Consider the following 57,671-nt stretch of genomic DNA (forward strand, 5'->3'; position numbering starts at 1 on the left):
TATTGACATTAAGTCCTAATAAGCGTCCTTTCTACCAACAAGGTCAAAGAGCTATGAGACTTATTCTGTCTGCATTCTAGCCCTTTTTGTAGCCCCTTAAGGTTTAAAGCAGTCTACTACGGGCTACAAGAAACCTGGGGTAAAACTATTCAAGCGCAGTCACAGACTAACTGGAATAAAACACAATGGGATACTTTTAAAGCCAGATTTATTGCTACATTCGGCTCAGTCGAAAACCCCAAATATAGTGTACAACAAATGGTTGACTATTCCATTAAGCACTTCAACAAAGGCTTAGAAGAATTACTCGAAGTCAACAAACGTACTTGGCTACAACGCGAACGTTTATTAGCAAAATAATCACAAATCATCTGATTTTACAGAAAATCTCGCTCATACAGAGTGGGATTTATTTTTTTGACTAATGCTGACGCAGCTAAAAGCGAAACACTCATCAAGGAAACAACTATGGCTGCTAATAAATCTACTAAAGCTCAAGCTGCTACAGTCGATGATTCAACAATGGAGCAATTCAAGATTGAATCATTCGACGTGCGTAAATACAACACAATTTTCTATTCAATTCGTGACCTTTACGGACGCGAATCACAACGGCAACTGGGGTCTGACAATTTCGATTGGAAAGCTTTTAAGCTTCAGTTTGAAATTTGTTTTGGTCGTCCTGAAGATTGTCGTTACACCACAGAACAATTATTGAATTTCGCCAAATACAAATTCAACATGAGTTTGGAAGACTTGTTAGCTTATAACCGTAAATCATGGGAACTCCGCAAAAGACGAGAACAACAATATGCAGACATGGAGCAAATTAACTCTGTAATTCAGCACATTCCAGAAATTACCAATTCTCACGTTGATTGCTCCCAAATGCTAGAGCAACAGCCATACTAAAATCTCAAAGAATCAGTTAGAAAGTACTGTTTTATGCAGCACTTCACTCTAGCTGATTCTTTTTTTACTACATTTATTTTTGCCTGAACCTATCAAACATTCTCGTTTACAGCAATAAAGGTACTAGGCCGCTCACAAGGCGTAAAGTTATACCTACGTTTGACTTCTTCACCTGTATTATTTGTATTACCTTCAACAGATTTATTTAACGGTACAACCTCAGAGCGTATATAACCAGTTAACTTATCAAACTGAATAATCATGTGCTGGTGAAAAGCCCAAACATCCGCCATCCGATTGCCCATACCAGAAGATATTTCATCAGGTATAAAAATATTAGCGTGCCAGGATACTTTCATCCCCTCTTTCTGGAAGTAAGCATCTATTTCAGGACGAATGTAATCCGCAGTTCCTCCGCAAAATACTAGTTCTTCAATATCCTCATCCATCTTTGAGCGCAACCACCTGGCGATCGCACGCCAATATTCGTCTCTAGCAAGTAATAAAGCTTTGGACATCAACTCTCCATCAAGTTGAATCTCATCACCTTTGCGCTTGCGTGAGAGTTTTTGCATCACCTGGGGGTCACAACTGGCTCCAGCTTCTATCAGTACCTCAATAATATTGGAATTATCAGGGCTTAGTCCCGATGTTTTGGAAATCAAATTATTTACTAACCAAGACATACCAAAATTGCTGGTTATTCCTGCGCCAATCGAACCACTCCGAAAGGTGAAAATACTAGCGTTGCGATAACCAAGCATTACGTACATCGAAACAGGTACACGATCGCCAAGCGTTCGCCTACGGTGGAAAAATATTCCACTACCTTCAGAAGCTGCATCATAACGAAGCATTTTCACCCGCATCTTACCTGCTGGTGTATCAAACCCCCGAAACGTATCCTTCAACCGAATTTGTAACTGTTCCTTGTCTTGCACTTCACCCGGCGGCAGCAGGACACTCAAGTAAGCTGCAACATCATTACCCAGGTTCAACTTCTCCTTAGCCAGCCAAAATGCTCCGCAAATTTTGGGAACTGCTAGTTCGTATTTTAACTCCCTCAGTTGCGATATACCCCCAAACCGACGACGAGCAAGTTCTCCCAAGGCGTAATACTCATCACCAATTCCTACCCAAGCACGAGATTCAGGACTACCTTCTTGTTGGACGCTTTCAACTGAGGCTTTAGCAACATCCGCTATTTCTGAGTCTAAAAGTAAAACAACAGGCTTTCCTTCTGGATACTCCTGAACGATAGCCTTGGTTTTACTCGCACCCATATCAATCGTAATTACTATCTTTTTTAAATCTGATTTCTCCTTAGTTTTGGGCATATATAAAGGTTTCAATTCATCTCTGCTATTGCTTACAATTTAACCTTTATAAGTATTAACTCGGTATGGAAAAAGGCTTACTTTACAGCAGTATTACCCTGTCTTAGAAAAAATTTTACAATTATCATCCATTTTTTTTGCAGCGCAGACGATGACCTCACTACCTTGATACCCAAATCTATAGGGTGGACAATCTACAAATGAGATCGCTGGATACAGTTTCCTTACTCTAAACGAAATCCCGGATCAACTTCTATCTCTGCTTTAGCAATCACATCATCTTCATCATCATTGAAGAAATCATCATCCAAATCTTCCTCTTGAAAAGACTGTTCCTCCACAACAAGCGGCACCTCTGATGAAACAGAAACATCATCGGTCGAAACTACGCCCGTAAAAAAACTCGCACTCTTCTCTGCTTGAGCCTGAATATCAGTTGCAGCTATCAGAGAAAAAACTCCACTACCATGAGGTTGTGTGGTAGTTGCAGCAGAAGTGGGAAGTCCACTACCATAAGGCTGCACTAGCACTACTTGGGCAAGTCCCTCCATCCCGAAAGCCCGTTTCATCTTAATTATTTGTACTTCCAACTGCGCGATCGCATCTAATACGCACGAAGATAATTTTTCACCCCTTACACCCTCTGAGTAGAGCATATAGGGGAGATAGAGAGGAATTATCGCCTCCATTATCATATCCCCCCCTCCCTTTTCACTGTCCTTCAGGTATTGCAACAATCTCGCTTCACTAGAACCTTTCTTTCTTGCCACTGACAATTCTACATAATCTGATTGCACCTTCCTTGGCATAATTCCCCCTCCGAGTTAGTTACAACAATCAACAGTAATAAAACAATCTCAACTTTTAACCTAATTAACTCAAATTACAATTAGCCAATTTTATACTACATGATGTAGTAATTAGTAATATTAAAACCACTTATTTGATAGGCTTAATCAACATTTCCAGTAATGTAAAAGTGACTAAAATTACTATATCTGTACGCCCCAAGCTACTTCCTCAGTACTCTCCCGCAACTTGCCGAGTACTCACTGACTAAGTGGTAAAAAATCTCTATTTATTAGTTAAATTATTAATTTAGTATACTTTTTCCATTTAAATTAGACCTACATAAGACACACGCACTTCCCTAGTACTCACCGCTTACTCTCTGCTTACTTTTCCCGTACTCACTGCACGCTCTACTACATCCTACCCTCGCACTTGGTGCAATCATGCTAGTAAACAAGGTATGGCAAATGGGCCTATTTCAACCTAGATTTATTATCAATAATTACAATTAATTGATAATAAGTTCTATACAACTTATATTTTTATATGCTACAAAAATACAAAATTGTAGTACAAACCTAATCTAATTAATATACGCTCAATTTTAAACAAATCATTTTTAGTTAATTTTATACATTAAATTAAGTTTATATACTTAGGTAAAATTTCACGATCGCATACTTGATTATTGACTGATAATCTTTTTTATAACTACAATGGCACGATTACTGCACGGCTCTCAGCATTCTACAATAAATAAAATATGTATTATTTTTAACAAAAAACACAATATTCTCCTTCTCTAGTTAAGGACAGGAAATAAAGACTAAATTTTATAATTAAGTAAGTATTTTTACATAGAGAATAATCTGCGATCGCATAGTTCGACCCTAACAGCATAATGCTTGTAAAAGCGATTTCACAGCAGTTGCAGTACTATTACTAGAGTCATATAGCCGCAATGTCAGTTATACCAAGGATAACGGCTATATTATCCGCAATGGTAGTGTGCGTGAGAAAAGTGGAACTTTTGGTTGTCCAACGAGTTCCCTGGCACAGTACAGAAAAGCGTGATACTTCCCCCAGTCCAATGATTAAACAAGGTATGGTAAATAGGCCTGCTAAACGAACCAAATTAGTTAAGGTATACGTCTTTGAGGAAGAAAAAAACGCCATTGAGGAGAAAGCCACCGCCACAGGACAAACGGCATCTGAGTATCTACGTTCATGTGGGTTAAGACGAGTGCTAGCAGCAAAACCACCCGCAGATGTAATAACCATCCGTGCTACGGCAGGAACCCTCAAAAGCGAACTGATGATGTTATCTCACCTTGCCAAGGAAACAAACAACCAACAAATTATTAACCAAGTCGAAATTGCGATCGCACTCGTAGATAAAACTATTGCTGCTGCATTTAATATAGAGATCGCAGGCTCTAAACAAGACGCTGGGAATCCTGTACACAACCAAGAAATAGAAAAATAAGCTTGTTGAGAACTTATACTAATCAATAACGAAGTATTCAAATTTGAATACTTCGATACAAGTGCTGATATATATAGAAAGTAGAGAAATTAAGAAGCGATAAATCTCTATTTTGTTTATTGATATTAGTTGAGATTAGGCAATAATTAAACTTTGTTCAAATCTTTACAGTCAAGTTCTTTGCGTTTCTAAGTAGAATTGCTAGGTTGGAAAAACGTTCTTAGCTACTAAACTCTAACCTCAAGTTGATTCCTGTCATCTATAAAAAACCCAACTTTCTGGACACGCTCAAATATGTGTTGGGCAAAGATGATGCTGCGATTGTCGATACTAATATGATGGGAACAAGGCCAGATGAATTTAATCAGCAGTTTCTCAACATCAAGTACACCAACAAAGCAGTTAAACGGCAGTGCGCTCACCTCATCATCTCAATCGCACACCGCCCCAACTACCACGAGCATTTATCGGACAGTCAGTACAGTTATGTAACACGAGAATATCTCAAAGATATGGGATACTTGCCCAAGGAAGAATCATCTGTAGCAGCTACCAGTCAGTTTGTTGCAGTACGCCACCACGATCGCAACCACGAACACCTGCATATAATCGCTTCCCGGATTCGGTTAGATGGTAGTTTAGTTAATGATTCCTATGATTATTTCAGCTCCCAAGTCTCTACTAGACGCATCGCGGCGGAACTAGGATTGGAAGTAACACCGACAACAAATGAAGCCGTCGCCTCTAGGTTAGAGCAAGAGTACGGAATAATTACACTCATCAGTCCCAACCGATCAAAAAGTATTAGAGCAGTCAACAGTAAGCACAAAACCCCAACAAGTAAGGAAATTATTCGCCAAGCAATAGGAGAAGCCATTAAGGATAGTCCCACAGTTTCTACGTTCATTAAACGCCTGGAGGAAAACAACATTGGAGTATTGCCTAAGATGCAGGGGGAAGAACTACTTGGCTTTACCTATATCCATAATGATGTCAAAATTGCAGGTTATCAAGTATACAAACCTTATAGCTGGAACAAACTGCGGTCTGAATATGGAATCATGTACGACCCAGGTAAAGATAAAGAAGTAATTAAAAAAGCTAAAGCCAAAGCAATTGCTCGCATAAATAGCATAATTTTAAGTAATAATGATTACTTATATAGTGATAAAGCTACTAGCAGCAGTACAAGTGATAGTAATAGTGATACCGATAGTAACTCTAAAAAACTTGTTACTACATATACACTAAACAGTAATTATCTCAGTAATATTTCGACAATACAACCCAAATCAGAAGATAACCCCACTTCAGAAGCAAATAACACCAAGAAAAAAGTTCAGCCGCATCCCCAAAAACAGTACGCACAACAGGATATTTCAGAAGAAAACGGTCTTACTGCTAAACAATTCCTGGAAGAGCAATCTTCCTATGTTCCTCCTTTTCTTAACCTTCTGCCTTCTACTCTCAAACATTTGCCTTCTATAATCACTGACTATATGCTTGTTACCAATAACTTCCGTATAAAAGGACGGGAGTTGAGTGCCAGCTTAGATAGCAATACTCTGAGTGTTTGCCGTCATGGGGATAATACTCCTGTGATGCAAACCTGCTACAGTCAGAGAACTTGGTACGAAGAGATACCAACTCGACTAACAACAAATGAAATTGAGCAGATTGAAAGTTTGCGTTTCTTTACCCAACAAGCATTAATCAATCAACAGCGATCGCAAACAGGTATTGAGCAATAGTAATCTGTAGATAGAGAGAAAACGGCAAACATAAGATTGTTGGCGTTGTAATTTAATTTTTTGACCTTGTAACAATCTTAGCGATCGCACTTCGTCTATCTAGTTAAGCAAATTCTTATCTAGCAAACTTTTTGGGCTGTTCTATCCGTCGAACTCACGTTTAATTAAACCCCCTAGCATACTCACCAAACTCTCCTTCTGAGAGCATTTTGCCCATTTTTTGGTACTCTCGTCGAGTCGCCGAAATCAGATGATCCATAGAAATCGCTCCGCCATCATCTGCTGCGAGGAAGGCAGATGCTAGGGCGATGTTGCGAATGTTACCTCCAGCAATCTCGAAGCGTTGTGCCATGAAATCCAAATCCAAATCTGGGCTGCAGGGAGTAGTTTTAGGGAAGATTTGCTCCCAAATGCGGCGGCGCTCTTTTTTGTTGGGGAAAGGAAATTCTATACTGAAGTGCATCCGTCTGACGAAGGCATCGTCCATATTTTTGCGTAAGTTTGTTGCCAAAATCACAACTCCCTGATACTCTTCTATCCTCTGCAATAAATAGCTAATTTCGATATTGGCGTAGCGATCATGAGAATCTCGGACTTCGCTACGTTTACCAAACAGCGCGTCGGCTTCATCGAAAAAGAGAATGGCGTTGCTAGTTTGAGCTTCGTCAAAAATACTAGACAGATTTTTTTCGGTTTCGCCAATATATTTGCTAACTACGCTCGATAGGTCGATTTTGTAGAGAGCCAAGCCTAATTCTCCAGCAATAATACCAGCAGACATAGTTTTGCCTGTGCCAGGAAGTCCGGCGAAGAAAACGTTGACTCCCTTGCCCAAAGCTAGTTTGCCATCGAAGCCCCATTCATCGTAGATTAAAGTGCGGTACTTGACCGAATTACAGATTTCTCGTAGCATTTGCGTCTGTTCTGGAGGTAGAATTAGGTCGTCCCAGTAGTAATGCGGGTTGATTTTAGTCGCTAAATTGCTCAATTTACGGTTAGACTGCAAGCGACACCCAGCATAAATATCCGCCATTGTCAACTTTTGCTGCTGTGGGTCGCGCCAATAAGCTATATTCCTAGCAGTAGCTATTGCGTCTTTAATTTGACCACCACTGAACCGGAATTTACTGGCTAAGATATTTAAGTCTGTTGCAGAGCCGTAACCTGTTTCTCCTTTGAGGCTCTTTTGCCACAGTTGCACCCGTTCGGCATTGGTCGGGGTGGAAAACTCAACCCGCAAGAAGGGAATATCTTGTAAGGCATCTACTGGTTCCCAAGTAACTTCTCCGGCGAGAAAAGTCAGTAAGGTGGCATCTTCCAACTGTTGTATGAGTAATTCCAGTCGCGCCTGTTTATCATTCTCCAGTAAACGGTCAAAGCCTTTCCAGTAGATAGCGGCATTCTGCAAACGTGCTTCACGACAAACTAAATTTATGGCTGTATCAAATGCTATGGCTTCTGTGTTTAGCAGACGTTCTCCATCGACAATCAACAACCCTGTGTTAACTTCCCGACACAGTGCCTCCGCAGTTGCTTGTTTGCCGACACCGTAGGTTCCCTGAAAATAGAATATACATCCCTCTGTTAGTGCTTGTGGTTCTTGAGTTAATAGCTGGAAGCGTTGTTTTATTTCGGTTGGTAATAATAGTTGCTCTAACTTGACTTGCGGTAATTTATATTTAGTATAAATGCTGATTTGGGAGTCAATTTCGTCAATGTCAAGTAAGTAATTTACTATTCGCTCGCTTATTTTGAGATACTTGCTTAGAAGTGGTTGCTGTGCAGATGGGTCATCGCATAACTGTAGTAAGTTATGTTTTATAAGAGGGGCACTGGGAAGAAAATGTTTGCGTGCTGCTAGTTTAGCTTCTAGGGAAGGACACAATAAATTTAAAACTAAATCGACGCTGGGACGCTTTTTTGTAACATCGCTTTGCAGGTAAGAGTAAAGGCTTTCGTAACGCAAATCGAGTTCTGGGGCAAAACAAATCAGGAGGATGTTAATATCAATAGTGGTAAGATGAAAGAGAAGGGCTAATTCCTCTAAGCGTAGGGTAATACCTTGTTGAATACTGGCTGCTTTGCGCTCTTGAATATTTGTAGCTAATTCCTCAAAGACAGCTTCAACTTCATCATCATCGAAGGGAGTAGTTGCCGTTGCCCAATGCGGCTGACCGATTGGTTTGGCGAGTAATTCCTCTAGTTCGTCTTCAGATATATAAAGTCCTTGAAATGCTGCATCGTTTGATTGGTTTTCCTGTAAGCGTTGAAGCTGGACTTGAATTAGCAGGTCAATTCGTTCGAGTTCTGCTAATATGTGTTGTAGTGAGGTGGCATAATATTGCATAATTGGAGTAAATTTTAATATATATTTTTGTTAATTTATATTTCTGAATCAAAATCGCCACCAGCAAATGAGCGAAGACCACGAGATTTGAAGGATGCGGCAATAGCATCCCGTGCCATTTGGCTATATTCCTGATTTTGCTGTTCTTCTAAGGGTTTTTCTAGTTCCACCAATACGCCTTTGTCCAATGATGCGATGAATTCATCAATTTTCTGCCCAACTAATTCGGGAGATTGGTCGATTTGGTTGGTAAATTCTGGCAGTAGGCTGATAAATTCTTGGAGGTACTGTTCTGTTTTTGTGGAGGAGAATAATTCTTGCAGCTTTTGGGGGAGTTCCTTTTCTATCTCCTCGCTAATTTCAATTCCCTGTACTTGTAAAGTTTTGCGGAGGGAACGCAAACGCGCACGGGCAGCTTTAATTTTGGTAGGTTTTTTAGAGGTGGAGTCGCTGACAAATTCTTTCAGTCCATTGTAGAGATTGAGAAAAGCGGCTTGGGCGGCTTCTGGATTGTTTTCCAGTTCTTCGGGGGTAAAACCTAAGAGTGTGGTGATGAGGGTTTGGGCTGTTTGGGTTTGGTCGGATGATGGATCTGGTTGTGATGTCTGCGTTGGGGAAGTCATGGGGTTGCAAAAGGTAGTTTTTGTTTGGGCGATTTGCTTGGTTTATTTCAGACTGTAGGTAAGCTTTTGCTCCTATTTCTGTAATTTCATTCGGTTGGCATATCAATCTACCTGCATCGCTTCTTGTTCTTTGATGGAAGCCTCCAAGCCCTCCACATCTTCTTGATAATCTCGTTTAGCCTGGTTGAAAGCTAATGAGCCGTTTAGGTCATGGTTTCCCCCTCGGATGGAATTCACGCCATCTGTATAATCTCGTTTAGCTTGGTTGAAAGCCGATGAGCCGTTTAGATCAAGGTCTCCCGCTTGGATGGAATCCAAGCCGTCTTGATAATGCTTCTCTTCCATCCAACGAGTCATGTTATTTTGATTTTGACTCTTTTTTAAACTATCGGATAATTCTTTTTGGTTAGTATACTCTTGAAATATTCCTCTGTAATTTGCCCAAATATTAGGATAGGCATCTTTTAATGACATCTCCCACTCATGTAATACGTTAGACATGTCGAATATTTGTTGTGTTATTGATGTATCTGAAGTCGGAAAAGCAGTCCATTTAATGTCTGAATATTTTAATGCTAGTTGCTGAATGAGTATCTGATTCAATGTAGCTTTTTCTATATCGCTTAGTTTTTTCCAATTATCTATGATTTTTAGATCGGTTGATCTCAAACTTGCTTCATTTGTCAATGTTTGGAAAATCGCCTTAGCAGCATCGTGATTGTATTTAGCTAGAGGTCCAGTAAAATTACCTTTTGTATTGGAGAACTCATTTACAAATTTTTTAACCCATTCGTTTTCATGTACGAATAAATTGTTATCTTCCAAAAGCGTTAAAAATTTATTGGCATCAGATTCCCCACGCCCTTCTGGCATTCCATCACGATAAGATGTTAAAGGAGCAGATTGATATACCTCGATATAATCCGAAATTGTTTCTTGGATGAAGTTATTCCACTGCAAGTCATTTCTTTTTTTACCTTCTTTAAGTGCTTCATCAATCCTTAAAATATTCGATTTAAGCTTTAGTCTCAAATTGCTCAATCGCTTTTTATTGGCATTGTTATATTCTTCCTTTTCTGTAATCAGTCGACTATTAATCATTGCATCCCAGTTTTGAGCTTGAAGAAGTTGCCATTGACCTTTGAGAACTTTTAAAAACTCTTCAACGTTTTTCCCTTTCGCCAGGTTACTGAGTCTTTGTAATGTCAGATTCCATGCTATTAGATGTGATTTTTGTCCAACAGGACCGAATTTTGTAGGAGGGCGATCGTTGGTTAAATAAATAGCCTTTATCGTATATTCTTTAGCAGAGAATAGCGGAGCATCTGTTGTTTGTTGATGTTCTAATTCAAGTTTGGCTTGCCATGGAAAACCTTTGACACTTGTAGAAGAGTCATCAGTGCTGGTAGTTTCTAAAGTTTCAGAACCAGTAATATTACTTGTTTGAACGCCAGACTTTGATGCTTCCTCAGAAGATTTAGAAGATTTATCAAAGGCTTCTTTTAGTAATTCTAGTAAATTTTGTTCTAGTGATGTTCTCCGTCTAGAAAAGACATCTTTCAGTGTCTTATACTGAAAGCTTTTTTTCAAATTAAAAGATTCCGAGAACTCATCCCAGTTCTGCGGCGGTTTCACTTCTTTGCCATCCAGTTTCTCATTGCGGAGTTTGAAAAAACGTTGAGCTTTCTTAGAGATGTCTGATGCATTTGGTGAAAAGTTATTTTTATCGTTTATTGCTTCGTCCAACTCATGAAAAAATTTATTAGTCTCATTGTCAATAATTTTACTTAGGCTAAAGTTCTCATTTATATGTTTCCCATAAACACGCCATGTGTTGGGATTAGCCCTTGCAAAAGTTTTCAAGAATTTCTCCTGTATCTGATTTATCGCGCCTTTGCCAAGCCCCCAAATACCCTGGTCATGATTGCCGAGGTCTAAATATTTCCTAGCATTGTTAATAACTTTGTCTATTTCTTCTTGCGAGATTGTATGATTGTTCCCATTGTGTAGTTGTAATTCCAAATCATTAAAAAATTTATTAGCAGTAGTCTCCCCACTCGATCCTGCTTGAGAATCTTTAATTTCCCTTGCAAAGATTTTGGTTGAATGTCCTACATGAGTGGAAAGCGGAGCCAGTTGCAAAGCAGTAAAATAATCGGTAATAGCTGATTGTATTATTTTATGCCACTCAAGGGGAGAGAGTTTTTTTGTTTTCAATTCATCAAAATAGTTACTTGTATATTGGTTGAGATATTTTTGGAACTGGTTGTGTGGATTGTATTCTTTTTTATTTTGTTCTGCTAGTGCTTCCCAGTCCTTCTTTAAATAATTTTCTATAAAATATTCTACGGTTATATTTTTTATGTTTTTATAGGATCGAATTAATAATGTCCAAGATATGGAATGAGATTTTTGATCCGTACCAAATTGCGTATCTGGACGATCCTGTATTGGCAAATTAATTTTTCCTATTGTGAAATCTTCTGCTGATTTTTGATTGTTAGCATCATCACTTTCTAATACCCTTTCTAATACAACAGCGTTCGCATAATTAAAACTGGTTTCGACTGGTTGTGCATCGTCATTTTCATTGCTTGATTGCGTTGTGTCCTCCACCTCGCCGTGAGCAGTATTGGGTGAGTCGTCTACATTCATCGCTCTGCGGGCGCGCTTTGCCGCTGGAGCCGTCGCTTTAGCCGTAGTACCCGAATTCATCATTGCTACAAACCCCTCACCAGGACTTGTATCCATCACATCCAAGGTTTGCTCATGTTGTTCTAACTGCTGTCGTAAATTCTCAATATCTCTTTCCAGATCGGTAGCTTCATCTAAATCAGCTTTAGAAAGCCTTTCCAACCGCTCGTTAATTATCCGAGGTAATTTTTCAACCTCCAGTTTGGCTTCCCAAGCACGCGAACCAACTGGTGGTTTACCATTTTTACGAATCCAAGATTGAATCCGCCGTTTGAGTATGCGTATTACCCCTAATAAGCCGGAGTAATGCTGCATCAACTCGACAGTTTTGACGTGCAACTTGATATCAACGGCAGTTGCATCTAGTCCAACCCGCATACCAATTTTCTTGACTTGTCCAGTCAAGGTTGCTAACTTGTAATCGACGCGAACAGTGTTACCAGTGAGGTCAGGGTCAACCTGTACGATAACTTTGCTCTGGAGTTTGGGAGGTAGGGCTTGGGTCAAAGTTTGCTCTACAAAACTACTTACCTCTTTACCAAAAGGTTGACTGACAGTTGAGATATTGCGATCGCTAGTTTCGCTAAGTGCAGTTATCTCAGGTGCATTTTCGCCCCTTGCACCTCCTGAAGCTTCCGACCTAGAACTACTAGATATACCTGTATCGACTGGCACAGTTCCGCGCTTCAAAATACTTTCTAACGCTTTTACCGTTGTAGGGTCATTTGTGTGTGCTGCAACATTTAGATGATCGCCATATGCCAAAGTACTGCTAAGTTGCCTAAATCCTATTTCCTCTACTTCCTGTAGGAAGGATTTTTGTCTTCCTCCGATCGCCGTATCGATCGCTAAATGATCCCCAGACTGGCTTTTCCCACTCATCAAATGGATAGGCAAATCTGGGAACAACGCTTGAATCTTTTGCAGCTTAGAACGGGTGTTGAATTTACCCAGGAACAAGTTGGTTACAGACCTACCCACTCCTAATGGTGTCATATCTGCCGCAGCAGAGGTTGCACTTGGCATGGGACTGTGTAAAACTAATCCCCCCACTTTTATACCTTGTTTAGCAAGCGTCTTAACCACATCGGCTGCGATCGCGCCTCCCAAGGAGTACCCGTGAACTATAATATCTTCAGGTTTGATACCACTGTCGATGAGGTGTTTAGCCATTGCATAGCCATCATCATAAAGTCCAGCCTCAGTGGGTTGACCGGTACTTTGACCGAAACCTCTGTAGTTTACTGCTAATACCTGGCTTCCCAACTCGTTATACTTAGCAGCGATGGGCATAACCTGCGCTTCCGATGGTCCGCCGCTACCAGACAGGAGTAAAACTATTTTCCCTTCTCCAGAACGTTGAATTCTATCTGAGGGGGGATGCGGTGTATATAGCCTACCCTTTAAAGTATTGCCTCCAGTGCTAGGTATGGTCGCATCTGAGATATCTGCAATACTGAGATAAGATGACTTAGCTGTTTGCCTCGATTCCTCCTCATTTTGGGTTTTCCAGGTGCCCTGACTTTCGCTATCTCCAAACTTTCGTTCGTTTTTAGTGCCAAACAATATCTCTCTAAAGCCTGGAACAGTTGATTTTCCGGTTCTTCCCCCACCTTTCCTTTCGTTATATTCTGTGGTTGCCTTTCTCAGTTTTTCTTGTGGGTTAGGTTCTTGCTCGGTTGCAGGAGAAAAGTTTCCTGGTTTACAAGGACTCGAACAGATATTTACATCACCTTCTTGGGTAACTTGAATCTCTGTTCCATTAGATACTTGCTGTTTTGCAACCACATTAGGTGCTTGAATAATCGGTTGATCATCGTAGTGAGTGCTAGATGTGCCTACATCTGTATTGCCACGGCTTTCTGCCGAGAGTCCTTGTTCTTGATCGCCAGATGATCCAGACGCAGTTGATAGTTCCCCTATCACCGCCTGTTTCGGCATTAAACCGCCGAAACTCTTATAAATCTCAATTATTTTCGGTGGATATTGTTTGCCATAAACCAAGCCTAAGAATACTTCCGCTACAAATTCTCGAGGTCTGTTTCCATATTCACTGACTTCTTCTTGTGCAAGCTGCGTTAGTGGCTTCCCGGTAGAGTCTGTTCCCTTAAAATGAGTTCCCCATAGACCATGAAACTTACCTTTAGCATTGTGGTAATGCACAGCATGACCTAACTCATGCACAATTGTTGCCACCCCACTGGGATCATGCTTTGTAGATGAGAATTTGTAATTAGAGTCATCGCCCGCTGCTCTGTTTGTCATTGGATTATTCAAATTCTCAGAGCTAATGTGTATAAAGTTTGGAGCAACATAAATAGCTCGATGCGATGACGAACCACTAATTATTGTTACCTCTTTATTGGCTGAAACTTCTAACTTTCGTCCGTATTTTGATAAATTTACTTCCATCTCTGGTATTTCAAAACCTTTGGCTTGAACCTTTTCGACTGCATCTGTAAACATCTGAAGTCGAGCAGAAAAATTCACATCACTGGGGTCGTGAATCACTTTCATTTTTACGTTACCAATTTCCATATCTTTGGTAACGTTATTTGATTGAATATTGCCGTCCTGATGTGTAAAATTCTCCAATTCAGGATATATAGATTTTTGCGTTACCGAATTTATGTTGTCATTCATAATTGCTTCTACATCAGCTTTACTAAGCGATGTAGCAACGGTAATACTTCCTTGTTTACTCTGCTCTAATTGTCTTTCTTTCGTTGATTGATCAAGGACAGTCATTTTGTCTATAACATCGTCTGTTAATGAATTATCGTCATTTCTAGAACGTGAGAGTAAATCCTTTATTCCATTTGGATTCAATTCACTTGATACAAATCCTTCATGCTGGTAAGCATTGTCTCGCTGTGCATATTTTCCTAAGTCTGGCTCGAAAAGGTGAAACACATCATGTAATTTTTTCGCAGCTAGCATATCCGCGTCTTTTTGCTTCTTTCTGTCCCTAAAAGATTGTAAATCATTTTCAATAACGGTCTTTAATTCATCGACCTTGCTATCTCTTTTACTACCTTTACTACCCTTTGTATTTTGCCAATCTTCAATTTTAGTTAAAATGTTTTCAAGGTTGCTAATATTTTCGCCAAGGTTACCTGCTGTCTCTCTACTGTTCTGGTATTTATTAACAGCCTCGTCAAGATTCTGTAGGGCGGTTGAGCGTGATTTTATCCGTTTAAGAATCGACGACTTGATTGTAGATTCTTTTATCCAGTTTTCTATAATATCCTTTGGCACAGGTATGCAGTTCTCAGAAGCGCGACATAAATCGCCATCCTCTTTTTCCTTCAATTTATGCTCATTGGGTAGTTCTGTCTCCCGAACAAATCCTTCCTCAGAAGTTGGCTTAGGCTCAATCCTCTCTACCACTTCACGTTCTGTGTCCCATTCTTCTGGTGTTAGCTCATCCCCACGCTTAGGAGCAGTTGTCTCAAGAATCTCCCGTTCCCTTGGGGTCATCGCCACGTCAGTTTCAGGTTTTAGACCTCTGGGTGCTTCTGTATCTGTATCTGAGCGACTACCAGATGCGTGGATATCTGCATCTATATGGTTTGTAGTTGGGGGGGTTTCAGTGGTGCGATCGCCAGTTTCACTGAGTGTAGTTGTCTCAGGTGCTTTTTCTTCAGTTTCAGGACGTTTAACACCAGCCACATCTGTATCAGAATGGCTAACTGTTGAGATATCGCGATCGCTAGTTTCGCTGAGTGCAGTTGTCTGACTAGGTGCGTGGACATCTGCATCTAGATGGCTTGTAGTTGGGGGGGGTTCAGTGGTGCGATCGCCAAATGGTTTAAACACAAATTGATTGAGCCTAGTATCGAAGCCCTGATAGCGCCATTCTTTCTTTTGAGTATCGACAAGTGCCTTTCCAGAAAGCTCTAAAGGTTTTTTCTTGTGTTTAATAATTTGCTTGTATGTTTCATCTGGGAATTTATTTTTTAGACTGACCAGGTTTAAGCCTAAAGACTCTCCAGTAGTGCCTTGAGGACGAGGGGGAATATTTCTGTTGGGTGCTTTCTTTGATGTTTTTTGCGAATCGGATGAAGCTTCCCGATCTGTACGTGTTTCGGTTTTTTGGATAGTTTGAGCGCGACTAGAAGAAGCTTGGCTGGTTAATGGAGTGTCTACTATATTTTGTGGACCAGTAGATGGTGCTGTGCTGCTTGATGAAGCCTCCGGACTCTTCGGTACATCACCCATTAGTTTACTTACTGGCGTACCTACATCTGCGTCCACTATAAAGTCTTCTAAACGTGTGATACCTGTAGCATTTTGTATCTTTTTTTCAAGTCCTTCTACATTGCGAATTTTTTCAATAAGTTCTTTTGCACCGCTAATTTCTGGTTTGATATTATGTTGTGACCCTTTGCCATTTTGTTCGATATTTTGTTTGACAATTATTTTCTGAAAGTATTCTAGACCAATTGTTCCAAAAAAGCCTTGTTCGTTGTGTGAACTTGGTTTTGCAATTAAATCTTCTATTTTTGGCGTGCGGAATTCTTCTGGTTCTCCAAACTCTCTAGTCATTTTTCCTTTACCTCCTTTCCCTAATGCCAATATTGTTTTCAGTAAACTCCAAGCTGTAGGAAACTCTTTTGCATAAGGAAACTTTTCTGGATTAGGAAGCTCTTTTGAATTTTTTGTAGCTGTTGGTTTCATAGAGGGAGGAAGAAAACCCATTAAATCTGTATTGGTTGTGAACCAATCTTTGCGTGATGCCATATTTGGATTTAGGACAAGCATAATTTGCCCTCCTGCTCCTTTGGAACCTCCACCAAGCGGGGTTGTACTGCTTTTTGTTATCATCCTGGTATATATATAATAACCTCCTCCCTTTTTAGTATCGTGGTTGGATTTGAGTATTTTTTCTTCTACTAGTTTTGCTCTGCTCTTTAAACCGTCATTTTCTAGTATCGTTAAAAGATTACCAGGTGTAGTTTCATGGGTGAAGCCTAGAATTTGTTCATGTGCCAGAATAGTTCTAATTTCTATATCTAACTGCTTTGCCTCTTCAACTTTTGTATTTGCACCGACTCGTCTCTCAATATCATTGAGTTTGTCTAATAAATCTGGTCTTCGATCAAGCAATTCTGCGTATTTTACTCTAATTTCTTGACAGGTAGAGCAGCTAAATATACGACCATCTTTGAGAACTTTGGTCTCGTGTCCATCAGATGTTTTCTCTTTAGCAACCACACCAGACTCGATTTCTGGCTCATCAAAGTGAGTGCTGCGTCCACTCGATATAGTTGTCTCAGGTGCTTTTTCTTCAGTTTCAGGACGTTTAACACCAGCCATGTCTGCATCAGTACGGCTGACTGTTGAAGTATTGTGATCGCTAGTTTCATTGAGTGCAGTTGTCTGACCAGGTGCGCGACTATATGCATCTGGAGGGCTTGTGGTTAGGGGGGGTTCAGTGGCGCGATCACTAGTTTCGCTGAGTGTAGTTGTCTCCGGTGCTTTTTCGCCCGTTGCATTTGCTGAGGCCTCCGAAGGGCCAACCTGTAGGGTAGATAGTACACTTCCTGTAAAATTATTGGCTGATCCAGCAGTTGGAGTATCAACCCCCATCCAAAACGGATTTTTCCCGAATAGATTCCTTGTATCAACTCTCTTAAAAAGCAGATTTATATTATAATTTTTGTTAAGTTTGGCTACCTGTTCGCTTACCTTTTTATACTCTTGAGTATTAATACTATCATTGTTAGCCAGTGCTTTTAGCTTGCTATTGTACTGAACCCATTCACGAAGAATATTACTTTTCTCTTTTGATGTTAACTTTTGAAATAAGGAATTAGATCGGACAACAACTCTGGAGTTATTCGGAGTTGCTTTAAGAGGTGCAGTACCCTGAATAATTTCATCACGTTGATACAGAAGTTCTTGTCGAGCAGCTTTTTCTAACTGTTGGGTAAATTTTTCTAAGCGCTCTATACCTCCAGTTATGTTGCGGTTTTTTTGAGCATCAACTAAGGTATCTTTATATTGTTCAACGCGACCTAAGATTTGCTGTTCAATAGACTGTTTCATCATATTGTCGCCAGTGTTGTATCTTTGACGCACCTTACCGCGATAAGCAACAAAACGAACTTCTAATGCATCTGGACTAATTTTTGGAGAGTAATTATCGAGCAATTGCACAATATCAACAAAATCCGTAGTGAGTTTGTCAACTGATTTAATGTCTCGTTCAGCAAAGGCAAACATTTTATCTAGTATTAGATCATCCCGTCCTATAAGTGTTACTCCTTCTTCTTGTTGAATTTTAAATTCATCATACTTACCAGTACTAGTGAGACTAATTTCAATCGGTTCGTTGCTACCCTCTGCCTTAACTTCAAGTTTTAACACATATGGTAATTCCTTATCACTAGTCTTGTTAGATACTTGAAAACCTGTTTCTTCTAACTTAACAGTAATCTTCTTAACAATCTCACTTCTTTCACTTTGGTCTTGCCATCTTTGTTTAAAATCTTGTCCCATCTTATAATCCAAGTCCTTGATATTACGACCACTTCCCAAAACAGCAGCCGCTCCACCACCACCCAAAAAGGCTGGTATTTTTAAATTGTTCAAAATATTTTCAAGTTCTTTTGCTAGCCCTAATTTAATAGAATTATTCTGTTTTGTAAGAGATTTTTCAATAAGAACTTTCTCGAACTCATCTAGGATCTTAGATTCTTGGTTATCATCTAACTCAGATTGTTTAATTTCTTCCAGTCGTTCTTTAAGTGATTTTTCTTTCTGTAATAGACTACTGTAATTCTGCTCAATAAGTGCTATTTTTTCTGAAGTTTGTAGCTGTGACTCTATAGTTTCTAATTTTTTTTCCTGCGTTGCTGGGATTCCCTCCTGTGCCTGTCTTTTTAGGTTCTCCTCAGTTTTACCTAATTTTGTTAGTAATTTGTCTAGTTTGTCTACCTCGGGTTCTAATCTATTTTTAAACTTGTCTAAAGCTTTCTTTTGATTTTCCTTTTGCTTTGCCAAATTAGGGTTTTCGAGAATATTTTCTATATTTTTTATTTTTTCGAGTGCCTCCTTGTATTTTTGAAGTAGTCCTTCAAAATGTTTAGCCTGTTCAGATTTTTTATCTGGATCACTAATTTGCTTAATCTCCTCAAATTTATCTTTCAGCTTAGAGTTGTTCTCTAGTATGTCTGAATATTGACGCTCAATTTCCTCACAGGTTGTACACCGAACAATGCGACCATCTCTGAGAACTTTAATTTCGTGTCCATCAGCCGTCTTCTCTTTAGCAACCACACCAGACTCGATTTCTGGCTCATTAAAGTGAGTGCTGCGTCCACTCGATGTAGTTGTCTCTGGTGCTTTTTCTTCAGTTTCAGGACTTTTAACACCAGCCACATCTGTATCAGCATCAGCACGGCTGAGTGTTGAAATATCGCCAGTTTCGCTGAGTGTAGTTGTCTCTGGTGCTTTTTCGCCCGTTGCATTTTCTTCCCGTAAGGGTTGCTGATGCATATCTGCGATCTTGATAGCACGTTTCTTAATAAATTTACCAAAACCAGATTTATCAAGTTTTTCAGTTGACTTTTTCGCCTGTTCTACTCGTTTATCTAATTGCTTGGGTTTTAGTTTTGCAAGTTTAGCAACTTCCTTAGGCTTGATTCCAGTTTCTTTAGCAACTTTATTTACTCCCTCATCAAACGCCTTTTGATTACTGGGTTGTAGTTCAGCCAGTCCACGAATTTCATTTAGATGATTTGGCTTAAGTTCAGCAACTTTAGCTCTTGTCGCAATTACAGACAGCTTGTGGCTAAGTCTACTACCTAAAGCATGACCACCTAGACCCATAACAGCGCCTATGCCAATATTTTTTCCAATCTCTTCCCAATTAATCGGCTCTTCCTTCATTGCTGTAACGGCTAAATCGCCAAAGAGGCTACCAAGGGCATTGAAAACCTGATCGATTCCCAGCCTAATAGCCAAGTCCACCGATTTTTTAAGTGCTTCTTTACCCGCTGTGACAGCAAATTTACCCAGTACTCCGCCAACACCACCAAGCACACCACCAATCGCACCAGTAAGGGCTGCATATCCGATATCATCCGACCACTTCTTACCATCGATCGCATTGTTGATGATCTGGACGATGATCCCAGAGACAACACCAACCAATACCCCAACAAAGAGCGCACCAAGTAGCCCTCCTCCTGGAGGAAAAACTATTGTCACAACTATTGTCACAACAGCGGCAATAATTATCACAATCCACTTGAGGGCTGTTTTCCAGCGTGGTTGTACTTGCTCTGCGGCTTTGTCAGCAGCATACTTAATAGCGCATTCTTCACTTTGCTGAGTATGTCCGTAAATGGCTCCCCGTAGACCTTCTTCCAAGTCGTTGACGCTTTTTTGGTAGCGATTCGGGTCAAAATTCTGCTTGAATGTGGTTTCAATCCCTTCTGTTAATTGACTAAAACCTTTAACAACTGTTTGAGTAGCTTTTGTAAATGTTTTTGTATAAGCTCGCCGAATTTCATTGAAGGTATGTGTAGTGCCTTCCTTCAAATGAGCTAGGGTCGTTTTCGTTTCTTCAACAACAGTTGCAGACTCGTCAATTCCACTTTCAGTAATTCCAGTTACAGCACCAACTGCTTGCTTTCCTCCCTGGCTAATTCCTTTCCTTGAAGTCGCAATACCCTTTTGTGTTTGCCTCTGTACCATAGCAACAGCAGTGTCAAACCGCCTCATGATTTCTGCTAAAGTGATACTCAACTCTTCAGGTAATGGTGCTTCTATACCCTGAAACTGGGCAATGCTATTTTCCAAAGCATTTTGCAACGATGTCGCAATTTGATTAACTCCATTTTGTATGGAGGCGATCACATTTTGGGCATCCCGTTCAATTGCCAATATTTGGCGTTGACCGTAACCCTCCAGCAATTGTAATTGCACAGCTTCTTGTAAGTCCAAAGACTGTAATGTCGATTGCAGGGTTTGGTTAGCTGTCTGAGTTAGCTGAATTTCTGCTTCTGCTACTTGAGAAAGAGCTTGCTCCTCAACAACAATCAAATTTTCGAGACTTTGTTGTTGCAGAATTTGCGCCTGTTGGCGATACTGTTCGGCAATGGTATGAGCAGTTTGAATATCTTTTGGCTTCTGTTTTTGGAGTTCATCAGCTTGAGCGTTGGCTTCGTTAATTAACTCACACTTATATTGTTTTGCTACCTTTTTAGCTGCGTCAGCCCTAGCATCGAGTCGATTATCAGTGATTGGTCCGTCCCAGAAGTTGTCATCTCGATGTATCTTTTGAGACTCCCATTCCTTTGCCCTCTGCTCCCCAAGGGCTAGGGCTTCAGCACCTACCATCTGACCCACATTCTGGAATTGACCGCAAACCTTAACATAAGATTCGTTAATCTCATCGAGTTGTTTGCCTTCGCGGTAATCTATTGTAAAGAGAGCTTTTACGTATTCTGTTTCTGTTTGTTGGCGACCTATGGTCGTTTTTTGGGGAATTGCGGCTTTTGCTACCTGATAAAGTGTATGAATGTGAGCGATTGTTGCCTGTGCGTCGCTTTGAGCTTGATCGCGCTGCCCACTAATTTGGGCAGCAACGGCAGCCTTTTGTTGCTCAATTGTCCCCCTAACCGAGGCTATAGCTTCTTTTGACGCTTCCTGAATCTGTGTGAGAATTTCTTGTCCCAGTGCAGTCACCTTTTGCACTTGCAAAGCCCCTTGAGCCAAGAAGCTACTCGCCATACTGGTAGTGATCGCCCTTTGCTGTTGCATTTCTCCAGCATTATCCTCTCCTGCAACAGCTGTTTTCTGCTGAGGTAAGGCAAAGGTGATTCCTGTAGAGGTCAACCGTGCTGTCTCAGTATTGGTCGCATGTAGCTGTGCTTGTGCTTTTAAGGCTCGATCTGTGGCTTCAGCTTTCTGTGCTATAACCCCACTGTTAGCCGCTTCAGCCTGGGCTTCCAAATCTAGGTGTGCTGGTGCTTCTGAAGCAAAAGTTGTAGCTTCTGCGTTCTGTAGTTTGGTTTTTGAGCTAACAACTTTACCCCTACCTCGTGGATGCAGGTGGGAACCATTATTTCTGGAAACAGCTTTTTGACGCGGTTGTGCTTTTGGTATATTACTTGATGATTGACTTTGTGCTTTACCATCAGCACCCTCTTCTGGTGCCGAACTTATGCTACCTGTGGAACATGCACTAGGTTTCTCTTCGCATTCTTTATTTTTATCTTTACCTTTCTTCTCACCATCGCTATCAGGTGGCGGTGGGGGACACTGGGATGAACCCGATTGTGCAGGCTGTTGTGCAGCATTAGGGTCACTATCTTTTGGATAGACTTGCCCGGTCTCTGGAGAATTTGAGGGTTCTTGCTTAACAGTAGCGTCGGGAGTAGCACCAGGATTTGCTTTGGCTTGAATGACTCCCTTCTCTTTTTTGCGATCGCACTGAGAACAAGCCCGTTGCACCCCAGTATCCTCAGGTGACTTAGTAATCATTACCTCTGGCTCTGTCGTTTGTTGAGTCTCACTACCATTTTGCTGGATAACGTGAGTCAACTCGTGTGCCAGTAACTCCTGCCCCTGCTTACTATTAGGATCGTAAGCTCCATGACGGAAGAAAATATCTTGCCCTACGGTAAAGGCACGAGCCTGAAGCGATCGATTCATCTCATCAGCTTTGGCATCGGCGTGAATTCTCACACCACTAAAGTCAGCCCCAAACGCCTGCTCCATCGGTTGCCGGATATTTTCTGCCAGAGGCTCTCCCTTACCTTGCGCCTCTTGGATAGAATCTTCTAGCTCTGTTGTCGCTACTGCCTTCCCACCCCCAACAGGTTGACGCTGTACCAATGGCTGCATCGTCAGTTCTTCTGCTTCTTCTTGAGCTTCGGGCATTTCTTCTTGGGGGAAAGTGCCTGTCTCCGGCTTCATCTGGGCGAGGTTCTCTTCCTCCTTCTTCTCACATCCCCCGCACTTCTTCTGCAATTGCAGGGAATCTGTTTCCTGCTTGACCTCGGCTGGCTGCTCTTCCTCTGTTTCCTCCGGCATTTCCTGCCGTTGAATCGTGCTAATTTCCGGCTTTTTCTGAAGTTCGGCTTCAGGTATCGTCTCGCTCTGTATCGCCTGACCTCGATCTGACTGGGATGGCGCATTTATCCTCTGTACCACCTGTTGCGCCGTCCGATCCGCCTCTTGCTCGTACTTATCCCCCACCGCACCAATCGTTAGCTTTGCTTGTATCAGAGGCTTTTCAGTCGCGTTAGCGGGTGTTTCCTCCCCCATCCCCCGCGCTAATTGCAACACTTGATTCACATAGGGATTTCCATACTGCTGCTGCAATTGCAGTAATAATTGCCTGTTAGAAGATTGCTGATTAGCTGGAGCGCGATTCAGGATAGCCGCATGGGCACTAGGATTAGGAGCATTGCCCATCCGCGAAACTTGCTGTACCAATGGGTCAAGAGGGGCGGTGGCGATGCCAAGTGCATTCCCAGAAGCATTTTTAACCGCAGTTTGTTGGTGGTCTGTCTTGCTATTAACGTTTTTATCCTGCTTCGGCTCGTGCATTTTTTACCTCTTTTCCCAGGCTCCTGGAGTAGCTTGCCCAGTAACAGCGTCAATTTTCTAATTCAGTTTTCTTCTAAGGGATTGGCGGCTAAATTCGCTTCTCCCTCTGGTATTAGCTCAATCTGCTCCGCCTCCTGCTCGTGGTTATCCTCCACTGGTGCAGGTAAAGCTGACTCTTCCAGTGATGGTTCAGTTAGGGCGATCGCTCTTCCCTCATCCATTTGCAATAACAATTGCAGCACCTGGTTGACGTAGTGATTCCCATACAGTTGTTGTAAATGTAGCAACAACTGCCAATTAGAAGATTGTTGATTAGCTGGTGTGCGATTCAAGATAGATGCGTGGGTGCTGATATTGGGAGAATTACCCATCTGTAATATGTACTGCGTTAGAGGGTTGTGTGGGGAGGCTTCTGGTGTAACTGGCGACACCTTTTTTTTAGCCACCCCCGGTTTTCGCCACAATTGTGACAGAACCTGAGCTTTTTTATCCGGTTTCAGCGCGTACATTTTTACCTCTTCATTTGTATGTTCTGCGGAGTGGTTTTCTGTTTTGATATCTCATCTTTATGTCTCTGAGATGCGGTATCTATTACCATTGCCACGCTGGATTTCACCTGCATCAACCAGTTGTGTAAGTACGGGTTCCAATTCAGACCGTGCTACTCCCAATTCTCGCATTAAACCCGTAATTGTTATTCCCTCAGCATTACTCCTAATTAATTCTAAAATTTGATTGTTGGTGGAATTTGATGGTGCATTTATCTCTTGAGAACCAGTAATTACCCAATAAACAACTTTAACTTTTTGCTCTTTGTTGTTGTTGCAAAGGTTAGCATCAAAACCATGAATTTCAAAGGTTTTGTTGTAGGGTAGTGGTACGTAAGCTACATACATACGTGGTAGTTGGATATTAGAACCAAAGATAAAGTGTAGTCCCTCCTTTTTTCCTAAATTTGGACGGGTAATTGGCGGAATATCTGCTGGTAATATGGGAGCAAGCATGACAGAAAAAGGTTGTCCTTCTTTTAAACCCTCCACTGTTACGCTCATAGGTACTAAACTGCCCTTTGGCAAAGCTTCATCTGTTTCAAATTCGAGTTCCTGTATGCCTGTAAATATTGCGCTAGATGTTGATGCACTATCCCCTGTAGCTGAAATTACTAATTCGTTGGGCTTTTGTCCGGGAACGAGGTTGATATTATCTCCAGGGGTGAAGATAAACTTTCCACTAGCATCAGGACCTCTGTCATTAATTAGCAAATTATGAACATGGTCTGCACGAGCAAATTCTGTGGAACTTCCAGGATTTGATGCTTGTTGGATACTGGTTGCCGTCTCTCCGGGAACGGGAAGTTTTACTGAAGAAGCAACTTTTAAATCAAATGATTGTTTATCCTGAGTTTTGGCAATACTAATACTGTTATCTGAGGAAGTGAATGTTTTGGCATTTATTTTGCTAGCTGTGACAACATCATCCTCTAAGCTATGGGCATGATCTGCGCGAGCAAATTGTGGAGAGATTCCCGGAATTAAAGTTTGTTGAATACTGCTTACTGTATCTGCTGGTGCGGGAACTGTAGTACTAATTTTACTCAGTAGGTCATACAGCATAGGATTACTGTAAACAATTTGGCGATACTTTACAGTTTCTTGTTTATCAAGTGTTGGTGGAGCGTTATCTGTCGGAATATTTACGACAGCTAGCAATATTTTATTATCTTGATTGTATCCAGAATAAGTATTTAAGTAATCGTTATAGTAATTTTGAACTAATTCCTGAATAAGAAATGATGGGGTTTCCGATGAGTCAGGAATCAGTATTAAATCTTCTATAGTTTTGATTGATTCGCTTTGCTTATCTAGAGAAACAGTGATTGCTCCTGAAAATTGGGTTTCAAAGCCATTTACTGAAGCTTTTACCTGATAAGTTCCATTGGGGACTAGAAGTGTATAATTACCTGATATATCAGTATAGGTAACTGCTTTGACGATTTGATTTTTTTGATCTACAGCTTCGACTTTGACTCCCAAAATAGATTCCGAATCTGTATCAGTTTCTACATAAATTTTGCCTTTAATCTGTGCAGATGGCACTTCTGAACTAGCAAAAATTGTGTAAGTTTCTTTAACCCTCGCATAACCATTTTCTACCTGAGATACACGTTCTGTCTGCTGCTCCTTATATTGGATGTAAATGTAGTTTTTACCTCTAGTGTTAAATTCCAATGTTTCAGATATATTTTGGGGAACAATAATTTCTTGTCCCAAAGAATCTAAAGCTACGCCTTGAGATATTTGAATTCTCAGGAAAAGTTTATCTTGCTGATTATCTTTTTCAATACTGATTTTTTCATTGACTCCCAAGCCGCAAACTATACCCTTACCCCGAACGAGACGATTGAGGAGATGGCTTTTTTCAATTCCATATTTTTGTTCTATTTCAAAATCACGTACAGTTAGTAATTTGCCATAAAAATAACTATTACGTTCAAAATAATTCAATGAGAATTCTGTGCCTGCCAATCCATTATTTGCCATAAATTATCAACCCCTTATGTCCTAGTATGCTTGAATTATAATTAGTTTAATTTGGTGTCTAAACCTATTCTCGAACGTCTTTCTAGTTGTCCGAATTCTTCAATATCGGTTAAAATATTTTCCTGGGAAATAGCTCCTCCCATATCCAACTGTAAACTAGGTTCAAATACACAACTGTTAAATCCTAAATATGACTCTTTATCCAAAGAAATCCAGGGTTGCAATAGCTTTATCCGAGCTTCTGTATAAGCTGGTGTATCTGCTTCAACCAGACGTTGAATAGTTTGTAGTTCTATTTCGTTATTAACTTGGAAAGGACTGAGCAAAACCCAAAAACGAAAAAGCTCGTTGTCCTCAAAGTATTCCTTTTTCAGGATTGCATTTACTTGGTTATTTTGGTTACTCTCTTCTAGTTGAAAATACTCAATTATTAAAGGGCGATCGCCTGTAAATAACTCGACTGTCGCGGCAATTCCTTCCCTTGTCCCGCGCTGCTTATATAGTTGCGGTGCTTTCCTAATCAAGTTGCGTAGTTGCTCTTGCGTCCAATTGTCATCAGTAGCGATCGCCAGCCAGGTAGATAGCCAAGGTAAGAATTCCTCACCTACAACATCTGCATCAAAGTAGCGGACAATATGGTCTATCTGCCCTTCTAAGTTTCCTAAGAAGGTTTCAAATAACGAGAGAAAACGTTCAAGAAAATCGCGGCTTGTTTCATCCTCCTGATAAACAGCTGGTAAATAACGTAAATATGACAGTCTCGGGAAAACTACACGAAGATTTTTAAGTATTGGCGTTTTATGTTCGGTGCCAATGAATTCTACTTTTAAATGCAGATATCGCCCTCGGGGACTGGGATTTTCTCGATCGCCGCGAATGAGAGCATCCCCAGGATTAATCAAAGGTTCAAAGTATGCTCCTGGCTGCCACTTACTATCTGTAATTGAATAATAAACTTTTATTTGCGTGTTTTGGGGAATCTCCCGCTCTAAAATCAGTTTATGCCACTGTTGACCAGGCATAGTACTATCAAAAACTCTTGTAAAAGAACCTGTCGGTAATTCTTGTCGCTTCTGGCGTAAAAATTGCTGTTCTCGCCGCAAAACGTTGACTGTTTGTTTCTCAGAATTGAAGATAAACAGGCGATCGCCGACGCAAATCATTTTGTGTACAGCACCGCGATAAGCTAAAACTGGTTCCACAGTTCCTCCAGATGGGGGACAGCGAAAAATGAATCTGTCTTCCTCTTCACCCTCTTTCAGACTTCGCTTATCACCAATGTATACATTTCCCTGGCTGTCAACTGCTAGTCCTGAAGGTTCAATTTCTTCTGGAACCAATACTTGTTCGCGCAATTGGCGAAAAATAATCCATGTACTAATACCGTTGCTATCAAACCTCACTACCTTTTCATTATTTTTTTCATTATTTTTTCTACTATAAAGAACATAAACAGTGCCATTGCTACCCAAGGCGATCGCAGTTGGATGTACAGTATCATTATTATCTCTGGTAAATCTTGTTGTTTCTATTCGTTGTCCTGATGGAGCATATTTAGCAACAACCTGTTCGCCACAATCTAAAAGCGCATATACTGTCCCGTCTGTTGTATGCGCCGCCAAATCGACAACCTTCACATTTTCTGGAAGCGTCACAACCCATCTAATTTGCCAGTTAAATCGGGAAAAGGCATAGATACGAGATTGAATTGTATCTCCTGCAACTTGCTCTATAACTTCAGATTCATCTGCTACGTAAATAGTCGATTTACTAAAGGCAATGTTTGTAGGCTTACCAAGTAAAGCATCCAGATATGCAACTGGTTCTAAGTATTTTTGCTCTGAATCAAAAAGCCAAATTCGTCGCTCTTTTGTATTCAGCAAATACAGTTGGGAAAAATCATCAACCCCCAAATCAACAGCTTCCAATTGTCCAAAAAATTGTTTGTCAAAAATCTGGCTTTCAAATACGAATTGATAACCAGGTTTTAGTTGCAATCCCTCATCAGAAATGTGCAAATTTTCCGGCTGGCATTTTTGCCAATCAGCTTTTGTATTCAAAACTAAAAATTTAAATTCTTTCTGGTTCATATCATTGTCTTAATTTATAAATTTTTCTTCTTAATAAGAGATTTCGTGTTTAGTTGAGTAAATCAAACTATTTGTAGAAATATGAATATTTCCGTATTGGTCGAGATATGCCTCCGCATCTTGATCTGCATTTGGAATAGATAAAACTAAGCTTTTTACAGAATCCACCCCTGATGTAAAATCTTCAATTGCTTTATAAACTTCCGATTCATAGACTGTTCGTCCAAACTGCCAGCCTCTACCTTCCGAGCCTCCATTTAAGGGGTGTAAAAATCTCTCAATCAGGGACTTATTTACTTGGTTGCAAACCTCATCAGGGTCAAATCCAGAGCGAATCCGTAATAAAGCCTTCACTTTGACTTCAACATAGCAGGGGGGAATGACTTCTAATTTGGTAGTAATCAACCTGTGTGGTTCTAAATGTTGGCGAACATTTTGCAGAAATCCTGAGCTTGGGGAAGCAGGTACAAGGGTTTCACTGTAAGGTACAACCACTACTTTGACCAAATTTTTTGCTGACGCTGCGGTTGGTGCAATCGCTTTAGCTCTAGCAACACGAAGTCCAGGGGTGGAAAGAGCCAATAACTCGAAATCTTCAGAAGTAACAGTTCGTTCTATTTGCTTCAAGTCTTTTCTGGCACGTAGTTTCGCTTTTTCTAATGTTTCTAGTGGCGCACCCCCAGAGGCGACTCCTTGGTTTTCTACTATTAATTTTGTAGGATATATAGATTCTGCATCCACTAATTGATTAATTGTATTCGCTTCAACATTACCTTTTTCTCCACTGCTGGTTTGACAAGAAACTACACAGATACTTTGCTTGTCTTCAAAATCTAAAACCTGGGGAATATCGCCATTAATACCGTCACCAAAATAAATTTCACCCTTCTCCGTATCTAAGACATAATGTGGGTCTTCTGGCTTGGAAGCATCAAAATCATCAACTCGAATCCAATCCCGCCAGAAGTAATCTTCTTGAATTTGCTCTTTAACTTGAATTTTAAAGCTTTCGGGAACTACGAAAAACTGCTTGAGAGAGAAAGTTTGACCTGGCATTCCATTGCTACCACCGAGAAACCGCTTTTCCTCAAATTCGTCTAGATAAGAAACAAGTCTGATATTGTTTGTACCTTTTGATGGGACTCTACCGCGAAAAGTAACCGTTACTGTTCCTTGTTCTTGGTTTTTTTGTAGCCTATAATTCTGCCAATCTTTCCAGTATCCATACTGCACTTCAAATTTATGAGATAAGACAACAGCCAGCCAAAAAATTGGGTCTAAAATTTCTAAGCGAGAGTTAAAGAATAATAAGGATAGGGTTAAAGGAAATTGTTTAACTTGAATGATGCTGTCGCCAGTTAGCATTAAATATGAAACTGGAAATGATTGAGCACGTTGATAATTACTTGAATAGGTTTTAAATTCGCTGATGCTATGTTTTTGAGTAACTGCAATAGCATTTAATAAAATATTGTTTATTTTAGGAGGTAGTTCATATCCAGCATTTTGAACAGTTACTCGCAGCCAGAAAAGTTGTTCTGGGAAAGGAAATATATTACGTACATACATATCCATTGGCGCTATAAACCACATCCGACCACTCTGGGATAAATTCAGCGTTTCGTCACGAGCGATATCTAGTTGTTTCCACAGGCGATCGCTACCACAATATTCCCAAGCAAGATTAGCTGAAGGAATAATTTTTACAGGTTTTTCTCCATATTTACCTCGCTTAATAGGGTAATCTTCAAAGAGGTTAAAGGTTAAAGAGATGGATTGATTGACGGGAAATGGTTGACCGTATATACGGGTAGAGTTGTCTTTTTTGACGACAATAAAATAAATCTGATCCGTAATATTTTCATCGAAGGTAAGTTTGACCAGATTGTTCACTTCATCAAGTTCCAATGTTAGACATTTATTGCCATCAGTAATAATAATTTTCCCATCATCACTTTTATAAATAGCTTCATGATCTATATTTTTAACCCAACTAAATCCAAGATATAGGTCTAAAAACTGCTTAAGTCTTTCGCTATGTGTGTCACCTTCGGTTCCAGGAACTTTATCCCAATCAAATATATATAATTTGAAACCAAAATACAGGCAACTCCCAGCTTCCGCCTTTTCACCAAAGGCAAAAAATGAAAGTCCCTGTTGCTCAATAGCTTTTATATTGTCTTTCCGTCCTAATTTAAAAGAACTAATCACCTTTTCTAAACTGTCTGGAATTATAAGCAAGGGAGCATCAGTCTCAAATATTATCTGCTCGTTAGTAGTTAGTTTTGTCCCTTGGGGAACCCTAATAGGTGCAATTTCCTGTTTATCAACAAACGAAAATTTGACATCAGTAGTCGCTGAGGTAACATCTTTCAGTCGTGTGCCAACAAGTTTCAGGAACTTGATAATATTTTCATCTCTAACTTGATCCAAATAATAACGCTGAAGTTCAGTCAGCCAAGCCAAAAGCTCGATGAAAGTAATACCAGGGTCGTGGGTATTATAATCTGTCCAGTCGGGGGCATAACGAGGAATTAATTTCCGCGCATCTTCCATCAATTGGACAAAAGTTTTGTCATCTAGTTGTGGTAAAGGTAATGCCATTGTTGCTGCTTCCTAACTGTCTATTAACCAACCGTAACTTCGGAATTAATGTCGGCTTTGACATCAATTATGTGTTTGCCACTGCAAACTAATGCATAGGGAACTATATTGATTTCTACAGAACTATCCGGCGTGATTTGCCAGCTACGGTTAGTGTTTGTATCTCTAACAGTCATCGATAGGTAACTGACACGATCTAAGTTAGGGATGGAACCTAACAAACCATAAAAATCAGACAAGCAAGGTAAGCGTCCAAATTGCCAACCTTGATTGGAGTAACCGCCAGCTAAAGGATGCAGAAATGCATTGAGCTTTTGGATTACCATCTGGTCTACAAACGGTACTGCATCGACCTCAGCCGCGAACAGCCTTGTCTGGATGCCAATCTCGATATAAATGGGGCCACAAACATGAAGATGTTTGGGTGAGGTAACAACATTTGCAGTATGGTTCCGCAGGTATTGCTCAACTGTTTGTCTTAGTTGTAAAGAGGGTTGGGGTTTTGCTTCGCTGCTTTTAGGGACAATGACGACCGTAACCCAACCTGGTTGGCTCTTTTTTTCGTCATTAAAATTGGGCAGGCACTTGACACGCGCAACGCTGCGAGAAGCTTGACGAGTCAACCATTCAAAATCTCCTTTGCTGACGGCGCGGTTACGATGTTTCAACATTTGTGGGCCGCGTTTGAGAGCTTGTTCTAACAACTCGCTATCTGAACCACCTTGGGCGGCTTCTGGGTTCGTAACGCTATCAACAAAAGCAATCGAACTTGTTAAACTGGTGATTTCAAAACTACCAACATTACCTTGTTCTCCACCACCAAATTGATAATTAGCCCTAATATTATTTGTTCCTATGGGTGGGACTGCTCCTTCTACACCGTTACCAAATTTAATCACCCCAAAAGTCTGGTCAATTTCATAATGGCGATCGCTAGATGTAGATTCGATCAAATCATTTCTTGGCTCCCATTTGATCCAAAATTCTCTGGTATTCCCTGCGTCGTCTTTGACTTCATTCACTGAGAATTTATCTAACAGTTCTTTTCTTTCATCCGCAGATAAGGCACTCAATTCATTTACCCAAATTTCTTCTGCAATCGCTGGGTATTTGAACAACTCGAATATTTGCTCGGCTTTGCCATCGCTGGAACCAAGAATTTCATTTTGAATTCTCTTTGTTTGAGATACCCATGTTGTATTTAAATAAATTCCTTTAATTTTAGGAGCAGGAGCAAAGCCTGTAAGCTGCGTATATTTAAGACCTTTCTCCTGGGGCTGAAATTTGTCATTGATATCAACAGCCCGAATCCAGTAAAGTGATTTACCAAAGCGCAAGGTTTGAGCAAAATCAGCCGACCCGAAAAATTCAACTGTTCCGCTTTGGGTCAGGTTGTTAGTTCCATCCCCAACCTCTAGCCTAGACCACTCACCTCTACCATTCTCCCGTCTATAATATTCCCAATTAATCCGGGGCATGTTTGTCTCAGTATAAGCCTGTATTTCCAGAGAAAAGAAAATACTAATTGGACCTTTCAAAGGAGGTGCATCAAAGCCTAAATAAAGAGACTGATGTTCATCTTTTAGAGCCTGGAAGGGCTCGAAGGGAAGAGCTTTTTGGCTTTCTTCAGTTTTATCTTTGTATTGCAGATTATTAAGAAGTAAACAATATTCTAAAGGACTAGCTGAGGGAGCATAGGTAATTTTAAAGTCTTCAAGATGGGGTGGATTAAACCGATATTCACTGATGCTTTCACTAGTTACTTGTCTCCCATAAATGCCATTAACCAAGCGTACTCTCAGCCAGTATTTTTGCTGACCATTAACTAATGTTGGTTTGATATCCTCAGGACAGGTAAAAGTAATTGCTGCAATTTCTCCATCTTGCTTAGTCAAATTGAGTATTGTTTTATCTGGTTCTTCCGCAAATGTTAAAATATTCCAGCCTGTGCCATGCCAATATTCCCAAGAAAGAATTGGGTCTTTTATTTCAGTGCTAAAGTCTTCTTCTGGTTGGATAATTTTAAATTGCAGAGTTAGAGGTGCACCCTTCTTAGAAAAAGCTTCTTGACTAGCAAAATAGAAACTATCCGATAGCCGAGGTTGTTTACCAAAAGGATAAAAATCCTGGGAAATATCAATTGGGACATCATTATAAAATGCCATGTCAGGAGATAGACATGGAGTCGTTTCGTCTTTTACTAATGGTGTAGCTGTGACTTTAATACTGTTTATTTTAACTTGTTGTAAATCGTTGATTGGTGGTAATTTGCTCTCCGACAGCCCATTAACAATGTAGCGAATCCAGCGACTCTTAATACCATTAATCTCTATTTCTTGAATTTCATCGTCATTATTTTTATCTAAAATCAGATTGTTAGACTCAACTCTAAACTCATCAAAGTCACGCCATTCTAATGGTTTATTTTCTTTACATCCTCCGCAGTACTGCCACTTAATTAAATCAGAACCTAAAAGATTTATCTGTGAACACGTTAATTCCAGCGTTATCCGTACGCTAGCTGTAATATTAAAAATATCTTGATGCCCTAAATATAAAATATGTTCTTGTTTATTGATTCCTACAGATAAATCAAAAATTATATTTTTTTCAACTAAAGTATCTGTGTAATAACTAGTAGCAAGTCGATTTTTGATGGTAACTTTCTTCTCAGAGACTTCATCTACTTCTACATACTCAAAACCCGATAGCATACTAGCTTCGCCAATTTTGAGTATGTCCCCTGCATTGATTTCCGAGGTATTGTCTAAAAATAAGCTTGTCTGATTTTGCTGCGCATCCAAAACTAATCTGGCAAAGAAAGCAGTTCGTTTTTCTACTGTCAAGAAATTTGGAGGTGCGGAGAAAATACTATCCTTTTTATTGTTAACACTATAAGCATCAACTAGCTTGGCTGGAGTCGCAAAAATATTCCTTTCCGTCTCAAAAACGATGGAGTCACCTCCTTCTAGGGCTTGAGCAGTCACCTCAGTTTTGGCAGGAATCAAAACAGGTGCAATCGTACCATCGCTCACCTTAAATGTCACAGGTACGCGAGCCTGTGCAGCAGGTAATAGCTTGACACCAAGCATATCGAGGAAAGCGATGAAATTTTTCTCTGGTACCAGGTTCAATTGCTGGAGTGTACCTGTATATAAATGAGCAAAGATTTTGAGCAGTGCTGAACCTGAATCTTGATGTTCAGAAACTATCCACTCCGAAGTATAGAAGGGTACTAGCTTTTGGATTTCTTGTAGAATTGTTTCAAAATTTTTAGAGCCAATTTTTGGTGGTGCTGACATTTTCGTACCTCATTTATTTTATCAAGCACTTTAGTGCTTACTCCCAACTTAAAATCATCCACCTTGGAGATAAAACGGATAAACTAAATTGAACTCATTATTTGTCTTGCGAACGCAATAATTAATATCAATCAAGAGTTTGCCAATATTATTTTGCTCCGCTGAAACTTTAACCTCATCCACATCAATTCTGGGTTCCCAACGAGTTAAGGCTTCACGTACATTTAACTCTACTGAACCTATAGTTGCCATACTGAGGGTTGCAAAGACAAGATTATGGATACCGCAGCCAAAATCAGGTTGCATAATTCTTTCGCCTTTTGCAGTAGCAAGAATTATCCAAATTGCTTCTTGGATGTCTTTGTCATATTCGGACATTGATATTTTTCCAGTTGGGATATCTACTTTAACTGGAAATTTCCAACCGACCCCTAAAAATTCTTTAGCCATAGCGACTTCGTACCTCTTTTTGATTTGATTATGCTTCTGTATCTTTGAGATTTGGATAAATAAAACCCATTACAAAAGGATATTCAAAATTATCTTGCTCAAAGGCAACTAATACCACGTCATGAACTTCTATTTGAGGAGGAGTACCTTTAATCGGTGTAATAATTCTTGCCAATATCTCATCATTTGTGCCATCAGATTTTTTTCGCCATTGAAATTTTATTTTTACTTTTCCAGTACTTAGCTCTGATATATTCGTTACGGTGGCAAGGGCGACACCTTTGATAAGTGCGCCACTGCTTTGGTCTTCAGATTGAATTGAAAGATTATGTAATTGACTCATGATAAGTAGAACGATGGGAAAAAAAACAAACTATGTAACAGAATGTAAACTTAAAGGGGAAGCTTACATTAGCTTTTTAGTATTTGCACCACTCGACCTATCTGCTTTATCTGCTTTACTTCCCTCTGAGCCACCGAATGGTGTTGCTGTTGATGTTAATGTTATCTCATTTTCATCGGGTACTTTTTTGACATTAAAAGTTGTTTTGTAGCCGGAGTTACTAATACTGTGATTTGTCTGACTAATGTAATAAGTTCGGCTGAATTTTGTACCTAAACCTTGAAGGTTAATATTTGTGCCAGCCAAAATATCAGGAATACCAATTGATTCTCCACTACCTTTGAGGACTTCTTCATTTTTTTTCAATAAAATAGATTTTGCGAGGCTTTTGGCATGATCTTCGGATGATACAGTCTGTTTTACTTGCTCTTGTAGAAGTTGCTCGGTTACCTTTTGGCCTGTTAGAGCTTTAAATGCCTTTTTAATAGAGATTTTTGCAATCTCATCATTTAATATCCTTGCTGTGCCGACAATATTAATTTTTTTCTCAGTATTTTGCCCCATTACATCTACTTGAACAAGTCGCTCAGCAATATTAAATTCTGGAGAAAAACTGACTAGACTTTTCTCCCACTCTAAAGTCACAACTGGTTCTGTTTTATATGCTGGCTTGCGGAAAAAAAGTGCTTTTCCAAACACAAAAAATTCATAATAATTCCTTTCAGCTAATCGCTTTAAAAATTCAAAATCATTTTCTTTTTCTTGCTTGATAATTTGAGGATGTTTGACATCCGATTTCTCAATACTGTCTTGCTGAGCAAAAGGTGTATTAGCACTAGGAGAAGTTTGTAGACCATATTCTGAAGCCAGAATTTTTACTACCTCACTATCAGTTGTATCTTTCCACGATCGCGGTTTGTTTTCCTTCATCATTCGATAAGAAATATCAAAACCACCTACTTCTATCTGGGGAGCGCTACCGGAGGGAAAAGTTACTTTAACTGATGTAAGTATGCCAAACATCAGAGTTTTTCGTTGACTGCCATATCCTAGTTTGATCTCAACTTCTGCATCAAAAACTAGTATTTGTTCAACAAATGACCGCAGTTCTCTCTTAGTCGCATCAAAAGCATTATTAACGGTAAAGGAAAAAGTATCAGCACCGTCTAATGTATTGTCAATAGTGACACTGGAAACTTCTATACTTTCCTTTGTGTTCTCCTGACCTAGTTTGAGAATATCATTGCCATCAACGATAATTTCAAAAAAAGGAGCGTATAAATTTTCGTATTTTGCTTCTAATGCAACAATGTCCATAAGGTCATTTTAAAATTGGAATAACAAGCTCTGTACCGATAGCTAGAATTCTGGGGTTACTAATTTGATTGGCATTAGCTATGGAACGCCATAAACTCGAATCTTCGTATTCTTTATGTGCTATTTGCCAGAGGCGATCACTTTGCTTTACAGTTATTCGTTTGGTGCGATCACTCGATTCTTTACGTATAGCTTGCAACTGCTCGGTCAGAGTTCTATATTCTTGGAAAGTAACACTAAGAGTTGCTCTTACTGGAATACCGGAGTCTAAAAATAGGGTGAATTTCTGCGTTACTTGTTCTATAGTTGCTTTAAAATTTAGTGATGCCCAATGAAATTCACAAATTGGCGGAGCATGAAGAGCCGGGTCTATATCCAACAATGATGTAATTTTTTTGGTGTAGTATCTGACATCCTGCCGCTTTTCATAAGAGTCAAAAAATAAATCCATTGTTAGAGTTTGAGTATTTCCACTAACAAATTGGGTAACGGGTGTTGAAGTTCCCGGCACTGCTATCCGTTGAAATTGATTGCTTGTCTCAAGTGAATATTCAGTGGGATTAAATAATACTTGGATTGTTTCTCCCGAACGGCTGCCATTTATTGGTTTAATTGAAGCTTTTTCTAAAGCCATTTTTATTTCCTTAATTTTTAGTAATTTTTCTCACAGCATTCCTCTTCTTTGTCGCTCTATTTTTATTTTTCGCTCAATCACTTGATACACCTTATCTGCAAGACTGTTTACATCTATAATTGGCATATTCAAGTCATTTTGCTTTCGGGTTGCTGGGTCATTTTTTAGCTCAACTTTGCTTTTTTGATTTGTTTGAGTAGAAGCAATATTTGCTTGAGGCTGAACAAATTCCATTGCAACTGCATTTGAGTAAGATGCCGACTTGGGTTGATTTTTGACAGCAGTATTATCAACTGGCTTTTGGATAATAAGATTTTCATAATTTGAGTCAAGCTTGCTTAATCTTCTCCTGCGAAACTGATGTGACGCTATCAAATTATCCTGAAAATTAGGAAAATTATTAGCGGCTTTTCTATACTGCAAGATAGATTGTTTTTTGGTGGTTTGTAGTCGTTGAATTAAATTTGAACTTGACTCAACTATTGATGTTATCTGATTCATATTTGCTAAATGAATCAGTAGAGGTTTTTTATTCTCCGTCAGCAACACAGGATTTTTTACTTGAGAAATCTCAGGTTCAAAGTTAGATTTTTGTACTAACTGTAGATTCTCATTTTGGGAAATAATATTTCCAGGTTGTTGCAAACTAAATGTTACAGGTGTCTCAAAATTTACAACATCAGACACAACGTCAGATTTTACTTGGAATGGCAAATTAAGTTGACTAATTTGCTCTTTTTGCCTAGCTCCAATGTTTACTAGTTGATAAGACTGAGATAGGGATGTTCTGGTAATCAAAATTGTGCTATTTTGTGAGAAAGTCAATCCGCTAAATATCGAATCTTGCAGTTTGTCTTGTACTGGCACATTTTTTTTCACAATTGAATTAATTGAATTCCAGAATACGTCTTTGTACAAATGTACCTGGTTGATGATATTTTCTGGCACAACTGGAGCAGGTATTTCAAAACCTACAGCATCAGCTTTGGACGTAAATAAGAGAACAGGTTTATCTTTTTGTCTCGGTCTAATTTGTAATAGCTGATTAAGCCAATATTGGAATATTTTGGTAATATAAATTGCACTACTTGGCGAGAAAATAAATCTACCAGCTTGCGAACTTTGCAGTTGCGGTTTGCTCTCCCTAAGCAAAATTGTTTGCTCAATTGAATTCAAGAATATATTTCTGTGCGGATGTGTCTGGTTAGTTATAGTTTCAGTCTGAGATACAAACAAAGCTGGTATCTTTGTTTTGGTAATCAGAATTGCAGAACTTGGCGATAAGCCCCATTCACCAGACTGAGAAATTTGAGATTTGCTTGAATCAGGCACAAATCTTTGGATTACTCTATTATTAAATACATCCCTAGGCAGATGCGTCTGCGAAGTGGTATTTTGCCGATGGGCTATACTAAATACCTTTGCTAGCTCATAAACCTGAGATAGCGATGTTTTCATAAGAGAAATTGCGCTGTTCGTTGACAAAGTAGTCGAGACAGTAAATTTATTAGAGGGTAAATTTTGGAGTTTACTTTCGACGAACAGCAATCTTTGAACTACTGTATCGAAAAAGAACAGTACGTTCAAATTCAAATTTAGTTGAGTGAGGGAAGGTGGCGTAGAAACTACCTGATTTTTGAAAATCTGGGTTGTATTAAATACGCTCCATTCACTGCTTATTCTTTGGAGTAGGGTCAATTCCGAAAACTTAAACTTTCCCAGTTTGGTTCTACTATATTTATCGGCGATATGTTTGCACAAATCATCATTAGCCAACCCGAAGCTGCGAAATTCTAAATCTAAAATTTGCTTCGCTAATCTCCCCCTTGCTATTGGAATAAATGGTTGAATGCATTTCATAATAAATTAATTCAAGTTTTCCATAAACCGTTGTGAGCAAGTTCTAAAGTTTCTAGAGCAACAGTGTTACCGTCTGCTTTTAAATCAGGACCAGCCCATTTAACTGGATAGGCATCAGAGAAATTCCAACGCCACTTTTCGCTACCAGTATTGTCCAAGAGAACAACAGAACCGTTTTGTCGCTTAATATCCCCATTAATGACATTTTGGTGCCACTGCCAAAGCTCAACCGACTCGGTGATTCCGCGTTTGAGAACCAGATTCGGAAATTTTGTCCCCTTTGGTAGTCGATGTACAAAATTATTCACGCCGCCTTCATGATAGTCTTCTGTTTCTGTTTCTGCTTGCAAACCAGAGACTTCAGAAAAGCCTCCGACTACTAGACCCTTAATTTCAACCCAAAAGTTAAAGGCTGCATACGGGTCGTTTCTTTGTCCTACAACCATGAATTTTTCCTTGACTACAACCTTTATTGATTGTCTGCATTACTATTTAATTTGCGATTGATCTTGGATATTTCCTCACACCAAATTTGGCGATCTCGATGTTCCATTTGCATAATGTCGTCATAAGACCACGGGAAGTGATATGCAATAAAAGCTACCTCTTCATACAATTTGTCTAAGGGGTAGCCAACTATACTTCCCCCAGGTTGTTGTCCTCCACTTCATACTCATGTCCGCACTTCGGGCAGACTGTCTTAATATTTCCTGTGCCATCTTCATTAATACGACGGTAGAAGTCTTGCAGAAAAGCCATGTCAGTCGCAAACAGCCCTTCAACAATTTTCGGATTGATTTGCTCCACGGAACCCAAACGGGTAATGACCCTAGATAAAAGGATAATAACTAAATAACTTGGGTTGTTCTGCACGCGAGGGTCTTTCATGGGTGCAATCTCGTCGAAGGCAGTTGCCAAACGCATCACCCCTTCTCGGTGGAGATTACCATCCGAGTCCACATAGCCACGAGGCAGAGAAAAAGCAAACTCAGTTTGTAGCATTAGCCTTTAGCTACTCCCTCATGAGCAATTTCAAAAGTTTCAATTGCTACTTCGTTTGCTGTCGCATTGAAGCTAGCACCAGTCCATTTAGTGGGCCAAGCTTCGCGAAAATTCCACCGCATTTTTTCTTGTCCCAGGTCATCTAAAAGAACAATCGAGCCGTTTTTGCGCTCTACAGCGCCCTGTACAGCTTTGGTTCGCCATTCCCAGAGTTCTTGGTCATCAGTGATCCCATATTTGAGGGAAATATTTGAATATTTTACCAAACCAGTCAACTTGCGGACTGTGAGAAATTTCTCGTTGCCTTCACGATATTCGATTGGGTCTTGGGCAGAATCCAACCCCGAACATTCGCGAAAACCAGCACGAGTAATGCCATCAATTTCGACTAAAAAGTTATAGGCACGATATGGATCTTTGCGAACACCAGTTGTCATAATCAAACCTCCTGATTTTGTGTTTTAATTTGTGATAGTGATGCCGTTAGCACTTTGGATAATCCGAACAATGATGAATTCACCCGGAACGACTGGAGCTAAAGCAATCTCAATTGCTACGTTCCCTAAATCTCTACTTTCCGGGGGGTTAGTTTCTTCGTTGCATTTGACGTAAAAAGCTTCCGTGGTTAAACGACCCTTCAGTGCTCCTTGTTGAAACAGGTCATATAAATGAGCGGTTAATTCTCGCTCGATATTTGCCCACAACCTGGTATCGTTGGGTTCAAATACCATGTCTGCCATATTCATCTCTAACCATCGCCTAACTGTCAGGAACAGTCTACGCACGTTGACGTAGAGCCAGTCCGGCTCTAAACTCAGTGTCCTCGCTCCCCAAACTCGAATACCGCGTCCAGGAAATGCCCGCAGACAATTGATATTTTCCGGATTAAGTTCATCCTGTTGGTTATTGGTCAGGGCAATTTCTAGGTCGATTACACCCTCTAATATTTCGTTTGCAGGTGCCTTGTGAACGCCAATGAGCTCATCACTACGGGCATATACACCAGCAATATGACCACAAGGCGGAATAAAATAACTGCCCTCTCGGTGACCGTCGGCGATGCGAATCCAAGGGTAGTATAAAGCACCCAAAGCATCTCGGCTTCCAGTTAATCTTTGCCGTTGTGCCTGAACTTGTTCGAGGTTCGCTCTAGGTAGGGAGTCTAAAATAGCAAAGCGATCGCCTAAACGACTGCAATGCTCCAAAACGGCTGACTGCATAACCTGTATCCTATCAGGGTCAATTTTTTCAGGAGGTTCACCCATAATATCCGGCACACATACCAAATCAATGGTATTTAGACCTTCCAGTGCAGTTAGTCCCTTAGAAAGTGCATTTAAATTAGCGTCTTTGAGGCGCACCACGTAGCACAAGCTACCTCCATTTTGGAAAAAGCCCCGCACAGCATAAGCTAAATAACTATTGGGCAAAGGTTCTCCAAATAACTGCTCGAACTCAGACCAATGTGTTAAAGTTTGAGGCTGATCGATGTCAATTACAGTATTTTCACAGAGTCCTAAAAATGCTGGTACGCCTGTACAGAGTTGAACCTTCGGCTCTGATAAAATATATTCTTTATAGACACCTGGGGCTTTGTACATAATAGTTTCCTAGCTATTCTACATGGGATAGCGTGCCTTCTCTACAAAACGCTTCGCGAACGGTATCGCCTACCCAATCGCTGCTTGTTATTAGTTTAGTTATTAGCCATTAGCTTTTGGTCCAGCCCACTGACTGATACGGAAGATGACAAACTCAGCTGGTTTGACAACTGCCACACCAATTTCTGTGACAACCTGACCTAAATCTCTAACTTCCGGTGGATTAGTTTCTTCGTCACACTTGACGTAGAAAGCTTCTTGGGCAGTCTTGCCAAATAAAGCTCCATCACGCCAAACATTAGTCAGAAAGGCTGAAACATTGCGGCGGATTTTAGCCCACAGTTTAAAATCGTTAGGCTCAAAGACTGCCCACTGAGTACCTTCGTCAATGGATTCGCGCAGGTAAAGAAACAAACGGCGAACGTTGATGTACTGCCACTCTGGATCTTCTTTGCTTGCGAGAGTCCGCGCACCCCAAATTAAGATATTGTTGTTGCCACTAAATTTGCGAATCACATTGATTCCATCTGGATTCAATCCTGCCTGATCTGCTTTGGTGACAACAATCTCCACTCCTTCTGCACCACGAATTACCTCATTAGCTGGTGCTTTATATACTCCACGCTCAGTGTCAACACGAGAGTATACTCCAGCAATATGACCGCTAGGAGGGACAAAAATATTCTTGTCTGTGATGGGGTCGAAAACCTCAATCCAGGGAAAATAGATAGCACCATAGCTACTATCTCTAGTTCCTCCTTGAATCGCCTCTTTAGTGAGGTTGAAATTAGTAACTTCTTCATGCCGACCATCTAAAATTGCAAAGCGATCCTGCAAATATTGGTCTTCACAATGCTCCAAAACAGCATTCTGGACTTCATCACTAATCGCACCAGGTACGACGACTATGGCAATCTCATCAATAGGCTTGAAAGTTTCTAAGACTGCTCTGACATTTTCGGCATCGATTTCATCAGCGATGCGAGCTATCCAGCAACGGGTGCCACCATTGTTAAAAAAGCCGAATACAGCATGAGCTAAGGTTGCATTACCCTCGTGAAAGTCGCCAAACCTTGTCTTGAACCTTTCCCAACTAGTAATTAATTGTGGCTGATTCACAGGAGCTAGGGGGTAAGTTTCTGGTAGCTGGTTAAATTTTACTGGCTTATTTGGCATTGTCACATTATCGTCCACGCGACCGATAAACCCAGCAATACTAGTCCCGACACCAGCAATCGGTTTACTACCTGAGGATCCCTCTTCAACATATACTCCTGGTGCTTGATATACGGGCATTGTTTCTACTCCTCTGTGCTAAATTTTGTTTTAAATCAGGTTGGACATAGAGCATTTACCTAGAACGAGCCTCATCCTTGTAAAACAAAGTTCAAAGGTAGCGGCAAATCTGTACTGGAATGACTGATTACTACTGATTGAGAAATGGGTTTATAACCCTGTGCAGATACAATCACAATGCGCTTTATCTCTGATGATTCCAACCCAATCAGTGAATATTGCCCTTTGTCATTACTGAATGTACTTTCTGTGCCGCCCTTTACCCGCACTTCTGCCATGAAAACAGGTTCGCCATTCTGGTTAGATATATTACCCTTGAGGACAGTGGGTGGCAGTGCCATGTCAGCAGCAGTCACGATAATTTTGCCCTCAACCTTGGGGGGTACTGTAACCCTTATCATCGCTGTACCGTAGCGTCTAGCCGCATTTGGTAGTGATGCAGTCAAACTATACTCACCCTCAGGTAGATCCCAGAAATGGAAGTACCCATCAAAAGTGGTTCTAGTCAGATTGGGGTAATACTTGCCATGCTGCAAAGATTTTAGCTTCAGCCAGTCGGTGAAAGCCTGAGGTGCTTTGGTAATCATAACCTCGACGTTGGCGATCGCTTTTTTGGTTTGGGCATTCGTTATCTGTCCTGCGATCGCTACTTGATGTCGAATTAGTTGCCACTGCACCATTGACTAAGCCTCCCTTGAACCAGGCTTTAGGCGGAACTGGGCATCTGTTACCAGTGGTGTTTCCACGGGCTGAGATGGCTCTACACCAATAGTTACGGTGTAATTGAGAGATGCCTTCGGCTTACCTCCCAGTGCCTGCCAAAATTCGCCTAAACTTTGCAAGCGACTAGGCTGTAAAGTACTCGTTGGTAGTGGTGGCTCTTGCCCTGCCAAACTGCCTTCGAGTACGCTCTCTGGCAGGTTGGGATGCCGTAATAGCACCTTCATCACCTCACCCAACAAACTGTGTTCGCTCAAAACATCTCCCGACCAAGCAGTCACCAAATAAGAACAGTCCACCCGTACTAAAGGCGGTTGTCTGCGAGCAACACCATTACTTTGTCGCTCTACCAACCACTCATTGCTGCGTAGTTCTAAGTTCTCCCGTACATCATAGAGAAAGAAATCAACTGTTCTTTGATTGGGATGAAATTTATCATCAGGTGTATCAAATACAACGGTGACTTCCTCAGAAAAAACATTCAGTAATTCAGCCTCAAGAAGTTTTTTCAGGCTATTATCTAAATCCTTGATCATTTCATCTCATTCGCCCTACGAGAAGCTCTGACGGGAATGCTTTCTGGTGGTTGCTCCGATGCTTTTGCAGTTAATAAACTATCTTCGCAATAATCTTCTTCTTTTGGCTCAATATCCTGTGCTTCCCGGATAAATTGATCCCTACGGGTTTGCAGAAACTTGTCATAGCTCTCCCAAACTTTCTTTTCCTTTTCCGCAATTTCCAACGAATTTTTATGCCAGTAGAAGTACTTAAACACTGCCAGACAATATTGCCTCAAATGTTCCGTCAACTCTGTCTTTAACCATTCATGGTCTTTTACTATTAAATTTTGTGCTTGCCACTTTGTATCTTCTTTTTTCAGTTGTTTTACTTCTTGTAAAATAGAAGCAAATTCTAGGTTATAGGCATACAGTGCTTTATAATTTGCTGTGTCAAGAAGGGGTTCTGCCTTCTTATATAATTCATCAAGCTGCTTGAACCAATTGGTAACTGTGTCTTTGAATTTTTTATTAGTTTCAAAATTTTTCCCTGCCCTATTTTTTAGAGCCAGTGCTTCCTCCTTGCGACAATAATGACCATTTTCTAATTCCTTCCACGCAGATTCCCATTGCTTTTTGAGATCGGCTTCCACTTCCTCGTAGGAATTCTCTCTCAGTTCATCTATAGCTTTACGAATTTTTGCTCCAGGATTATCATTGTCATTAGTCCAGTTATAGAGCTTTTTGTAGTTCTCCTCAGCCTTAGGTAACTGCACTCTCAGAAAAGTTGAAAAGTACTCCTTTTGATAATCGTCAACAATCTTGGGAATTTCTTCTCTGTATCCTTTTTCGAGAATGTCAATATCTTTTTTGAACTCCTTGGTTGCTTCTGAATCTGGGCTCTCTTCCTGCTCCTGTTGAAGTCTCTTTTGCAATCGGTGAAGCAACCGAGCAACTGTCGGTTCTTTGTCGAGTTGTCTCGCTTCTTCAAATTCACAAGAGTCATTGTCATAAATGACAATGATAGTCTCAATTCCCATATAACAACCTTCCTACATTTAATAGAATTTGTCAGACTCAATAACTTCGCTATATTTAAGGAATTTTTAGGGTTATTGTTTTTGCCCAACCCTAGATAAAGAGATGTTAATACATGAAATTCCCCTCGTAAATTGGCAAAGGTATTGTTAGCCCAGGTAGTTTTTCACTCTCTCCTATTAAAAGGAACGAGATCGCAATTGTGACCGCAACCATAAGCCATCCGTTGTTTATACCAATTTCATGTGAAGTTGCGCATATTTAGATATACCTAAATCCTCCTGAAAAAGGGGAACCACTGCGTTGGGAGGCTTTACCGACTTGAAGCAAGTAGTGTGGAATTTGATAGATTTCTTACGGTTACCTCTTAACAAAGAGGGCTAGGGGGGATCTCATTCTATGCAGCTTCATAAAGAACAGGTATTAGTTCATTAGTAGGCAAAACCTAATATGATGCAGATTTTCTTCTTGCAACTTGTACATCAGCATAAATACTGATGTTATTCATTTTTTCCTTATACTCTCTTATTTGCTCTTATACTCTCTTATTTGCTGGATGAATAAGTCAAGGAGATTTTACAAGCCGTTATAAATAAACATAAGAATTAATATCTCTTTTCTGTCACTTTCCGGGATAAGCAAGTAGTAAACAAGCCCTTTCATCCATAAGCATAACAGGAGAACTCTTGCATAAATACTTGAGTTTTTAAACCCGGATTTCTCACAAGCAGTAAAAAATCAATTTATATGACCTGATATAAGGCTTTTCTTGATACATCATCAATCAAAATTTAGGCGCAGATATAAATTAAGTATAAAACCGCACTTGCAAAGTTAAAATAGTCACTATGTTTTTACTGTTAGTAAAATCAAAATGCTCTGTTCATAAAATTAAGCATTCCAAAACAAGACTTGAATCAACTCAAGCCTAAACTATCATTATTAGAAATAAATCAAAAGCCAGGGAAAACGCACCTTATTTCCTAACAAAAACTAATCAGGATTTCAAAATCATTTATATAAGTGTAAAGTTTGACAAAACAGATAAACAGAATAAATCGATTCTTTGGCTAAGACGTAAATTAGCTTATCTCTAATGAAAGAACTCTTGTCTAAGGATAAATTAGCTAACTACTCAGCCATGAATAAGTAAGCTTATCCCTCAAAATAAGTAACAAACATAACTAAATTATTGACAGGTTAGTTTACCCTAAAGATAAAACTCTTTCTAAATATTTATTGTCCATTGCTGCCAGGAACTGTTTATTTTTAATTCCACGTTTCACACGCTTCTCTTTACCTAAAAGATTTACGGCTATCTGCCGCATTACTGCAAAATTGTGTGGAGCATTATCTTTTCTAATCCGACAGTCATCTTCTTTTAAAGCTACATCTAATAACGGCAGTCGCTACAACGGGGGGAACCCCCGCAACGCGCTGCCTCCCCAATGCAATGAATTTTCTATCCCCCAGTGGCTGCGAACAGAATTAGCGAATTGTTTGGCATTATCTTCTAGACTACTAATAAAATAACGAGTCTCCACTGTTGTTTTACCATCTACTTGTCGGACGGATTCTACCATCCCAATACTATTAAAGTTTGACCAAACTGAATCAGGATCAAGCCGAGATTGAATTCCTGTTAACATTGCATAGTGGCGGATTTCATGACGACCATGCCCATGTTCTTCTGTTTTGTATGTGCTATGTTGAAAATCTTGAAAACCCTTGCCTATCTCTGCTTTAAATAGTTGCTCTACTTCATCATACAGATTACCTTGATTCTTTTTGAGAGTAATTACATAATCTGCGTTTTGTTGGCTAATTAACTTCACAATCTCCTTCTGGCAACCGATGGCATCAATTGTCACAATACAACCAGATAGTTCTAATACTTTTATTAATTCGGGAATTGCTTTAATTTCATTTGATTCCTCATCCACCTTTACCTGCCCTAACACTAATTTATTTGTAGTTGCCCACGCGCTTACCATTTGTATTGCACTTTTGTCACTGCTTTTATCATGGGAGCCACATAAAGTTTTGCCGTCAATTGCTACTACTTCACCATCCGTCCTAATCTGTATTGACTTTATCCAATTTAAGAAACATTCTTGAAATTGCTGCGGATTCAACTGTGCAAATACTCGTGCAAATGTATCGTGCGTTCGCGTAGCGTCTCCGTCAGGAGATGGTACTCCGTTCGGTAGCTCTAAAAACGTTTTCAACCACTCATATTTTGTGCAGCCATACAATTCAATTGCTACCCAACTGTCTGCTCCACATATCACTGCACATAAAGCAATTGTGAGAATGTCAATTAAATTGTGTCGCTTCGTGCGGTCTATTCTTGGGTCTTCCATTACGGCAAAGTGGTCAGCAATCGTAATTTTGGGCTTGAGCTTCACGCTTTTCTAGGGGCTTTCCTCTACTTCTAGAATGACTTTATCATCAAAGCCTCATTGCTCAATCTCCATCCCGGAGAGCGATCGCTACTTTTGTCGCTTTCTTAGTATACGTGTACTATATTTAGATGCGTTCGCCCTGGACTTTCCATCACATCTATCACAACTAAATCTTCTTAAGATGACATTTTTAATAGTTCTTTTTTACCAGACAGACTAAACTTTCTGGAACTAATTAAAATGTTTTCTATTTTATAAACTGTTCTGCATACTGCTGACTCTGATAGTTCCCAGTCTAATCCAATATGATAGTAAGTTCAGTATTCTCTCCAATATTGAATGATCATTAGAACTTGGTTTTCAATAATTAATTTAGGTCGGCGGCCAGATTTTTTCTTCTTTTGATCATCAGCTTTAACTACATTAACTATCAATTCAAAGGTTCGACGGCTTACTCCAGTCATTCGCTTAAATTTTTTCGCACTAAGGTGTTTGGCTTTCTCTATTTTCAACGCTCTTCAAAATCATAATCGCAAATTGCCGAGTCTTTTATCTTACCATAAAAAACTTTTGCAAGAGTTCTTCTGCATCATTTACATCTCTTGGATACGCTTTGCATCTCATTGTTGAGATCACTACTTTATTGCTTCAAAATCAATTTTCATTTGTAGCGATCGCCTTGCTTTGCTCTCTTTACATTTGTTTAGAGACAGCCTCTTAGAGAGGTGTAAAATTATCAAGGTGCTGCCACACGAATTTAGCTTTTCCTCTCAAACTGCAAACATAACCACAATGGCAAACATGAAGAATGTTACTACTGATTCAGGGTTAAGCAAGAAGTAATCAATAAGTCAGTATATTTTTTGGCATACTTAAATTATGGCATTAGGTTCAATAAGGCTTTATTAGGAATAAACTAAGTAAATTTTCTATAAACAAGTATTTTTAAATACTGGCAAATTGTTAGTCTAAATTAGAAACTTGTTGAATAGATTACAGATAAAAAGAAAGTAAAATTTAATTTTACAGGCATTTTAGTGCCAAAAAGTGAAAATTTATCTTTAATTTTATAAGTTTAATTGTTTATATATGGCAATTCAAGCTAAACATTTTGACACTAGATTAAATCAATGGATTCATACAGATGGTAATACAAATAATCCAGATTCGCTGTTAAAGGAAGAACTTAACAATACTCTACTAGAACATTTCTTTCCTGGGGTAAACTTTTCGTTCGGACATATGGACGAAAAGTCTACTGTGGAACAATTAATTAATCATCCTGAAGGTCATAAATTATTATTATCGTCAAAAACTCGGTTGTTATATGGCCCTGAAGAATGTCTAGATACAATTAGGCAATTATGCCCTGATAACAAAGATAGAGGTGCTTACGGGTCTATCTTTCTTGGTTCATGTAAAAATGCTGTCAATAAAGAGTTAAACATCCTAATAGTTGATGATAATAATGGTGAAAATGGCGGCATTATCAGTAATGACCAAGCATATCGGCTAACAGGAGACTGTTACGGACAAATATCAAAAGACCTGTATCACGAATTAACCAAGCATCAAAAAGGTGATAAATATCGAGTAATTCAGCACCGCTTCGGTTGGACTGATCGAGACGGAAATGACAATAAATACCGCTTTGGTAAAGGTACACTACGCCCTGCTAACCTTGAGCAAATCCTCAATTATCAAGACCCCAATAACTTAAATAAAATTGATCTAATTCTTCCCTTATCTGCGTTCAAGGGAACTGATAAAGATAATCCTAATGGCCCGACTAAGCCTCAAATTCAACCTGGATTGTACCGACAAAATATCTGGCTAGGTGAAAAATCACAATCTGAACTCGGCAAGACAGCTATATCGCAGTTACTCGCTTCATTCCCTAACGGACTGAAAGACTTTACTGAACAGCTAGAACTTGAAGCCAAAAAGCTTAAAGAAGCACAGGATGATCCTCGGCAACTTGTACAACTTTACTGCGAAAAGTACGAGAAGCGGAAAGCTTTTTTAGAAGAACAAGCAACCATACTAGAAGAACAAGCAGCAGAAGATCCAATATTAGCAGAAGAGTTAGAAACTTTGCGCGATCGCATTGCTACTGACTCGTTTATTTACAAACTCATCAAAGCTGACTTGCAAGGAGAAAGGCAACTTCTCGAAACTGAGAAAGTACAGCGCGAACTCGCCCGGTTCGTCCAAAACGAATGGAAAGAAATCGCCATCGGCAAGACGCTCACATTTGAGCGAGCAATGGTCATTCCCTCCAAAGACCTGCAAAATGGGGAAATTTCCATACCGCATTATCAAGACGGTGAAGAAGTTCTCAACTTCCGCTCCCCTTTCCTCAACTCAAATGGTCTGTGCGTCTCAACTAACAAAATTGTAGAAGATATCCTTGGGCCTGATGGCCAACCTCTCGCTGGTGCGATCGCTGTCTCGGACGAAACAAGCGATCGCATTTACAACCGCCTCAATGAGCAAATTAAATCTATCCTGTCAGAAGCTCAAGGAAAAAATATCCAGTTAGCAGGTATTGAAAATTACTTAGACCAAAGTATTAGTAAGCTCGAAACTAAAGATAAAATCGAGTTTACTAACAAATTTAATCAGTATATTTTAGAACTAAAATCAGCTGGTTATGAATTAGAAATTCTCCCTCAAGAGTCCGAACAAGAGCGTCAAGCACGTGACTACGATGGTGATTGTATCGGCTTCGAGCGGGCAAGCAAGTATCCCAACCTCACCGCCGAAGCAAAGGAGCGCAACCTTCCTGAAAACGCTTACGCTCCAACTGTCAAACTTAAGAAACAATCTTTTTACCAAGAAGATGGCAGTCAGCCAGAATTTGAGGAAATCGCCATCCACATGAGCGATGACATTAGTGTGGGTGTTATCAACAATCACCTTACAGCAATTGAGGCGTTAGAGTCAGAAATTACGATTCTCAAAAATTTTGGTAGTGAAAAAGACTCAATTGAGTACGTACAGCAGGTAGCCAAACACTACGAAGATTTATTCAAAACAGAAGCCTGGGCAAAATCCAAGGGTATTGAAGGGAAGGAAATTTCAAGCAAGTACCGCAGTTACATGGAAGAGTTCATCAAAACTGTTCGACAAGAACCCGCCAATACACTAGTGGCGATGAACATTAATACCCAAATGTACCGTGAAATGATTGCTGAGGCAGCATTTCAAAATCAAATTGCAGTTGACCTTTTCAAGAGTGCCAAAAAACCTAAAATTGAAATTATTCGCAATAATAGTCGGATTCTTCATCGTGAAGTCAACTATATTAAGGATAAGAAGAAAGATGTCTATATTGACAATACAATTCAACCGACAGGATACTCTCCTGTTGAATTACTAATTGCTCAAACCAATCAGTATTTTGAAAAAGCTCGCCTCGAATCGCGTGAAATCGTTCAATTTCAAGCTTTATTTAAAGGGGTTGAATTTTCTCACAAAGAGCGATTAAGAGCTACCCTCATCAAAAAAGAATTCGACAAATCATTCAACCGAGCAAGTGAGTTATCTAAACAAAAAGAAACTGAAAAAGGGCCGTCTGCAAATATTACCCTTGCTAGTGGTAATCAAGTAAGTATAACTAATCTTCTACAATATGATAATGAATTTATCTGGAAAGCTAACACAATTACGATAAAAGTATCAGAGATATCCGAAGATAAGCGCAACAACAACCGTCCGCATAAATATTTAGTTTATGCTCAAATTAACGATGAAACTGAGAATGGTAAACCCAAGTTTAGAAAATTAGGAACACTAGCGAGGGAGCAAGAAAATAAACTCGAAGAGATAGGAATTACACTTGGGCAAGAAGTAAAATCTAACAAAATATCATTCCAGCCTGAACTAAGCGAAGGTCAAATTAAACTTCTTTACCAAAAAGCTTACGAAGTAGCAGAGGACTTTTATAATTCGATTCCAGAAGACCAAAAGCTAACAATGGCAGCTGCCACCTGGGCAGTATCAACTACTCGTGAGACTGGTAATGATAAAAGTAGCGATCGCCAGAACAAAGTTTCTAATTTTGCCTTTGCTGCCTTTCCTCAAGAGATTATCAGTCAGTTGGATACACTCAAGTTTACCGAGTTTAGTATCACTGGGTTTGACCGAAATAATGAGTTTTTTAATCAAAATCAACCTCAGAGTATTCGATTTAATCTAGCTGAAGATGGAAAAAGCGTAATTGAGATCCAGAATCAAGAGGGTAATTACGAATCATTCGGAAATATTGAACAAAGTAATGCCCGGCTACCAATTGGTACTATTGCTATTGGCAGTATTGAAAAAGGTGAAGTATACACCACGTCTGTTACAACCAAAGTACCTGGACTACCAGAACTCACTTTCAAAGTAGGCGAAGTTAATAAGTTTGGGAATTCCCAGAGGTTTAATAATGAACCTGTAATGTTAACTATTGAAAAGGTTGACCTGATTCGAGAAGACTATACTATCTATCTTCAAAATGGTAACAAACCTGAAAAACTAGGCAATATTGATAAAGAATCAATCAAAGAAGGTATTGCTCAAGGCTGGCTAGCAGAAAAGCCTGGGAATGGGCAAAAGTTACAGCTTAAAATTCAAACTATCATCACTGGACAAAATGCCTATGCCATAGCAGAAACATCTCAGAGCAATCTGTTACGAATTAATATTACGAATCCAAAATACAAAAAACATGAGATTAGCAACCAAGCATTTCAAGAAACTTTAATTAGAGCATTTGATAAAAAGCACGTTTATATTGCTAAAATAGGTGACCAATCGCTCGGTATTATTGGTCAGCATAATGAACGTCTCGAAGCTGATTTAAATAAAGGGAATACACAAAAACAGTGGCAAAGGAAAGAAACTAGCACTGTACAAAAATTAATTGATACGGGTATTATTCGCCCAAACCAACAACGAACCACTATCCCTGTAGAGATTAACAGTAATGAAAGTACCTGTAAAATAATTATCGATCCAGAAACAGTACAGTATCCCGACAAATGGGTTAAACGCAGTCAGCTTATAAGTAATGAAAAGCCTGTAAGAACCGAACAGCAGGAAAAACGCAACCAAATACTCGATAAAATTAACGAACGCCCTACAATCATGTTCCAAGATAAAGAACAAAAATTAGTAGGGCTTTTAGGATTAGCAGTTGATGAAAATCTAACTGAAAAAACCAAAAAGTATCTCGAAAAAGTAGGAGTATCATACGAACAGCTTCCTGTATCACAAGCTCGGTTAGAAGCTAAAAAAGGAATGACTGTATTCGTACTTGATGAAAGTACCATCAGCAGCGAATTAAGACAAACCTTTATTAACCGTGCTGGTGGTCATATCAAAAGTGCAGATACACCATCACAACCCACTCCAATCATTCCACAACAAACTATATATTTTTATAATCCAAATCAACAATATAGTTCCCCGGATGGAGCGCTCTTAGAAACTAAAGAAGCTTTTGGACTAGTAGTTCCCGCACAAAACGCGATCGCTGTAGCCACTTGGCTAGAATCAAAATCTACTGAAAACAACTATTTTATTGAGAGTAACACCGCTACATTCATTTTTAATAAAAATGAGATTAGTGAGGAAATAACCGAAGAATTAAATACTTTGCTTGGAGAAGCTATTAATATTGGTGAAGTTGATGGTTTTGACCGCTATGAACAGCTTAGTGCAGAGTTAAATGAAAAAGTTGCAACTGAAGGTAGTCTTTTAAAATTAACCAATATTCCAGAAAATAGTGATTACCAAAAAGCTTTACAAGCACTTCCTAACCGTCCAAGAGAACTGAATCAAGAAGATTCTCCAGTACCAACTGTTCCTGCTAAAGCTTTATCTGAAAAGAATACAACTAATATTCAATCAAATACTAACGCCACAGTTGGAGGAATTTCACAAGTCTATCAAAACGCGGGTGAGATGCAAGTATTAACGGATATACAAGCAGAAGCTAAGAATCAATCAATATTACTACCCAACTCGCGTCAAGCCGATCCAACTAAAGCTATCGAAATATTGGGTAAGGTAAGCGAGGAAAAAGTTGACCAGCTGCGATCGCATCTTGAAACCCACCTCAAACCTATACTTGAAAATGACAAATCTAACTATGCACCACTGAGACAAGTTGCCTGGGTCGGTGCAAAATGGGACTTGAAGGATAAAGACTTCAAGCCAGGGGTGCAGGACGACAAGTTGATGGAACTTGTTAAGCAAGTATATCCTGACGCTGATATTGTGCTGGTAACTTATTCCGAGAACCCCGGTGCTGGCATAAACTATCACCGCGATGACTCCTACGCCGCGACGGAAGCCCGCAACATTAATATCGGAAATTCTGACTGGGGCTATCGCGCTGCTAAGGAACGAATGGCATGGACTAGGGAAGAGAATCAGGAGGCACCATACCAAGAGTTTAAACTTGAGTCGGGTACAGTAACCCGCTTTAACTGCAAGAACGAACACGCTGCACTGAATACTGAGGCTGGTAGATGGTCTATCAACATCTGGTCAATTAAAAATGACCTGGGCAGAGAAAACAGCGTTCGCCAAAAATTTGAGAACTTCCTCACCTCAAACCAACCTCCGCGTGCGGTAGTCCAAAGCAACAACGACCTCACCATCAAAGCTAACGAGTGGACACCAGGGGGAGAAATTAAAGTAGAGCGCAGTTATACCAGCCTCAGAGAAGTCGCCCAAAACATACCCTCACACCCTTCAAACCAACCAACTGTCGAAGAAATTATCGCCATTGGCAATTCCACTGCGGCACGCGCTGCTAATCCTCAGATTCCAGACAACGCGAGTATATCTGGCAAACCAGTACCAATGGTTTATTTGCTGCATCTGCACGGCGAAGCTACCACAATACCAGTTGATACAACCATCGATGCTATGCGCGGACACGGTAGGATACACACTACCAGAGGTGTAGACTACCACAAAACTTATGGTATCAATGAGGGAGATATTGCGATCGCCCAAGGTAAAAACGGCAAGCAAGTTGCTTTTCGGGTAGGTAAGCAATATAAAATTACCACCCAAATGATTCAAGACCCAAGTTACCAGCAAGCCTGGGCGAGATGGGAGAAGCATTCACCAAAAGAACTTACCCAAACTCAAGCGATTAAGAGTCAGGTATATGGCTTATTCATGGAGCCACTAGGAGATTATGTCAATGGCAAAATTATTCCGTTCCCAACCATCCAAAAACAAGCTGCAACTCCAGTAAATATCAGCCCCGACTCCAAAGATGGGCTGGGAGTAGCACTAAGTCTTGCCACTGCACTGGCAAAAGAACAAGGCAAGCTGCAAAACGATTACCAAGTTTCAGTCAAAAATAATCCAGAAGCCCCCGCCGGGCAGTATGGAGTAGAAACCCATGTCCAAAAACCTCAAGGGGTAGCATACGCATCCGCCGAACACGCATTTAATCACCAAAAGCAGTTGCATCCATCAGTTGATGAATACCAGCTAATGGTAGAAGTGCTTCAGGCTAAACTCGAACAACACCCCCGGCTAACTGAGGCGATCGCCAAACGTGGGGGAGTCAATTGGTTAGAGAATTGTACAAGCATAACTAACGCCCAAGATAAACAGTGGCAGGGTAAGGGTAAAGAATCCGCATTTATTCAAGCCCTTAGCGAAGCATATATGTATGTAGTTGCAAAATCACAACAAACTACAGTACAAACCCAGCAAGACAAGTCCCAAAAGACTGCTCTGCGGCCCACAAATCCACTGTCTCAACTCGAACCTATAAACGCCGCCGTCGCTGAACACATGAAAAAAGACATTGCGATGGCCCAAATAGCTACCCAGTTTATCGGTAAATCAGCTGCACCTCCCGGTACACTTTCAAGCACACGAAATTACGAGCAAGCATGGGGGGAACGCGCCAACACAGGAAATTACTCAAAAGAAGACATCATTATGGTGTCCGGATCTGGCCCGTGGCGTGGAGTAACAAGCGAGCAAATTGCCCAAACATTTGAAAATCACTATAAACCCTTACTTGATAAAGCAATAACAGCGAAAAGCTCTTTTCTAGTTGGAAATGCACAAGGAACTGACCAATTAGTTCAAAATTATCTCCAAGAAAAAGGGTACAAAGTAGAACAAACTTCCCAAGGGTACGCAGTATTTAATCCTGTAGAAAACACCAAAGTTAGTAGCGATATTATTTCTACCAATACACAAGTATTACATAACTCATTAATTGCTAAAGACAAGAGCATTTTCTCCCCGCAACAAAGCCAACAACCAAATATTGACCAAGCACTCGCATCACCTGCTCAACCCAAAATGCAGCAAGTTGGAGCGATGGATAGCATTATCGAGCGGATGAAAGCTAATACAGTGCAAAATCTTCAAGACTGGTATATGGCGGCTGAAAAACTCGGTAAATCAGACACATATCTCAATAGAATTCAGGAGGTAACTAATTTATACATTCAAGAAAATATTAGTCTTGAGAATGCTTTTAAGGCAATGGAACAAGACATTAAAGAATTAGAAAAAGTTAATGAGATGACCAGTCTTGCTCAACGTGTAGTTAAGACAATTGGACAAGAAGATATTAATGGCATTATGACAGTCCAAACAGAAAAATATCAGATTGCTACTCAGACTCAAAACCAAACTTATTTAGTTAAAGATAAAAAGGATAATATCTTGCTATATGTCAAACAAGGAAAAACTCAAGTAAGTAACATTAGTGATGAAACATTACAAGATTTTCAAGTTATGAGCGATCGCATCAATAATGCACTCAAAGATGTCAAAAAAGATTTAGTAGAAAGGTAATTTTATTATGAAAGAACTAATCAAGTTTCCAGTAGAAGGTTTAACTCCAGCAATGCAAGCTTGTCTCCTCAGAGAATTAATCGCACAGCTTAATATACCTGATAAGAAATTTGAAGAATCTGCAAAAAATCCTCCAACTGCTGAGGAACGACAAGAGGCTGTGTTAAAGTTAAATTCAGAAATGAATAGAATCAGTGAAATAGCACAAGAGGAAGTAAAGTTAAGCTCCACAGAAATTGAACCTATCAATTTTGTTAATCCAGTTAGTCCAGAGTCATCTTTACAATCCGAAGTAAGCCAGTCTAAAGAAAATAGAATTGAACCAGATGTTCTAAAAAATTTTACAGATAAAAATGACGACAATAATGGCAACTTAGTAGAAGAAAGTCAACACGATAAAGTGCAATCTTTTATCGCTAATTTACAAATTCAACAATTTGTTATTCCTGTAATTTTAGACCGCTTAAATATATTTGGGAAACCAGACAAAGAGACAGAAAGTATCATTTATAAAGGTGAGGCATATACTGCAAGTCTCAAATCAGGAGAAGATTCACAAACTCTTAGCCTTGATAGAAATTCCCCTGATTCAGAAGCAAGCCAAGAAGCACTCCTAGCATCTCGTAATAATAGTTCAGAGAATTACTCTATCATCATCAATAACCTTACCCATAATGAATTTGAACGGTTTAAGGCTCTGTTCGATGAGCAACAAGCACACTGCGAACACAACCAACAACAATTCAAAAACCAGGATGCTGTTCAAGAGATAAATTAAATCAACCCAAAGCACACACCATACGAAAAAGCTATAAACCCCAAAACTAGCTTGTTATTAAAACTCAAGGGAGTTTTGGGGCAAATAACAACCGCAACAGCAAAATAATAAAAAGACGCAGTAAAATCAAACAAACTCGTCGGGTTAATAGGTAATCTACCTAACCCGACCAAACATAGCATTCCTATTAAAGACCAAACAACAATATTTTCTATCCATCCTAGAAGTTTATTGAAATTCATAAAAAATCCTTTATTACCCCCTAAATTTGATAAATACTATTAAAACTAAAACCGATCGATAAAATTGCCTAGTAAATAGATTGCTTAATGAAAACTACACAAACCATCCAATCACTTTGTAAATTTTTTAAATTTAAAAATAAAGTTTTTAAACAAGCTGATTAATTTATAGTAACTGTAAAGATTAAAAAATAGTAAAAGCTAAGTGTTATAAGTATAATAATCAGGGAAAATACTAAACCGAACAGTATGTAATATGAAACCTATTAATGTTGTCATCATTGAAAATGAGAACATATCTAGGGTTGGAGCGGCGACGATATTATCTGAAACTGGTAAAATCCAGGTATGTGGCGTTGCAAAATCTGGAAAGGAAGGAATAGAAACTGTTGACCAACAAAAGCCAGATATCGTGGTGATAAATATCGATTTACCTGATATCAATGGCACTGATGTCATAAGTTTAATTAAATGCAAACACGCGTCAATTAAAATAGTGGTTATGACTGCAAATAGCAGTCGAGATACCATTAACGCAGCAATTAGTAATGGCGCAGACTGCTACTACTGTAAAAATAATGCCAGAGAAGAAGTAGGAGAAAGATTC

The 57,671-nt window shown here is 39.7% G+C and carries 31 protein-coding genes and 2 pseudogenes (1 of these 33 running past the window's edge); 6 read left to right on the forward strand and 27 right to left on the reverse strand.

All coding sequences use genetic code 11. The annotated features are described in order from the left end of the window. Positions 1 to 417: 417 nt before the first annotated feature. Positions 418 to 912, forward strand: coding sequence for a hypothetical protein (locus H6G76_RS23440; protein WP_228014315.1), 495 nt, complete (start codon positions 418 to 420; stop codon positions 910 to 912). Positions 913 to 1,004: 92 nt separating this feature from the next. Here the strand turns inward: H6G76_RS23440 and H6G76_RS23445 are convergent, their stop codons facing one another. Next, positions 1,005 to 2,249, reverse strand: coding sequence for a ParM/StbA family protein (locus tag H6G76_RS23445; protein WP_190706293.1), 1,245 nt, complete (start codon positions 2,247 to 2,249; stop codon positions 1,005 to 1,007). Between the two features lie 224 nt (positions 2,250 to 2,473). Further along, positions 2,474 to 3,058, reverse strand: coding sequence for a hypothetical protein (locus H6G76_RS23450; protein WP_011316726.1), 585 nt, complete (start codon positions 3,056 to 3,058; stop codon positions 2,474 to 2,476). 944 nt (positions 3,059 to 4,002) lie between these two features. Here H6G76_RS23450 and H6G76_RS23455 point away from each other — a divergent pair. After that, on the forward strand, positions 4,003 to 4,527 hold the full coding sequence (locus tag H6G76_RS23455; RefSeq protein ID WP_224311653.1) for a plasmid mobilization protein: 525 nt from the start codon (positions 4,003 to 4,005) through the stop codon (positions 4,525 to 4,527). Positions 4,528 to 4,823: 296 nt separating this feature from the next. Then, a complete protein-coding gene (locus tag H6G76_RS23460) occupies positions 4,824 to 6,278 on the forward strand; it encodes a relaxase/mobilization nuclease domain-containing protein (protein ID WP_190706296.1) in 1,455 nt (484 codons plus the stop codon). Between the two features lie 160 nt (positions 6,279 to 6,438). On the opposite strand, the gene H6G76_RS23465 is transcribed toward H6G76_RS23460, so the two are convergent. The 24 genes and pseudogenes from H6G76_RS23465 to H6G76_RS23575 form a co-directional block, all read right to left on the reverse strand. Further along, entirely contained in the window at positions 6,439 to 8,625 is a 2,187-nt protein-coding gene (locus H6G76_RS23465) for an ATP-binding protein (protein WP_190706298.1), read from the reverse strand. Positions 8,626 to 8,660: 35 nt separating this feature from the next. Further along, positions 8,661 to 9,248, reverse strand: coding sequence for a hypothetical protein (locus H6G76_RS23470; protein WP_190706301.1), 588 nt, complete (start codon positions 9,246 to 9,248; stop codon positions 8,661 to 8,663). A gap of 102 nt (positions 9,249 to 9,350) precedes the next feature. Then, positions 9,351 to 23,510, reverse strand: coding sequence for an alpha/beta fold hydrolase (locus H6G76_RS23475; RefSeq protein ID WP_190706304.1), 14,160 nt, complete (start codon positions 23,508 to 23,510; stop codon positions 9,351 to 9,353). A gap of 62 nt (positions 23,511 to 23,572) precedes the next feature. After that, on the reverse strand, positions 23,573 to 24,019 hold the full coding sequence (locus tag H6G76_RS23480) for a hypothetical protein (protein WP_190706308.1): 447 nt from the start codon (positions 24,017 to 24,019) through the stop codon (positions 23,573 to 23,575). Between the two features lie 57 nt (positions 24,020 to 24,076). Further along, entirely contained in the window at positions 24,077 to 26,050 is a 1,974-nt protein-coding gene (locus H6G76_RS23485) for a carboxypeptidase-like regulatory domain-containing protein (protein ID WP_190706311.1), read from the reverse strand. A 41-nt stretch (positions 26,051 to 26,091) separates the two neighbouring features. Further along, positions 26,092 to 28,140: a phage tail protein gene (locus H6G76_RS23490; RefSeq protein WP_190706314.1), complete on the reverse strand. Its 2,049-nt coding sequence runs from the start codon at positions 28,138 to 28,140 to the stop codon at positions 26,092 to 26,094. A gap of 30 nt (positions 28,141 to 28,170) precedes the next feature. Then, on the reverse strand, positions 28,171 to 30,744 hold the full coding sequence (locus tag H6G76_RS23495) for a putative baseplate assembly protein (protein ID WP_190706317.1): 2,574 nt from the start codon (positions 30,742 to 30,744) through the stop codon (positions 28,171 to 28,173). Positions 30,745 to 30,767: 23 nt separating this feature from the next. Further along, positions 30,768 to 34,046 (reverse strand): putative baseplate assembly protein, encoded by a 3,279-nt coding sequence (locus tag H6G76_RS23500; RefSeq protein WP_190706320.1) that lies wholly within the window; start codon positions 34,044 to 34,046, stop codon positions 30,768 to 30,770. A 54-nt stretch (positions 34,047 to 34,100) separates the two neighbouring features. Then, entirely contained in the window at positions 34,101 to 34,496 is a 396-nt protein-coding gene (locus H6G76_RS23505) for a GPW/gp25 family protein (RefSeq protein ID WP_190706323.1), read from the reverse strand. A 28-nt stretch (positions 34,497 to 34,524) separates the two neighbouring features. Further along, positions 34,525 to 34,839: a phage baseplate assembly protein V gene (locus tag H6G76_RS23510; RefSeq protein WP_190706326.1), complete on the reverse strand. Its 315-nt coding sequence runs from the start codon at positions 34,837 to 34,839 to the stop codon at positions 34,525 to 34,527. 63 nt (positions 34,840 to 34,902) lie between these two features. Beyond that, positions 34,903 to 36,156, reverse strand: coding sequence for a phage late control D family protein (locus tag H6G76_RS23515; RefSeq protein ID WP_190706329.1), 1,254 nt, complete (start codon positions 36,154 to 36,156; stop codon positions 34,903 to 34,905). Between the two features lie 4 nt (positions 36,157 to 36,160). After that, complete coding sequence (locus tag H6G76_RS23520; protein WP_190706332.1) at positions 36,161 to 36,790, reverse strand: LysM peptidoglycan-binding domain-containing protein; 630 nt, start codon at positions 36,788 to 36,790, stop codon at positions 36,161 to 36,163. Between the two features lie 30 nt (positions 36,791 to 36,820). Next, on the reverse strand, positions 36,821 to 38,248 hold the full coding sequence (locus H6G76_RS23525; protein ID WP_190706336.1) for a hypothetical protein: 1,428 nt from the start codon (positions 38,246 to 38,248) through the stop codon (positions 36,821 to 36,823). Positions 38,249 to 38,661: 413 nt separating this feature from the next. Continuing rightward, on the reverse strand, positions 38,662 to 39,096 hold the full coding sequence (locus tag H6G76_RS23530; protein WP_190706339.1) for a phage tail protein: 435 nt from the start codon (positions 39,094 to 39,096) through the stop codon (positions 38,662 to 38,664). A gap of 23 nt (positions 39,097 to 39,119) precedes the next feature. Further along, positions 39,120 to 39,266, reverse strand: coding sequence for a DUF6760 family protein (locus H6G76_RS38115; RefSeq protein WP_313934821.1), 147 nt, complete (start codon positions 39,264 to 39,266; stop codon positions 39,120 to 39,122). Positions 39,267 to 39,286: 20 nt separating this feature from the next. Next, positions 39,287 to 39,652 (reverse strand): phage tail assembly protein, encoded by a 366-nt coding sequence (locus H6G76_RS23535; protein ID WP_190706343.1) that lies wholly within the window; start codon positions 39,650 to 39,652, stop codon positions 39,287 to 39,289. Next, positions 39,652 to 40,089: a phage tail protein gene (locus H6G76_RS23540; protein WP_190706346.1), complete on the reverse strand. Its 438-nt coding sequence runs from the start codon at positions 40,087 to 40,089 to the stop codon at positions 39,652 to 39,654. The genes H6G76_RS23535 and H6G76_RS23540 overlap by 1 nt, the downstream gene beginning before the upstream one ends. 24 nt (positions 40,090 to 40,113) lie before the next feature. After that, a complete protein-coding gene (locus H6G76_RS23545; RefSeq protein WP_190706348.1) occupies positions 40,114 to 41,253 on the reverse strand; it encodes a phage tail sheath subtilisin-like domain-containing protein in 1,140 nt (379 codons plus the stop codon). A gap of 102 nt (positions 41,254 to 41,355) precedes the next feature. Further along, positions 41,356 to 42,549: a phage tail sheath C-terminal domain-containing protein gene (locus tag H6G76_RS23550; RefSeq protein WP_190706351.1), complete on the reverse strand. Its 1,194-nt coding sequence runs from the start codon at positions 42,547 to 42,549 to the stop codon at positions 41,356 to 41,358. 71 nt (positions 42,550 to 42,620) lie between these two features. Next, positions 42,621 to 43,229: a carboxypeptidase regulatory-like domain-containing protein gene (locus tag H6G76_RS23555; protein WP_190706353.1), complete on the reverse strand. Its 609-nt coding sequence runs from the start codon at positions 43,227 to 43,229 to the stop codon at positions 42,621 to 42,623. 3 nt (positions 43,230 to 43,232) lie between these two features. Continuing rightward, the gene (locus tag H6G76_RS23560) at positions 43,233 to 43,805 is read right to left on the reverse strand and encodes a DUF4255 domain-containing protein (RefSeq protein WP_190706356.1); all 573 of its coding nucleotides are present in this window, start codon (positions 43,803 to 43,805) and stop codon (positions 43,233 to 43,235) included. Further along, positions 43,802 to 44,806 (reverse strand): hypothetical protein, encoded by a 1,005-nt coding sequence (locus H6G76_RS23565; RefSeq protein WP_190706359.1) that lies wholly within the window; start codon positions 44,804 to 44,806, stop codon positions 43,802 to 43,804. Before H6G76_RS23565 ends, H6G76_RS23560 begins: the two co-directional genes overlap by 4 nt. A gap of 1,203 nt (positions 44,807 to 46,009) precedes the next feature. Next, positions 46,010 to 47,212 (reverse strand): annotated as a pseudogene (locus tag H6G76_RS23570) (ISAs1 family transposase). A 176-nt stretch (positions 47,213 to 47,388) separates the two neighbouring features. Further along, positions 47,389 to 47,721: pseudogene (locus H6G76_RS23575) on the reverse strand (transposase family protein); the annotation flags it as partial. A 577-nt stretch (positions 47,722 to 48,298) separates the two neighbouring features. On the opposite strand from H6G76_RS23575, the gene H6G76_RS23580 reads away from it, so the two are divergent. After that, positions 48,299 to 56,044 (forward strand): hypothetical protein, encoded by a 7,746-nt coding sequence (locus H6G76_RS23580; RefSeq protein WP_190706361.1) that lies wholly within the window; start codon positions 48,299 to 48,301, stop codon positions 56,042 to 56,044. 7 nt (positions 56,045 to 56,051) lie between these two features. Next, positions 56,052 to 56,822, forward strand: a complete 771-nt coding sequence (locus H6G76_RS23585; RefSeq protein ID WP_190706364.1) for a hypothetical protein — start codon at positions 56,052 to 56,054, stop codon at positions 56,820 to 56,822. On the opposite strand, the gene H6G76_RS23590 is transcribed toward H6G76_RS23585, so the two are convergent. Beyond that, a complete protein-coding gene (locus H6G76_RS23590; protein WP_190706367.1) occupies positions 56,819 to 57,064 on the reverse strand; it encodes a hypothetical protein in 246 nt (81 codons plus the stop codon). The genes H6G76_RS23585 and H6G76_RS23590 overlap by 4 nt on opposite strands. Before the next feature lie 256 nt (positions 57,065 to 57,320). Here H6G76_RS23590 and H6G76_RS23595 point away from each other — a divergent pair, with 256 nt between their 5' ends. Beyond that, positions 57,321 to 57,671, forward strand: the start of a protein-coding gene (locus H6G76_RS23595; RefSeq protein ID WP_190706370.1) for a response regulator transcription factor. 438 nt of this gene lie beyond the right edge of the window; only the first 351 of its 789 coding nucleotides appear in the window; its start codon is at positions 57,321 to 57,323; its stop codon lies beyond the right edge, outside the window.

It is taken from the genome of Nostoc sp. FACHB-152 (assembly GCF_014697475.1).
Classification (GTDB): domain Bacteria; phylum Cyanobacteriota; class Cyanobacteriia; order Cyanobacteriales; family Nostocaceae; genus Nostoc_B.

Coding starts and splice junctions, on each gene's coding strand:
- H6G76_RS23445 (WP_190706293.1), bottom strand. CDS start 2,249: ATGCCCAAAACTAAGGAGAAATCAGATTTAAAAAAGATAGTAATTACG.
- H6G76_RS23450 (WP_011316726.1), bottom strand. CDS start 3,058: ATGCCAAGGAAGGTGCAATCAGATTATGTAGAATTGTCAGTGGCAAGA.
- H6G76_RS23455 (WP_224311653.1), top strand. CDS start 4,003: ATGTCAGTTATACCAAGGATAACGGCTATATTATCCGCAATGGTAGTG.
- H6G76_RS23465 (WP_190706298.1), bottom strand. CDS start 8,625: ATGCAATATTATGCCACCTCACTACAACACATATTAGCAGAACTCGAA.
- H6G76_RS23470 (WP_190706301.1), bottom strand. CDS start 9,248: ATGACTTCCCCAACGCAGACATCACAACCAGATCCATCATCCGACCAA.
- H6G76_RS23475 (WP_190706304.1), bottom strand. CDS start 23,510: ATGCACGAGCCGAAGCAGGATAAAAACGTTAATAGCAAGACAGACCAC.
- H6G76_RS23480 (WP_190706308.1), bottom strand. CDS start 24,019: ATGTACGCGCTGAAACCGGATAAAAAAGCTCAGGTTCTGTCACAATTG.
- H6G76_RS23485 (WP_190706311.1), bottom strand. CDS start 26,050: ATGGCAAATAATGGATTGGCAGGCACAGAATTCTCATTGAATTATTTT.
- H6G76_RS23490 (WP_190706314.1), bottom strand. CDS start 28,140: ATGAACCAGAAAGAATTTAAATTTTTAGTTTTGAATACAAAAGCTGAT.
- H6G76_RS23495 (WP_190706317.1), bottom strand. CDS start 30,744: ATGGCATTACCTTTACCACAACTAGATGACAAAACTTTTGTCCAATTG.
- H6G76_RS23500 (WP_190706320.1), bottom strand. CDS start 34,046: ATGTCAGCACCACCAAAAATTGGCTCTAAAAATTTTGAAACAATTCTA.
- H6G76_RS23505 (WP_190706323.1), bottom strand. CDS start 34,496: ATGGCTAAAGAATTTTTAGGGGTCGGTTGGAAATTTCCAGTTAAAGTA.
- H6G76_RS23510 (WP_190706326.1), bottom strand. CDS start 34,839: ATGAGTCAATTACATAATCTTTCAATTCAATCTGAAGACCAAAGCAGT.
- H6G76_RS23515 (WP_190706329.1), bottom strand. CDS start 36,156: ATGGACATTGTTGCATTAGAAGCAAAATACGAAAATTTATACGCTCCT.
- H6G76_RS23520 (WP_190706332.1), bottom strand. CDS start 36,790: ATGGCTTTAGAAAAAGCTTCAATTAAACCAATAAATGGCAGCCGTTCG.
- H6G76_RS23525 (WP_190706336.1), bottom strand. CDS start 38,248: ATGAAAACATCGCTATCTCAGGTTTATGAGCTAGCAAAGGTATTTAGT.
- H6G76_RS23530 (WP_190706339.1), bottom strand. CDS start 39,096: ATGGTTGTAGGACAAAGAAACGACCCGTATGCAGCCTTTAACTTTTGG.
- H6G76_RS23535 (WP_190706343.1), bottom strand. CDS start 39,652: ATGCTACAAACTGAGTTTGCTTTTTCTCTGCCTCGTGGCTATGTGGAC.
- H6G76_RS23540 (WP_190706346.1), bottom strand. CDS start 40,089: ATGACAACTGGTGTTCGCAAAGATCCATATCGTGCCTATAACTTTTTA.
- H6G76_RS23545 (WP_190706348.1), bottom strand. CDS start 41,253: ATGTACAAAGCCCCAGGTGTCTATAAAGAATATATTTTATCAGAGCCG.
- H6G76_RS23550 (WP_190706351.1), bottom strand. CDS start 42,549: ATGCCCGTATATCAAGCACCAGGAGTATATGTTGAAGAGGGATCCTCA.
- H6G76_RS23555 (WP_190706353.1), bottom strand. CDS start 43,229: ATGGTGCAGTGGCAACTAATTCGACATCAAGTAGCGATCGCAGGACAG.
- H6G76_RS23560 (WP_190706356.1), bottom strand. CDS start 43,805: ATGATCAAGGATTTAGATAATAGCCTGAAAAAACTTCTTGAGGCTGAA.
- H6G76_RS23565 (WP_190706359.1), bottom strand. CDS start 44,806: ATGGGAATTGAGACTATCATTGTCATTTATGACAATGACTCTTGTGAA.
- H6G76_RS23580 (WP_190706361.1), top strand. CDS start 48,299: ATGGCAATTCAAGCTAAACATTTTGACACTAGATTAAATCAATGGATT.
- H6G76_RS23585 (WP_190706364.1), top strand. CDS start 56,052: ATGAAAGAACTAATCAAGTTTCCAGTAGAAGGTTTAACTCCAGCAATG.
- H6G76_RS23590 (WP_190706367.1), bottom strand. CDS start 57,064: ATGAATTTCAATAAACTTCTAGGATGGATAGAAAATATTGTTGTTTGG.